General features: G+C 42.2%; 57 protein-coding genes and 1 riboswitch (2 of these 58 running past the window's edge). Of the genes, 22 read left to right on the plus strand and 35 right to left on the minus strand.

All coding sequences use genetic code 11. The annotated features are described in order from the left end of the window. Both J7E32_RS03280 and J7E32_RS03285 read right to left on the minus strand, forming a co-directional pair. Positions 1-450, minus strand: the 5' portion of a protein-coding gene (locus J7E32_RS03280) for an MBL fold metallo-hydrolase (protein WP_214903504.1). The gene continues 423 nt to the left of window position 1, outside the view; the window shows 450 of its 873 coding nt (coding positions 1-450); it begins with the start codon at positions 448-450; its stop codon lies beyond the left edge, outside the window. A gap of 9 nt (positions 451-459) precedes the next feature. After that, complete coding sequence (locus J7E32_RS03285; RefSeq protein ID WP_214903507.1) at positions 460-1,425, minus strand: alpha/beta hydrolase; 966 nt, start codon at positions 1,423-1,425, stop codon at positions 460-462. 155 nt (positions 1,426-1,580) lie between these two features. On the opposite strand from J7E32_RS03285, the gene J7E32_RS03290 reads away from it, so the two are divergent. Both J7E32_RS03290 and J7E32_RS03295 read left to right on the plus strand, forming a co-directional pair. Continuing rightward, on the plus strand, positions 1,581-1,889 hold the full coding sequence (locus tag J7E32_RS03290; protein WP_214903510.1) for a hypothetical protein: 309 nt from the start codon (positions 1,581-1,583) through the stop codon (positions 1,887-1,889). Positions 1,890-2,290: 401 nt separating this feature from the next. Next, positions 2,291-2,881, plus strand: coding sequence for a biotin transporter BioY (locus tag J7E32_RS03295; protein ID WP_214903512.1), 591 nt, complete (start codon positions 2,291-2,293; stop codon positions 2,879-2,881). Positions 2,882-3,043: 162 nt separating this feature from the next. Here J7E32_RS03295 and J7E32_RS03300 read toward each other — a convergent pair whose 3' ends face one another. Continuing rightward, positions 3,044-7,318 (minus strand): S8 family peptidase, encoded by a 4,275-nt coding sequence (locus J7E32_RS03300; RefSeq protein ID WP_214903514.1) that lies wholly within the window; start codon positions 7,316-7,318, stop codon positions 3,044-3,046. Between the two features lie 571 nt (positions 7,319-7,889). On the opposite strand from J7E32_RS03300, the gene J7E32_RS03305 reads away from it, so the two are divergent. From J7E32_RS03305 to J7E32_RS03315, 3 genes are all read left to right on the plus strand, one after another. Next, a complete protein-coding gene (locus J7E32_RS03305; protein WP_023614374.1) occupies positions 7,890-8,090 on the plus strand; it encodes a cold-shock protein in 201 nt (66 codons plus the stop codon). Positions 8,091-8,264: 174 nt separating this feature from the next. After that, positions 8,265-8,450 (plus strand): hypothetical protein, encoded by a 186-nt coding sequence (locus J7E32_RS03310; RefSeq protein WP_214903516.1) that lies wholly within the window; start codon positions 8,265-8,267, stop codon positions 8,448-8,450. 58 nt (positions 8,451-8,508) lie between these two features. Continuing rightward, the gene (locus J7E32_RS03315; RefSeq protein WP_214903518.1) at positions 8,509-9,207 is read left to right on the plus strand and encodes a DUF421 domain-containing protein; all 699 of its coding nucleotides are present in this window, start codon (positions 8,509-8,511) and stop codon (positions 9,205-9,207) included. 128 nt (positions 9,208-9,335) lie between these two features. Here J7E32_RS03315 and adhE read toward each other — a convergent pair whose 3' ends face one another. The 4 genes from adhE to J7E32_RS03335 form a co-directional block, all read right to left on the minus strand. Continuing rightward, positions 9,336-11,939, minus strand: coding sequence for a bifunctional acetaldehyde-CoA/alcohol dehydrogenase (gene adhE / locus J7E32_RS03320; RefSeq protein WP_214903788.1), 2,604 nt, complete (start codon positions 11,937-11,939; stop codon positions 9,336-9,338). A 107-nt stretch (positions 11,940-12,046) separates the two neighbouring features. Further along, a complete protein-coding gene (locus J7E32_RS03325; protein WP_214903520.1) occupies positions 12,047-12,274 on the minus strand; it encodes a hypothetical protein in 228 nt (75 codons plus the stop codon). Between the two features lie 196 nt (positions 12,275-12,470). Then, positions 12,471-13,364 carry an oxidoreductase gene (locus J7E32_RS03330; RefSeq protein WP_214903523.1) on the minus strand — a complete coding sequence of 298 codons (894 nt, stop codon included), beginning with the start codon at positions 13,362-13,364 and terminating at the stop codon, positions 12,471-12,473. A 21-nt stretch (positions 13,365-13,385) separates the two neighbouring features. Further along, the gene (locus J7E32_RS03335) at positions 13,386-14,141 is read right to left on the minus strand and encodes an alpha/beta hydrolase family protein (protein WP_214903524.1); all 756 of its coding nucleotides are present in this window, start codon (positions 14,139-14,141) and stop codon (positions 13,386-13,388) included. Positions 14,142-14,262: 121 nt separating this feature from the next. On the opposite strand from J7E32_RS03335, the gene J7E32_RS03340 reads away from it, so the two are divergent. The 5 genes from J7E32_RS03340 to qoxD all read left to right on the plus strand — a co-directional run bounded on the left by J7E32_RS03340 (position 14,263) and on the right by qoxD (position 18,607). Beyond that, complete coding sequence (locus J7E32_RS03340; RefSeq protein ID WP_214903527.1) at positions 14,263-14,430, plus strand: hypothetical protein; 168 nt, start codon at positions 14,263-14,265, stop codon at positions 14,428-14,430. Positions 14,431-14,716: 286 nt separating this feature from the next. After that, positions 14,717-15,742 (plus strand): cytochrome aa3 quinol oxidase subunit II, encoded by a 1,026-nt coding sequence (gene qoxA, locus J7E32_RS03345; RefSeq protein ID WP_214903530.1) that lies wholly within the window; start codon positions 14,717-14,719, stop codon positions 15,740-15,742. After that, complete coding sequence (gene qoxB / locus J7E32_RS03350; RefSeq protein ID WP_214903533.1) at positions 15,732-17,711, plus strand: cytochrome aa3 quinol oxidase subunit I; 1,980 nt, start codon at positions 15,732-15,734, stop codon at positions 17,709-17,711. Before qoxA ends, qoxB begins: the two co-directional genes overlap by 11 nt. Next, on the plus strand, positions 17,701-18,306 hold the full coding sequence (qoxC, locus tag J7E32_RS03355; protein WP_214903536.1) for a cytochrome aa3 quinol oxidase subunit III: 606 nt from the start codon (positions 17,701-17,703) through the stop codon (positions 18,304-18,306). The genes qoxB and qoxC overlap by 11 nt, the downstream gene beginning before the upstream one ends. 1 nt (position 18,307) lies before the next feature. After that, positions 18,308-18,607 carry a cytochrome aa3 quinol oxidase subunit IV gene (qoxD, locus tag J7E32_RS03360; RefSeq protein WP_214903539.1) on the plus strand — a complete coding sequence of 100 codons (300 nt, stop codon included), beginning with the start codon at positions 18,308-18,310 and terminating at the stop codon, positions 18,605-18,607. A gap of 896 nt (positions 18,608-19,503) precedes the next feature. Here the strand turns inward: qoxD and J7E32_RS03365 are convergent. Together J7E32_RS03365 and J7E32_RS03370 are read right to left on the minus strand one after the other, a co-directional pair. Then, a complete protein-coding gene (locus J7E32_RS03365; RefSeq protein ID WP_214903542.1) occupies positions 19,504-19,737 on the minus strand; it encodes a hypothetical protein in 234 nt (77 codons plus the stop codon). A gap of 11 nt (positions 19,738-19,748) precedes the next feature. Further along, entirely contained in the window at positions 19,749-19,964 is a 216-nt protein-coding gene (locus J7E32_RS03370) for a hypothetical protein (protein WP_102262756.1), read from the minus strand. Positions 19,965-20,136: 172 nt separating this feature from the next. Next, positions 20,137-20,247, plus strand: a riboswitch (TPP riboswitch). Between the two features lie 78 nt (positions 20,248-20,325). Between J7E32_RS03370 and tenA the strand changes: the two genes are divergently transcribed. Further along, a complete protein-coding gene (gene tenA, locus J7E32_RS03375) occupies positions 20,326-21,003 on the plus strand; it encodes a thiaminase II (protein WP_214903545.1) in 678 nt (225 codons plus the stop codon). A gap of 41 nt (positions 21,004-21,044) precedes the next feature. Here the strand turns inward: tenA and J7E32_RS03380 are convergent, their stop codons facing one another. Next, entirely contained in the window at positions 21,045-21,857 is an 813-nt protein-coding gene (locus J7E32_RS03380; RefSeq protein ID WP_214903548.1) for a DUF2935 domain-containing protein, read from the minus strand. 140 nt (positions 21,858-21,997) lie between these two features. On the opposite strand from J7E32_RS03380, the gene J7E32_RS03385 reads away from it, so the two are divergent. Then, positions 21,998-22,477 carry a hypothetical protein gene (locus J7E32_RS03385; protein ID WP_214903551.1) on the plus strand — a complete coding sequence of 160 codons (480 nt, stop codon included), beginning with the start codon at positions 21,998-22,000 and terminating at the stop codon, positions 22,475-22,477. Between the two features lie 61 nt (positions 22,478-22,538). Then, positions 22,539-22,700 carry a hypothetical protein gene (locus J7E32_RS03390; protein ID WP_214903827.1) on the plus strand — a complete coding sequence of 54 codons (162 nt, stop codon included), beginning with the start codon at positions 22,539-22,541 and terminating at the stop codon, positions 22,698-22,700. A gap of 372 nt (positions 22,701-23,072) precedes the next feature. Here the strand turns inward: J7E32_RS03390 and J7E32_RS03395 are convergent, their stop codons facing one another. The 3 genes from J7E32_RS03395 to J7E32_RS03405 all read right to left on the minus strand — a co-directional run bounded on the left by J7E32_RS03395 (position 23,073) and on the right by J7E32_RS03405 (position 25,510). Then, on the minus strand, positions 23,073-23,279 hold the full coding sequence (locus tag J7E32_RS03395; RefSeq protein ID WP_214903554.1) for a hypothetical protein: 207 nt from the start codon (positions 23,277-23,279) through the stop codon (positions 23,073-23,075). 118 nt (positions 23,280-23,397) lie between these two features. Further along, positions 23,398-24,564 carry a TraB/GumN family protein gene (locus J7E32_RS03400; protein WP_214903557.1) on the minus strand — a complete coding sequence of 389 codons (1,167 nt, stop codon included), beginning with the start codon at positions 24,562-24,564 and terminating at the stop codon, positions 23,398-23,400. A 388-nt stretch (positions 24,565-24,952) separates the two neighbouring features. Then, positions 24,953-25,510 (minus strand): YdhK family protein, encoded by a 558-nt coding sequence (locus tag J7E32_RS03405; RefSeq protein ID WP_214903560.1) that lies wholly within the window; start codon positions 25,508-25,510, stop codon positions 24,953-24,955. A gap of 170 nt (positions 25,511-25,680) precedes the next feature. Between J7E32_RS03405 and J7E32_RS03410 the strand changes: the two genes are divergently transcribed. Both J7E32_RS03410 and J7E32_RS03415 read left to right on the plus strand, forming a co-directional pair. Then, positions 25,681-27,645: an alkaline phosphatase family protein gene (locus J7E32_RS03410; protein WP_214903575.1), complete on the plus strand. Its 1,965-nt coding sequence runs from the start codon at positions 25,681-25,683 to the stop codon at positions 27,643-27,645. Between the two features lie 52 nt (positions 27,646-27,697). Beyond that, on the plus strand, positions 27,698-27,850 hold the full coding sequence (locus J7E32_RS03415; RefSeq protein ID WP_214903578.1) for a small, acid-soluble spore protein, H family: 153 nt from the start codon (positions 27,698-27,700) through the stop codon (positions 27,848-27,850). A 456-nt stretch (positions 27,851-28,306) separates the two neighbouring features. On the opposite strand, the gene J7E32_RS03420 is transcribed toward J7E32_RS03415, so the two are convergent. Then, positions 28,307-29,014 (minus strand): DUF4230 domain-containing protein, encoded by a 708-nt coding sequence (locus J7E32_RS03420; protein WP_214903581.1) that lies wholly within the window; start codon positions 29,012-29,014, stop codon positions 28,307-28,309. A gap of 218 nt (positions 29,015-29,232) precedes the next feature. Here J7E32_RS03420 and J7E32_RS03425 point away from each other — a divergent pair, with 218 nt between their 5' ends. Continuing rightward, positions 29,233-30,018, plus strand: a complete 786-nt coding sequence (locus J7E32_RS03425; RefSeq protein WP_214903791.1) for an SDR family oxidoreductase — start codon at positions 29,233-29,235, stop codon at positions 30,016-30,018. 68 nt (positions 30,019-30,086) lie between these two features. Here the strand turns inward: J7E32_RS03425 and J7E32_RS03430 are convergent, their stop codons facing one another. The 8 genes from J7E32_RS03430 to J7E32_RS03465 all read right to left on the minus strand — a co-directional run bounded on the left by J7E32_RS03430 (position 30,087) and on the right by J7E32_RS03465 (position 37,974). Then, on the minus strand, positions 30,087-31,025 hold the full coding sequence (locus J7E32_RS03430) for a GNAT family N-acetyltransferase (RefSeq protein WP_214903584.1): 939 nt from the start codon (positions 31,023-31,025) through the stop codon (positions 30,087-30,089). 18 nt (positions 31,026-31,043) lie between these two features. Beyond that, positions 31,044-31,550 carry a GNAT family N-acetyltransferase gene (locus J7E32_RS03435; RefSeq protein WP_214903587.1) on the minus strand — a complete coding sequence of 169 codons (507 nt, stop codon included), beginning with the start codon at positions 31,548-31,550 and terminating at the stop codon, positions 31,044-31,046. A gap of 32 nt (positions 31,551-31,582) precedes the next feature. Then, on the minus strand, positions 31,583-32,143 hold the full coding sequence (locus J7E32_RS03440; RefSeq protein WP_214903590.1) for a GNAT family N-acetyltransferase: 561 nt from the start codon (positions 32,141-32,143) through the stop codon (positions 31,583-31,585). A gap of 205 nt (positions 32,144-32,348) precedes the next feature. Continuing rightward, a complete protein-coding gene (fdhD, locus tag J7E32_RS03445) occupies positions 32,349-33,146 on the minus strand; it encodes a formate dehydrogenase accessory sulfurtransferase FdhD (protein WP_214903794.1) in 798 nt (265 codons plus the stop codon). 288 nt (positions 33,147-33,434) lie between these two features. Then, complete coding sequence (locus J7E32_RS03450) at positions 33,435-33,647, minus strand: heavy-metal-associated domain-containing protein (protein WP_214903593.1); 213 nt, start codon at positions 33,645-33,647, stop codon at positions 33,435-33,437. A gap of 11 nt (positions 33,648-33,658) precedes the next feature. Further along, on the minus strand, positions 33,659-34,156 hold the full coding sequence (locus tag J7E32_RS03455; RefSeq protein WP_214903597.1) for a helical membrane plugin domain-containing protein: 498 nt from the start codon (positions 34,154-34,156) through the stop codon (positions 33,659-33,661). After that, complete coding sequence (gene fdhF, locus J7E32_RS03460) at positions 34,131-37,112, minus strand: formate dehydrogenase subunit alpha (RefSeq protein WP_214903598.1); 2,982 nt, start codon at positions 37,110-37,112, stop codon at positions 34,131-34,133. Before fdhF ends, J7E32_RS03455 begins: the two co-directional genes overlap by 26 nt. Continuing rightward, positions 37,105-37,974, minus strand: a complete 870-nt coding sequence (locus J7E32_RS03465) for a formate/nitrite transporter family protein (protein WP_214903600.1) — start codon at positions 37,972-37,974, stop codon at positions 37,105-37,107. The genes fdhF and J7E32_RS03465 overlap by 8 nt, the downstream gene beginning before the upstream one ends. Positions 37,975-38,071: 97 nt before the next feature. Between J7E32_RS03465 and J7E32_RS03470 the strand changes: the two genes are divergently transcribed. Both J7E32_RS03470 and J7E32_RS03475 read left to right on the plus strand, forming a co-directional pair. Continuing rightward, complete coding sequence (locus J7E32_RS03470; protein WP_214903603.1) at positions 38,072-38,290, plus strand: helix-turn-helix domain-containing protein; 219 nt, start codon at positions 38,072-38,074, stop codon at positions 38,288-38,290. Positions 38,291-38,549: 259 nt separating this feature from the next. Beyond that, the gene (locus tag J7E32_RS03475; protein ID WP_214903605.1) at positions 38,550-38,768 is read left to right on the plus strand and encodes a hypothetical protein; all 219 of its coding nucleotides are present in this window, start codon (positions 38,550-38,552) and stop codon (positions 38,766-38,768) included. 38 nt (positions 38,769-38,806) lie between these two features. Here J7E32_RS03475 and J7E32_RS03480 read toward each other — a convergent pair whose 3' ends face one another. The 6 genes from J7E32_RS03480 to J7E32_RS03505 all read right to left on the minus strand — a co-directional run bounded on the left by J7E32_RS03480 (position 38,807) and on the right by J7E32_RS03505 (position 44,377). Next, the gene (locus J7E32_RS03480) at positions 38,807-39,982 is read right to left on the minus strand and encodes a M20 family metallopeptidase (protein WP_214903797.1); all 1,176 of its coding nucleotides are present in this window, start codon (positions 39,980-39,982) and stop codon (positions 38,807-38,809) included. Further along, the gene (locus tag J7E32_RS03485; protein ID WP_214903608.1) at positions 39,982-41,217 is read right to left on the minus strand and encodes a Zn-dependent hydrolase; all 1,236 of its coding nucleotides are present in this window, start codon (positions 41,215-41,217) and stop codon (positions 39,982-39,984) included. The genes J7E32_RS03480 and J7E32_RS03485 overlap by 1 nt, the downstream gene beginning before the upstream one ends. Positions 41,218-41,229: 12 nt before the next feature. After that, positions 41,230-42,420, minus strand: coding sequence for a hypothetical protein (locus J7E32_RS03490; RefSeq protein WP_214903800.1), 1,191 nt, complete (start codon positions 42,418-42,420; stop codon positions 41,230-41,232). A gap of 214 nt (positions 42,421-42,634) precedes the next feature. Continuing rightward, on the minus strand, positions 42,635-42,853 hold the full coding sequence (locus tag J7E32_RS03495; protein ID WP_214903611.1) for a hypothetical protein: 219 nt from the start codon (positions 42,851-42,853) through the stop codon (positions 42,635-42,637). Between the two features lie 467 nt (positions 42,854-43,320). After that, the gene (locus J7E32_RS03500) at positions 43,321-43,770 is read right to left on the minus strand and encodes a VOC family protein (RefSeq protein ID WP_286182641.1); all 450 of its coding nucleotides are present in this window, start codon (positions 43,768-43,770) and stop codon (positions 43,321-43,323) included. A 4-nt stretch (positions 43,771-43,774) separates the two neighbouring features. Next, on the minus strand, positions 43,775-44,377 hold the full coding sequence (locus J7E32_RS03505) for an HD domain-containing protein (RefSeq protein WP_214903614.1): 603 nt from the start codon (positions 44,375-44,377) through the stop codon (positions 43,775-43,777). Between the two features lie 139 nt (positions 44,378-44,516). On the opposite strand from J7E32_RS03505, the gene J7E32_RS03510 reads away from it, so the two are divergent. The 4 genes from J7E32_RS03510 to J7E32_RS03525 all read left to right on the plus strand — a co-directional run bounded on the left by J7E32_RS03510 (position 44,517) and on the right by J7E32_RS03525 (position 50,973). Beyond that, the gene (locus J7E32_RS03510) at positions 44,517-45,824 is read left to right on the plus strand and encodes an alkaline phosphatase family protein (protein ID WP_214903617.1); all 1,308 of its coding nucleotides are present in this window, start codon (positions 44,517-44,519) and stop codon (positions 45,822-45,824) included. A 164-nt stretch (positions 45,825-45,988) separates the two neighbouring features. After that, the gene (locus J7E32_RS03515) at positions 45,989-47,260 is read left to right on the plus strand and encodes an MFS transporter (protein ID WP_214903620.1); all 1,272 of its coding nucleotides are present in this window, start codon (positions 45,989-45,991) and stop codon (positions 47,258-47,260) included. A 66-nt stretch (positions 47,261-47,326) separates the two neighbouring features. Then, positions 47,327-48,799, plus strand: coding sequence for a M20 family peptidase (locus tag J7E32_RS03520; RefSeq protein ID WP_214903623.1), 1,473 nt, complete (start codon positions 47,327-47,329; stop codon positions 48,797-48,799). Positions 48,800-49,353: 554 nt separating this feature from the next. Further along, on the plus strand, positions 49,354-50,973 hold the full coding sequence (locus J7E32_RS03525; RefSeq protein ID WP_286182643.1) for a sensor domain-containing diguanylate cyclase: 1,620 nt from the start codon (positions 49,354-49,356) through the stop codon (positions 50,971-50,973). A gap of 116 nt (positions 50,974-51,089) precedes the next feature. Here the strand turns inward: J7E32_RS03525 and J7E32_RS03530 are convergent, their stop codons facing one another. The 7 genes from J7E32_RS03530 to J7E32_RS03560 form a co-directional block, all read right to left on the minus strand. Then, complete coding sequence (locus J7E32_RS03530; RefSeq protein WP_214903639.1) at positions 51,090-51,539, minus strand: hypothetical protein; 450 nt, start codon at positions 51,537-51,539, stop codon at positions 51,090-51,092. Continuing rightward, a complete protein-coding gene (locus J7E32_RS03535; RefSeq protein ID WP_286182645.1) occupies positions 51,536-51,916 on the minus strand; it encodes a hypothetical protein in 381 nt (126 codons plus the stop codon). The genes J7E32_RS03530 and J7E32_RS03535 overlap by 4 nt, the downstream gene beginning before the upstream one ends. 184 nt (positions 51,917-52,100) lie before the next feature. Then, positions 52,101-52,838 carry an SDR family oxidoreductase gene (locus J7E32_RS03540; RefSeq protein ID WP_214903642.1) on the minus strand — a complete coding sequence of 246 codons (738 nt, stop codon included), beginning with the start codon at positions 52,836-52,838 and terminating at the stop codon, positions 52,101-52,103. Further along, positions 52,825-54,588: a M28 family peptidase gene (locus J7E32_RS03545; protein WP_286182647.1), complete on the minus strand. Its 1,764-nt coding sequence runs from the start codon at positions 54,586-54,588 to the stop codon at positions 52,825-52,827. The genes J7E32_RS03540 and J7E32_RS03545 overlap by 14 nt, the downstream gene beginning before the upstream one ends. Further along, positions 54,566-55,138: a GNAT family N-acetyltransferase gene (locus J7E32_RS03550; protein ID WP_214903645.1), complete on the minus strand. Its 573-nt coding sequence runs from the start codon at positions 55,136-55,138 to the stop codon at positions 54,566-54,568. The genes J7E32_RS03545 and J7E32_RS03550 overlap by 23 nt, the downstream gene beginning before the upstream one ends. A 254-nt stretch (positions 55,139-55,392) precedes the next feature. Continuing rightward, positions 55,393-57,003: an ABC transporter substrate-binding protein gene (locus J7E32_RS03555; RefSeq protein ID WP_214903647.1), complete on the minus strand. Its 1,611-nt coding sequence runs from the start codon at positions 57,001-57,003 to the stop codon at positions 55,393-55,395. Positions 57,004-57,019: 16 nt separating this feature from the next. Continuing rightward, positions 57,020-57,671, minus strand: the 3' portion of a protein-coding gene (locus tag J7E32_RS03560; protein ID WP_214903650.1) for a ketopantoate reductase family protein. Its footprint extends 392 nt past the window's final position; only the last 652 of its 1,044 coding nucleotides appear in the window; its start codon lies beyond the right edge, outside the window — the gene reads right to left on this strand; it ends in the stop codon at positions 57,020-57,022.

Below are 57,671 nucleotides of genomic sequence, written 5' to 3' on the forward strand. Positions count from 1 at the left end.
TATTTCGATTTCATCTTCAAAAGTCATCTCAGGCAAAGTGATTCTAATGTCCAGTTGATCCGGAAACTCTCGTTTTATCGCGTTCGCGCAAAATTCAATTTCCGTTCCCTCTGCTACCCTTTGATCGAGTGCTTCATTTGACCAGGATAACGGGAGCAGCTTTTCAATATCATTCCTCGTTTTCTTTGAAGAAATTGAAACTGTATTTCCAAGCGCATGAAGGCCGAATATATGGTCCCAATGCCAGTGTGTCAAAATTACATAAGAGGGTTCCGATACACCCTTTTCTTTTAACATATCTATGAAAAGATTGGCGTGTGCTTCAGAGTTCCCAGTGTCAATCATCAGCGTTCTTTCATTGCCTGTGACCATCCCGAGGATAGGCCTGTCTGTTTCAGAAACAGGCGTCATATACCAGAATCGCTTTCCTATTTTTTCGATTGATTGCATTTAATTCACCTATTTTCCAGTGGCTTTTGTCCAGAATTCCATTAGTTTTTCTTGATACTCTTGTTCAGCGATCGTGTATGCCTCCGTGTGCCCGGCGCCAGGAACAATCCATAGCTCTTTATCACTTTTCGCTATTTCGAATATGCGTTTTCCCATTTCAGTCGGTACTAATGCATCCTTGTCACCGTGAATGATGAGTAATGGGAGTCTATTTTTCTCAACACTGTCTAATGCCGAAGCTTCAGCGAATGTGTAGCCTGCCCTGATATTCGTGATCACAGAGGTAACCTGCATGACCGGGAATGCTGGTAGATTATACAGGTATTTCAATTGATGGCTCAGTTCCTCTAGAACCGTCGTATACCCACTGTCAGCAATAATTCCCTTGACCTGTTCAGGAAGTTTTTCTCCGCTTGCCATCAGTACAGTTGCTGCACCCATGGAAAAGCCATGCAGGAAAATATCTTCAGCCCCAGCTTCTTTAGCTAAAAACTTTGACCATAGTACATAATCCTTGCGATCATGCCAGCCATAACCTATATAATCACCTTCACTCAAGCCATGGCCTCTCGCATCAGGCTTTAAAATATCAAACCCTTGATCATAGTAAAACTTCGTGATTCCTGGCATTTGCTCACTATTCCCTTTATATCCATGAGCTAAAATCACAGCTTTTCCAGAAGAATTAGCATTTTTTAAGAAACGTGCCTTCAGCTTTAGGCCGTCCTCCGATTTTATTTCAACGATTTCAAAGTTTTGCTTTTCTGTCCAGGCTGTAATCTCCTCCAGCTTCTTCTGCTCCTCTTCTTCACTTAGCAGTTTGGCCACTGTGACACTTTCCCCGCCGCCATGAAGATCAACAGATTCTTGACTCCGATTTATGGCAACATTATAAAAGTAATTACCAGCAGCAATCAAACCGATGATAATCGCGAGAACCGTACCGCTCGCTATCAATATTATCTTTTTCTTCACACCCAGATTCCCCTTTTCCCCCTAGTTTCTCTATCTTTTTAAAAATAGTTTACCAGATGGGGCGAAAAAAAAGACCAATTTGCATGATTTTGTAAAAGTTAGATTTGCCCGATTCATGGGTATATATAAGTAAAACCGATAGGAGGCTGATTGAAATGGGAATTGAGAAAAAACATATCCTTAAATCATATAAAAACGAAAAAGAAGCTATCGATTCAATTGAAAAGATAAAGGATGAAAAAGATAATCCTGTCAACAGTTCCATTTCAGGCTATAATGTCGAAAAGAAATCGACCAAAGAATATCCTACCAACGCCTTCAGCCCAGGCGAGCTAGATATGGGAGAACCTGCATTTAAAGATTACGAGGATGACCCTTCAGAAAACCCCGGGGTAGAAGCCAATAAAAACAAGGATATCGACAGGCCGTTGCCTGAACGAGCAATGAATAATCGTATAAGATAAGACCAGGTGCACGGATTTTCCGTGCACCTTTACTTTAGGCTTCGATCTATACAGGATAATGTTTTGCCTATGGTGCCCTGGATCACATATGTATCAGGTGCATAGTCATATGGAGTCTCACCCTTGTTGATGATAGTCACAGGAATTCCGTCATTTTTATATTGAGGAATTGCTGAAAATGGTGAACTTTCAAGCTCGAACCAACACAAGCAAACAGTTCGCGTCAGGAATAAATCCTGGAAACTGTTCAAACCCTTCACCAGTGAACCATTCCCTAATGAATTGCAGCTCCTTAGTTAAGTTAAAACATGTATGTTAACCAAACTATTTTTATGTTGACATATAATATTCAAAAAGTTTAATCTATTATTGCACATAAAATACATAAAGGGGATTTAGGAATGAAATTTAGAACTCTTGATTTAACACTGGCAGCGATGTTTGTTGCCCTGATGGCTTTTGGCTCGAACATCACATCTATCGTACCTTTCATGGTTGTTGGAGGCGTGCCGATCACATTGCAAACCTTCTTTGCCATTCTTGCTGGAGCCGTTTTAGGCAGCCGGTTAGGCGCTATTTCAATGGTCGTTTACGCATTAGTAGGACTAGTAGGTGTCCCGGTTTTCGCTCAATTTGGCGCAGGTTTTGGAACATTGATCAGCCCGACTTTCGGATTTATTCTTTCATTTATTTTTACTGCTTACGCTGTTGGTAAAATCGTTGAGAAGAAACGTAGTGTTGCGACATTCATCGTTGCTTCACTAATCGGACTGTCCATTAATTATATCATCGGAACAAACTGGATGTATTTTGCCTATAAATTCTGGGCAGCAGCTCCAAAAGGCTTTACGTATGAGATGGCATGGCTTTGGATGGTCGTTCCGCTGCCAAAAGATATCATCCTTGCCGTTTTTGCGGGACTGATGGCAGCAAGACTTGAAAGATCTGTGCTTTCGAGACCAAGCTTCAGCCATTTACGCAAAACAGCTTAATTAAATAAGCTGTTGTTTTAAAAAGCTGCACAAAGAAGGACAGCAATTACAGCTGTCCTTCTTTGTGCCCGGCGGCTTTCCCATAAAGTGGTTTCATGAACATTCAGCTTAAATGAAAATGGAGCCCTTCACCATCGGCGGAGGGCTCCACTTTGAATTTTACTACTTCATCCCTTTTTTCTTTACGTTAATGAATAACTTGCCATCAGCGGTCTTTCTTGTTTCATTGCCGTAGGAATCAACTGCTTTAACTTCAATAACTGCTCCTTCTGCTACGATATCTTTCGTAGCTGTGTAATATCCCACATAATAACCTGGAGACACCTCACGCATAGGCAGTTCAGTCGCATTGGTAGTTTGCGCGGTGTTTGTTAAAGGCATGTGAAGGACGAATGTCGCATCCAGTTCCTCTTCACTCGTGAACTCGATTTTTACACTTTCACCTTTCTTGAGTGTAACATCCACTGCCGGCTGCAATTCTGAGATGACAGGTGCTGTGAATTTCACATCGACATTCACAATTTCTTCTGAAATGTTGCCCGCTTTATCATTGGCAACGACCTTGATTTCATTAACACCCTCATCCAGCATGACTCTTGCTGAATACTTTCCGTCCTCTACCTTGGCTGCAGTTCCATTGACTGTTACTGCATCAAGATGATCATCAGCGATCGTTCCCGTTACTGTAACCGTTTCTTTATTAATCTTGCTGCTGTCTGCCGGTGAAGTAATTGTCAACTCTGGTGCATGTGGATCATAAGTGACTTTAACTTCTTCAGATGGGTCTGTAACACCTTGCTCTGTCGAAGCTTTAGCTGTTAGAGTATTTTCGCCTTCCTGAAGTTCAACCTCAACCTCGTAGGAACGATCATCATTTGCCGCTACCGTAGCAACCTCTTCTCCATCATTGTAAATATGGACAGTCGTCGTAGGGGCTGCTTCACCTTTTACCGTAACAGTTCCTTCATTTGTGTAAGAACCATCAACTGGAGATGAAATCGTTGGAGCGGTCACTTCATAATCTACGACTGCGCGGATCATATAGTTTCCTTCATCCTCAGGTGAAGGTGACCAGCCGCCGCCGACCAGCTGCCAGCTCCTTAATGCATTTTCACCGTCTTCATCAGTTGCAAGACCCGGCGAAGCTGTATTGATGCCTGCCTGAATATAAACGAGATAGAAATCGCCTTCTACCACGATTCCATGGCTGCTCAAATCAACATGTGTCCACTCGCCATTCCTTAATGCCGTTGCATCGATCGGACCTGCGAGTTTCTTTCCAGGTGCTCCATCAGTACCAGTAGCGTCATAAACTTCCACTTTGAAGTCTGTACCGCCTGGAACTGGCCACTCTGTATCCCAAAAACGGAACAAGCCGCCAGTTACCAATGCTTTGTCATTGCCCTTAGCCAATGACATCTTTACTGCCCAGCCATTGCCTGCATCATAGAAGGCTCTAGCATTTTCAGCAGTGCCATCATCGTAGCCAATTTCACCTGGATAACCGATGAATGGTTTAATTTCGAAATCCTGCTCGATGTCCCCTTCAATATTAATTGAAGCTTCTTGACTGTAGTAATGAGGCGCGATTACTTTTAAAGTGTACTCGCCTTCATATGCTGTCAGTGAGTATTGACCATTTTCATCAGTTGAAACTGGGGCGACGTTCGCATCTTCTAGCAAGTAAACAGTTGCCCCCGCAACAGGCTCACCTGTTGCTTTATTTGTAATGGCTCCAGTTACGGTACCCTTTGGCAATTCCTCAAGGTTAAAGTTAGCGATCGCCTCTCCATCCTGTTCAATGTCTACCGTTTGGGTTTGTGGACGGAAACCATAAGCCTCTGCGATAACTGTAAAAGTACCTGCAGCATGAGTTAATTCATAACTTCCGTTTGCAGGGTTTGTTTTTACAGAACGTCCTGATTCCACCACTGAGACTTGTGCCTGCATAGGCAAGGCCATAAGTGAAGATGTGTTTTCAGCCTTCTTAGCCTTAGGGAGTGCGATGGTGATCTTATTCGCATCCACTGGCTCTTTCAAGCTTGCTTTTGAATCATCTTTTTCAACACCAAGTTTGGCAGTTGCCGGTTCAGGGAGAGGAGTATCCGCCAAGCGGACGTCATCCAGGTACCAGCCATCCCTGACTACGCTGCCATCGGTTGTTACATTGAAGGCAATATAGATTCTTTGGCCGGCATATTCACTCAAATCTACTTCCCCATCGATCCAGCCATTGGACAGATTGTTAACCCGCAGTTTTTGCACCCAATTCACTGCATCTGTCGATACAAATACATGGCCGTAATCATAGTTTCTTTCAAGGTTATACCACTGCTTGAACTGAAGGTAGCTGTTGCCCTCCGGCAAATCGATTGGCGGCATTTGCAGGGACATGTTCGCACGGTTCTGGTACGTGCCTGAAAGTGTCGTTCCATAAAGTTTTTCACCTGAGAAAGCTGATCCAGGACCTGATGTCGGAGTTCCCCATTCCCAGCTGTTGGCATCTCCATAAGTGGTCCAGCCTGCAGTATCATTTTCAAAATCTTGTTCATATCCAACCGTGATACCCGGCAATACAGTAACACTATGCTCGCTTACTGATTCGTTGCCGCCGAAGTCCACTGCTTTCCATTTGTAGTTGAACGAGCTGCCTGCGATGGCTTCTCCCGGCACGTCTGCACGATATGTTCCATTTTTGTAGTCCCCGCTTGTGCGAACTGCGGCAACAGATGACCATGTTCCATCCTCTAATTGATATTCAAGTTCTACATTTGTTACACTGATGTTGTCGACAGCTGAAGCCTCTAAAGTCAGCGGCATTCCTGCGAAAACCGTGGCAGGTTGGGAATGCTCCAAGACCGGTGCTTCACTGTCGTCTCCATCTTTTGTTACCTGGCCTTTCAATTCCCCTAGGCCCGATACAACAGATGACACAGCATCGAATACATTCAATAATCCAGCTCCATAGCCGTTATTTGGAGATTCTGGGTATGCATTGTCGGTTAGTGGCAGTGCGGTAGTCATCAGGATTTCTTCCAATTCATCAACGCTCAGACTTGAATTTGCCTGCAGCAGTAATGCTACAGCCGCTGATACATGCGGCCCTGCCATCGAAGTGCCGTTCCATCCACCTTCATATCCGCCTCCTGGTACAGATGATCGAATATTGACTCCCGGTGCCGAAAGCTCAGGCTTGATTTCTCCATAAGGAGATGGTCCAAGCAATGAAAAGCTCCCCAGGTTATTGTTGATATCAGTCGCTCCTGTAGCCACTGATTCAGGATAGTTAGCAGGGTTAGCTACTGAACCCGGTCCGCCAGGGTTACTGAACGTAGTATTTCCCGCTGAAAATTCCGGGAAGATCTCTGCCGCTCTCCACGCCTGGACCATCGGGCGATACCATTCATCCATCCCTGGTCCCCCGCCCCATGAATTGTTGACAACATCAGGTGCTAAATCCGGGTTTCCGTTCGGCGCTATAATCCACTCGCCTGCTTCTAGGAGGTCAACATCAGTGCCTCCAGCAGCTGTAAATGCCTTAACAGCAATCCATTTTGCTCCCGGTGCAACTCCGATTGCATTCGAACCATCTGCCTCTGCGCCGACCATCGTTCCGGTTACATGAGTCCCGTGACCATGATCATCATAGGGTGCAGACTGACCTGCTACTGCATCAAACCAGTGATCTGCATGAGACGATTCACCAGTTGCTGAATCATAACCTCGGTATTGATCACGTAAAGCCGGGTGGTTCCACTGTACACCTGTGTCAATGGAGGCAACTGTGATGCCGCTGCCGTCAATCCCCATGTCCCATACAGCTGGTGCTCCGACCCGGTCAATATTCCATTCGATCGAGTTGGTTTTAGCTGCAGGGTCCTGTACCGCAACAGCCGACTTTTCCGGAACAAATAGCTGCCTTGTTTCATTAGGAAGGATTTTATCAACTTCCTGGAAGCCCGCTACTTTTTCCATTACCTCTTTAGTGGCGGTAACGGCAATACCATTAACCACATAATAAGAGTGAACATCTTTAGCGATTCCTTTTTTCTCTTCCTCCCTTAAGTATTCCAGGACATCAAATTGAGTCTGCTGTGCTTTTGCCTTCAACTCGGAAACGATCGTGGAGCGTTTCATTGATTTAGCTTTGGCAGCCGTCGCCTTTTTTAAGCTGGCTTTTTTGTCAGCCTCCTTGGCAACAGCATTCGTGTCTACCTGTTCCCTCATTTTAATAAGGAAGGTGACCTTTTCCTGCTCACCGAATTGATCATATAACTTCTTATTTACCTTTTGCTCTGAAGTCTGGATCGCATCTTTTGCAGAAACACTTACTCCTTTGTTTGCCGCTGCAGTATTCATCTGGGGCTGTAAAAGCATTGGCAATACTAGTGCGGTCGTGAGAAGAACGGATAATAATCTTTTTTTCTTTCGTTTCATCCACTTACCTCCTAAGTATTTTTTTGAAATAGCTATCCTCCTCCCGTCGCATTTTCTATGTAAAAATAGGTGCTAATTTAAAAATAGACCTCTAAGGCTTGTTTTTGTGTCGAAAAATAGGATTTAAATCTGAATATTCAGTAAATGATTAATAAGTAGTTGTTGGGAAAATAGGTAAATAAATCCAAAGGAGTGTGTCTTCCAGGAATGAACAGGATATGCGCACACTAAATGCCCAATTTACTAGTAAAAATACAAATGTCATTCGGCTGCGAAAGAAAAAAAGGGTAAATACTCCTGCTTTTATAAAGCTGTACACCGCTTTTCGTTACTAGAATCCTACTCTCAATCTCTTTCTTAGTAAACGGGGTTTTTCTCTAATAGTTATACTGGGGCTTATGGAGGATTATAAATGGAAAAATAGATTTAAGTTGATTTTTCTTCCACATCCTGTTATTCTTAAGAAGAATTATTTTTGTTCGGTGTAAAGGATAGAAATTATTTCGTCTTAATGATCACTTTGGGCAAGGATAGTAACATAATGTGCTAACGCACTGGGAGGTAACAAGAAATGGAACAAGGTACAGTAAAATGGTTTAACGCAGAAAAAGGTTTTGGATTCATCGAGCGCGAAGGTGGAGACGACGTATTCGTACACTTCTCTGCTATCCAATCTGAAGGTTTCAAATCATTAGACGAAGGTCAAAAAGTATCTTTCGACGTTGAGCAAGGCGCTCGCGGACCACAAGCTGCTAACGTATCAAAACTATAATATTAGTTTTGTTTAAAGAAGAAGGTTCCTTTGGGACCTTCTTTTTATATTGCTCCTTAACCTCTTCCCTCCACCTTTCTGCTTTTCAGGAAAATCTCCCCTATCTAAAAAACTTCATCAGATCAAGGTGTATTCACATATCCCAACCCTGACCGAATAAATGGCTTTGCAAATATGAATGTTAATAACATCAACAGCTCTTCTGGAGTATTTTTCGGGACGAATATGAGTCTTAATTTTCTTTCGACGACAAAGTCAAACAATGGGTTTACTATAACAGATGATGAAAATGAGCTGGTTCGTAACTTGAGCTTTGTGAAGGATGAAAATGAACTGGAAGTCATTAAGTCTGTCGCTTAGAATATTATCCCGCCTACACGCAAATAATTAACATGATTAAGGTTAAGGCGGGGTAATAATGAATCAGTTAGAATTAGTACTTAGAATCGCAATTGGATTTATCGTGTTATTTTCAATGGCAAGGTGGTCCGGCAGAAAAGAAATCAGTCAAATGACTTTCTTTAACCTTGTATCTGCTATTGCGTTTGGTTCAATAGCAGCAGCACTTGTTGTCAATCCAAGTGTAAGTATTTTAAACGGGATAATCGCTTTAATAGGCTGGGCGGCTTTTACGGTGCTGACAGACCAAATACACCTGAAGTCCAAGAAGGCGAGAAAAATGCTGATGGGTGACCCGGTTATCGTGATTAAAAAAGGAAAAATCATGGAAGATGCTCTAAGGCAGACACGGCTTGACACAGACTCACTACAAGCCATGCTCAGGGAAAAGAGCATTTTTTCTATGAGCGATGTTGATTATGCAATTTTTGAAACAGATGGGAAGCTTTCAATCATGAAAAAAGAAAACAAACAAACGGTTACGAAAAGCGATTTGAATATCGCTATGTCACAAGGAAATTTCGTTCCGCTTTCTACTGAGTTGGTAGCTGACGGGAAAGTGAATCTTAAAAACCTAAACAAAATGAATAAGGATCAAACTTGGCTTAACGACCAACTGCAACAGGCTGGAGTTCAATCAGTGGATGATGTTTTTTTCGCAGAAGTTCAGACTGATGGAAAACTATATATTGATAAAAGAGATGACGTTTTGCACTAAAAAGAGGCCCCGCTTTCATAGCGTTAGGCCTCTTCATCCTAGAACATTCCAAATAGCAATAAAGTTTGAGAAAAGAGCTTTACAAATCTATGAAGAGATGGAATCTAAGGATTCCATCTCTTTATCTATTAAACTCCCTTATATGCCAATCGATAGATTTCCGCCAGTTCTGAAACTAGTGGAAGCTTAGGGTTGGCTGTTGTGCACTGGTCTTCGAATGCCCGGTCGGCAAGCTGGTCGACCTTAGCTTCGAAGTCGGCTTTCTCAACACCGTTCGCTTCAATGCTCATTGGAATATCCATTTCCTTCGCCAATTTGATGATCGCCTGGACCAGGCTTTCAACACCCTCTTCGGTTGTACGGCACGGCAGTCCGAGTATGCGTGCGATTTCTGCATAGCGCTGGTCGGCAACGAAACTTTCATACTTAGGGAATGCTGTGAATTTCTTAGGTTTTGTTGCGTTGTAACGTATGACATGCGGCATCAGGATGGTATTCGAGCGGCCGTGGGCGATATGGAATTCCGCACCAAGCTTATGCGCAAGACTATGGTTGATTCCAAGGAAAGCATTGGCAAACGCCATACCTGCAATCGTCGACGCATTATGCACCTTCTCGCGGGCCACCTCATCCTGGCCATTTCGATACGCTCTTGGCAGATATTCAAACACGAGCTGGATCGCTTTAATGGCAAGACCATCTGTATAGTCATTGGCCATACAGCTGACATACGCTTCAATCGCATGCGTCAGTACGTCCATTCCAGTATCAGCAGTAATATGTTTTGGCACAGTCATGACAAACTGCGGATCAACAATTGCCACATCCGGAGTCAACTCATAGTCTGCGAGCGGATATTTGATGTTCGCTTTTTTATCGGTAATGACTGAGAAAGATGTCACTTCTGAACCTGTACCTGATGTTGTCGGAATCGCTACAAATTGGGCTTTGCGGCCTAGCTGCGGATATTTGACAATCCGCTTGCGAATATCAAGGAACTTCTGCTTCAAGCCATGGAAGTCTGCATCCGGATATTCATAGAACAGCCACATGCCTTTTGCTGCGTCCATTGCCGAGCCGCCGCCGAGGGCAATAATGACATCCGGCTGGAAGTTCGCCATCATTTCTGCACCTTTCATTACGGTCTCGATCGATGGATCCGGCTCTACGTCAGAGAAAATTTCACAGTGAACGTAGTCTGGACGTTTTCTTAAATGATAAAGAACTTTGTCAACATATCCTAGCTTCACCATTCCAGGGTCAGTGACGATGAAAGCCTTTGAGATTTTCGGCATTTTCGCAAGATACTGTGTTGAATTTTTTTCAAAGTAAATTTTGGATGGTACCTTAAACCACTGCATATTCACATTCCTTCTCGCGACTTTTTTAACATTGATCAAATTGATCGCACCTACGTTGGTAGACACGGAGTTCCCGCCGTAAGTTCCGCAGCCAAGTGTCAGAGATGGCAGGTAGGCATTATAGATGTCTCCAATTGCTCCCTGGGAAGACGGTGCATTTACGATGACACGTCCTGCCTTCATTCTTAAGCCGTATGCTTTAATCACTTCATCATTTGTTGAATGGATGACAGCAGAGTGGCCAAGCCCTCCGAATTCAAGCATCTCTTCTGCGCGCTTAAATCCTTCCTCTGATCCATTCACTTTATAGCAAGCTAATACTGGGCTAAGCTTTTCACGGGAAAGCGGATATTGAGCACCCACGCCTTTCAGCTCAGCAACAAGGATTTTCGTCTCCTCAGGTACTGACACACCAGCCATTTCAGCAATTTTATGAGCTGGCATCCCCACTATATCAGCATTAACAGCGCATGATTGTTCATTGATGACAAGCTTCTCGACTTTCGTTCTTTCATCCTCGTTTAAAAAGTAGCAGCTATTCGCGATCATTTCTGTTTTTACATCATGGTAAATTTCTTTATCAATGATGACCGCCTGTTCAGAAGCGCAGATCATTCCGTTATCGAATGTTTTTGATAAAATCAGGTCATTGACAGACCGTTTTACATTTGCAGTTCGTTCAATATAGCAAGGTACATTTCCAGGACCAACACCCAGTGCCGGCTTTCCTGAACTGTAGGCAGATTTCACCATACCAGCACCGCCAGTAGCCAAAATCATCGAAATTTTCGAATGGTTCATTAAAGCTTGTGTCGCTTCAAGAGATGGTTTTTCAATCCACTGGATACAGTCTTTTGGCGCTCCTGCTTTAACTGCTGCGTCGCGGAGAATTCTCGCCGCCTCACTGCTGCATTTTTGTGCAGATGGATGGAAAGCGAATATGATAGGGTTCCTTGTTTTAATCGAGATCAACGCTTTGAACATGGTGGTCGAGGTTGGATTCGTCACCGGTGTTACGCCGGCGATCACGCCAACTGGCTCAGCTATCGTAATCATGCCTTCGTGCTCGTTTTCGTCGATGATCCCAGCTGTTTTATCATATTTGATATTGTGGTACACATACTCAGTGGCAAACATGTTTTTGATGATCTTATCTTCATAAACACCGCGTTTTGTTTCTTCAACTGCCATTTTCGCAAGTGGCATATGCTGATCAAGTCCTGCCAGCGCCATTTCCTTGACGATTTTATTTACTGCTTCTTGATCCAGCTCACGCATTTGTGATAAAGCTTTTACCCCTTTATCCAATAGACTGTCAACCATTTTCGTAACAGAGGATTGTTCCTTTAACACTTTTTCAACTGTCCCCATCATCAGGACCTCCTAATTGTTTTAAGATAATTTGCTGTATTTATGTAGTTCATATGTTGTTAGTGTTAGTTTGTGAATGTTTTCACATGTTTTCTCAAAAAAATAATTTACTCGCAAACTGGATTTCTAGGTATTTTTTCAAAGCTGATGTCTGTTACAAACTTCGTACTTCTTTTCACTATGACCACGAAGTTTACTGTCCAGATGTATGCTGGTATTTCTTTATCATCTTTATACATCATCGCCTCAAATTCATCACCAATGATTTCCTCCAGCATTTCCTGGGTGTATGTTTCAGTATCGGTTGAGAAGGGTTTAAATTCGCAATACATCATTTTGATCACTCCTTTTCCTTTTCTAATTAAAGTTTATCACATAAACAGAATAATAGTTTGTGAAATATTGAACAATATATGAACTGTTGTTTATCAACTTTTAAAAGAGTGATGATAGATGAATTGTAATCGCTTACAATCAAATTGTTATTTTAATATATTAAAATAGAGAGAAAGAGACTCTAGGAACGAGTCTCTAAAAATCAAAGTATACTCCCGTTAATTCCTCTGAAACGGTCCATAGTCTCGTCATGGTTTCTTCATTAAAAACTCCTGGTGCAGGAATCTCAATCGCAGGATATCCTTTTCTGTTCCCCCTCCCGTCCGGACCAATGTATTCACCCCCGGCCAAGCTGTCGTCCGCTGCGGCGTAGATGGTTGGAAGAGCGCCCATTTCGGCGGGCTGGGAAAAAAATTTCATCAAGCCTTTCATATATTTTGGAGTTTCACCTTTCCCAAAGTTGAATAAATTCGTATTGGAAATTCCAGGGTGACAGGCAACGCTGATTGTTTCGATTCCATGCTGTTTAAAACGATTGTCAAGTTCCCTGGCAAATAACAGGTTTGCAAGCTTGCTCTGCCCGTAAAACTTCATTGCTTTGTATCCTTTTGAGCCGTCCAGATTATCAAAATCAATCGAAGCTCCCCGATGAGCGATACTGCTCAAAGTGACAACCCTGGAACCTGCTGTTTTTTTCAAAATTGGCAGCAAGAGGCCTGTCAACGCAAAGTGGCCGAGGTGATTGCTTCCGAATTGAAGCTCAAATCCATCCTTCGTCTTCCCATATGGAGGGATCATGACTCCAGCGTTATTGATCAGTATATCCAGCGAGCTGTATTTTTCCATAAAGGCTGAAGTGAAATTACGGACACTTGCGAGGTCTGCTAAATCCAGCTTCATCATTTCGACGGATGCTTCTCGGTTTCCTTCAACAATAGAGTCAACAGCGACCTTGCCCTTTTCTTCATTTCTCACAGCGAGTATGACATGTGCACCTTTTCCTGAAAGTGTCTTTGCTGCCTCATAGCCGATTCCGCTATTGGCTCCAGTGATAATAACTGTCTTACCTGATAAGTTCTCAATTAACATGTTGACGCACCTCGGTATCTTCTATTTTACAAAGTTACATATGTTCTCAATGACTTCTTTTTCCCAATGATACGAGTTAAAGGTATGATCTGCTCCGGTCACAATGTGGAGTCTCGCCTGCTCCTGGTAGCATTTGTCCTGATATTTCCTGGAATCCTCAATCGAAACAGCTTGATCATTTGACCCATGGATTAGCAAAACATCACGTTTGAATTTTTTCGCCTTTTCCCACACATCAATGGTATTTAACTCTTCTATAAACTCTTTTCCTATTAAATCCCCGCCAATGTCGAAGGCGCCTTCTTCCTTTATGTATGTAGAATTTTTCACTATATCCTTCGCTTCCTCTGCCATGCTGCCAGCTGGAGCTAGTAAAATAAGTTTCTCGATTTTTTCCGGATGTTCTCCAGCAAGGAGACTGGCAACAAATCCTCCCATACTAAAACCGAGAACAATCACCTTTTCTTTATCTATACTGGGATGTGAACGAACATACTCAAGAATTGTTTCTGCCTCTGCTAATTCATTCAAAACAGTCATATCTTCAAAATTACCATCACTTTCACCGCTTCCTAGAAAATCGAAACGGAAACTAGCAATTCCAAGAGCTTCGAGGGCTCTTGAAATTTTTAAAAAGAAACGATGCGGCTCTAGTTTGCTGCCGGTAAAGCCATGCAGAAGAATAACAGCAGGAGCCACCTTCTGGTCTTCCAATGGGATATGTGCCATCCCTCTCATTACCTGGTTATTATGTAAAAGTGAAACTGCTTCCTGCATATGGACAACTCCTTTTGAACTCTTCAATATCTTCAATGGTACCACAATTGGTCTTATTAACCATTGAAATTATCCTTAATTTAATTCATACTAAACTCATAGGAATTATAGGAGGGATTTTATGATGAATCTTTTTGTTGAAAAATGCCCACGTTGTAAAACGGCACTGGAAGTAAAAGATAATCCTTCATACAAGGCGATCGTTATTAAGGCCTGTCCGGCTGGCCACTATGAAAAAGAATTTCATCCAGCATTGGAAACATATATAGATAAAAATAAAGTATCTTAATCTTACGAAGCAGGGCCTCAATATGATGGCCCTGCTTTTTCGTCAATGGATTTATTTTTAATTCACTAAGATGACAATTTTTGTTTTCATAATTTGTTCACATTTGTCTTAAAAACCGTCACAATTTCCATGTTAGAATGATTACAAATAAAGCGGTGTGATATTTATCACACTTTTTCCCACAACTTACCGTTCATTTTTGGTTTACTTTCGACAACTTTGTGAACAAATGAACATAAGTTTGTGATAAAATGAACAAGGTTGATATTTGAAAGGAGCTGCAGTGATGAAGAAATCAAAACTATTTTTGGTCTCCCTCACCTCGATCATGGCTATGCTGTTGCTTAGCGGCTGTGAAAACAATATGGTGGTATTCAATCCAGAGGGACCAATTGCAAGGCAAATTCTTGAGTTAATCAACTTTTCGATTGCTCTGATGTTACTTGTTACAGTGGTTGTGTTCGGGCTATTCGGATTCATCGTCTGGAAGTACCGTGAACGTAAAGATAATTTGAATTACGAACCACCTGAAGAACACGGCAGCACTGTGCTGGAAATAATCTGGACAGTGATTCCGATTTTGATCATCGTTGCTTTGACGATCCCTACTGTTAAAACAATATACGCTATAGATGAAATCCCGAAAGGCTATGAAGACAAAGAGCCTTTGGTAATTAACGTAACTTCTGCCGACTGGAAATGGATTTTCAGCTATCCGGAACAAGGAATCGAAACCGTCAACTATGTGAATATTCCTGAAGACCGTCCGATTGACTTCAAACTGACCTCAGCAGGCACGATGCAAAGCTTCTGGATCCCTGCTTTGGCCGGCCAAAAGTACACGATGGCGAAAGCTGAAACGCAGCTATATCTGGTTGCAGACAATCCTGGATCCTATGTCGGAAAGAATACGAACTTCAATGGCCAAGGTTATGCGGGCATGGAGTTTGAAGTGCTTTCTCAGACACAAAAGGATTTTGATCAATGGATCAAAGATGTAAAAGAAACAGCGCCAAAAATGACACTTGAAGAGTATGAGAAAATGCTTGAGCCTTCCCATCTTGGACGCAAGACCTTCTCTAATACGCACCTTGAGTGGGTTGATCACTCTGATCCGCATTCAAAGAACTACACTAATCCAGAAATGTACGATAGAGGACATGGCTGGCCAGGAAAGATCTTTGAGGACAAGGACAATTACAAAAATAAAGATGGTAACAATGAACATTCTAATCATGAAAACAATGAAGATATGAATCATAAAGAATCTGAAACTGAAGATTCACACGGGGGTGACCACAATGGGCATTAAGTGGGATGAATTTTTTGTAACTGGTGATCCGTTAATTTTCGCATCACAAATCGGGATTGCCCTGACATTAGTTGGTGCATTAGCCGGTATCACTTATTTTAAAAAATGGAATTACCTTTGGTCTGAGTGGTTTACAACTGTTGACCACAAGAAAATCGGGATTATGTATATCCTGCTTGGCGTCGTCATGTTTCTTCGCGGCGGTATTGATGGCTTGATGATGAAAGGCCAGACAGCCGTGCCGGAAAATGACTTCCTGAATGCACAGCACTATAACGAAGTATTCACTACACACGGTGTCATCATGATTCTATTTGTTGCGATGCCGCTTTTGATCGGTCTTATGAACTTTGTGATTCCGCTGCAGATTGGTGCCCGTGACGTTGCTTTTCCTCAGCTGAATGCACTTAGCTTCTGGTTGACTGTGAGCGGCGCAGCGCTGTTCAATATTTCGTTTATCATTGGTGGTTCACCAGACGCAGGTTGGACTTCCTACTTCCCTCTTGCCGGAAAAGAATTCAGTCCGGGAATCGGGAATAACTTTTACGCAGTGGCCCTGCAGATTGCCGGTGCAGGTACTTTGATGACGGGTATTAACTTCGTTGTCACAGTGTTAAAAATGAGAACTAAAGGCATGACTTTGATGAAGATGCCGATGTTCACCTGGACATCCTTCATTACATCGATCATCATCGTTGCCAGCTTCCCTATTTTTACAGTGGCGCTTGCATTGATGACATTCGACCGCACGTTCGGTACACACTTCTTTACGATCTCGGGCGGCGGGATGGATATGCTCTGGGCGAACCTGTTCTGGTTATGGGGACACCCTGAAGTTTATATCGTCGTTCTGCCAGCATTCGGTATGCTGTCAGATATTATCTCGACTTTTGCCCGTAAAACTTTGTATGGCTATAAGTCAATGGTCATCTCGATTGTGATGATTTCGGTTTTAAGTATGCTCGTTTGGGTTCACCACTTTTTCACAATGGGCAACAGCGCAGGCGTGAACTCCTTCTTCTCAATTACGACGATGGCCATTGCCATTCCGACCGGGGTTAAAGTTTTCAACTGGCTGTTCACGATGCGAAAAGGACGGATCAAGTTTACAACGGCAATGCTCTGGGCACTGGCGTTCGTCCCTAACTTTGTGATCGGCGGTGTTACTGGGGTCATGCTGGCGATGGCTGCCGCTGACTATCAATATCACAACACATTATTCCTGGTGGCACACTTCCACTATGTATTGATTCCGGGCGTTGTGTTCCCGATCTTTGCCGGTCTTTACTTCTGGTGGCCAAAAATGTTCGGCTATATGCTTAATGAGAAAATCGGTAAATGGCACTTTTGGCTGTTCGTTGTTGGGTTCAACGTAACGTTCATGCCAATGTTCTTCCTTGGACTTGACGGTGCGGTCCGCCGCGCGTACACTTACTCAGCTGAAACCGGGTTTGGTCCATTGATGATGATTTCTGCTGTTGGTTCAGTGATTCTTGCGGCAGGCTTCGCGGCTCTTGTTTACAATATCTATTGGAGCGCACGTCACGCTGACCGCAATATCGGCAATGACCCATGGGATGCAAGAACGCTTGAGTGGGCTACCGCAACACCAGTCCAGCATTATAACTTTGCTTCCCTCCCTGAGGTAACAAAGCTTGATGCATTCTGGCACATGAAAAAGAACAATGAACTTCAGCCACTTGCTGAGGATGAGATTGAAGAAGTTCACTTGCCAAGTAACACATGGATTCCGATCTATATGGGTGTTGTTTTCGGAATTTCCGGATTCCTGCTTGTGTTCGAATGGACGATTGCAGCCGGAGTTGCCGCTCTAGGTATTCTTGCTGGCCTTGCCTTCCGTTCATTTGATTACGATGAAGGCTTCCATGTCCACAAGGATGAAATTTACGAAACAGAAAGCAAATGGAGAAAAGGCGCGAACAAAGGAGTGAAGAACCATGTCAGCTAAAATCAATGCAGCTTTGCCGCTTGAATACCAGACAGAACAAAACAGGATGAATATCCTTGGCTTCTGGGTCTTCCTCGGAGCTGAAATCGTGCTCTTCGCTACCCTTTTCGGAGTGTATGGAGTGCTCGGTGAGCGTTATGCAGGCGGGCCGACGCAGAAGGATATCTTCATAGTAAAAGATGTTATGATTCAGACTTTCCTGCTGCTGACAAGCAGTTTCACCATGGGAATCTCGATTTATGAAATGCGCCGCAGCAATATTAAGGGCATGCTGATGTGGCTCGTATTCACATTGTTGCTGGGTGGCGGCTTCCTGTTCATGGAGGTTCGCGAGTTCATCCACTACGTTCACGAAGGTGCGACCATGCAGACCAGTGCGTTCCTATCCAGTTTCTTCGTTCTTCTTGGGACACACGGATTGCACGTCACCATCGGGATTGGCTGGGCCATCCTGCTGATCATCCAGATATTGCAGCGAGGCTTGACGCCTGTTACCGCACGCAAGGCATTCATCTTCGGGCTGTACTGGCACTTCCTTGATGTCGTTTGGATTTTCATCTTCACATTCGTTTATTTACAAGGGTTGGTGATGTAATATGGATAAGCATTCAAATAGCTTCCCAATCAGCCATGTCGTCGGATTCTTCATGTCACTCGTTTTGACATTCGGCGCAGCATGGATTGCCCTTCAGAGCTCGCTTTCAATGAAGGCAGTCATGTGGATCATCGGCACACTGGCAGTAGTCCAGGCCGGAATCCAGCTGTACATGTTCATGCACATCAATGAAGGCGACGATAAAGTGACAAATAATATCAATATCATATATTCAGCTTTTATCGCAGTCGTCATAGTAGCAGGATCAATCTGGGTCATGACTTCAGGACACTCGCACTAGAATGAATGAAACCAGGCATCCTTTAGGAGGGTGACCTGGTTTTTTTGTGGGCTTTTTTTGGAAGCTACTTCGGACAGTTTGCGCTTGCGTGGCCGGGACTTTGTCCGAACCTTACCCTACTTCGGACAAATTGCGCTTGCGTGGCCGGGGTTTTGTCTGAACTTGCCCTGACTTCGGACAAATTCCGCTTGTAAGGCCGGGGTTTTGTCTGAACTTGCACCTACTTCGGACAAATTACGCTTGAATGGCCTGGGATTTGTCCCAACCTGACCCGACTTCGGACAAATTGCGGTTAAGTGGCCGGGACTTTGTCCGAACCTGCCCCGACTTCGGACAATTTCCGCTTGAGTGGCCGGGACTTTGTCCGAACCTGGCCTTACTTCAGACAATTTCCGCTTGAGTGGCCGGGATTTTGTCCGAACCTGCTCCTACTTTGGACAATTTGCGCTTGAGTGGCCGGAAAGTTGTCCGAACTTGGCCCTGCTTCGGACAGCTTTTGTTCGCCTGGCCGGAAAGCTGTCCGAACTTGGCTTTACTTCGGACAGCTTTTGCTTGAGTGGCCGAAAAGTTGTCCGAACTTGGTCTTACTTCGGACAGCTTTTGCTTGAGCAGCTGGAAAGTTGTCCGAACTTGGCCATACTTCGGACAGCTTTTGCTTGAGCAGCTGGAAAGCTGTCCGAACACGCCTTTACTTCGGACAGCTTTGGCTCGAGTGGCCGGAAAGTTGTCCGAACACCTCTTTACTTCGGACAGCTTTTGCTTGTGTGGCTGGAAAGTTGTCCGAACTTGGTCTTACTTCGGACAGCTTTTGCTTGTGTGGCCAGAAAGTTGTCCGAACACGGCTTTACTTCGGACAGCTTTTGCTTGTGTGGCTGGAAAGTTGTCCGAACTTGGTCTTACTTCGGACAGCTTTTGCTTGTGTGGCCGGAAAGCTGTACGAACTTGGTCTTACTTCGGACAGCTTTTGCTCGACCGGCCGGAAAGCTGTCCGAACTTGGCTTTACTTCGGACAGCTTTTGCTCGAACAGCCGGAATGTTGTCCGAACCTGCCCGGACTTCGGACAGAGTTCAGCTTGTATCGCCAGGGTTTTATCCGAAGGTTTCTCATTTCCGATATCCCTCGCTACCATCTACATCCGAATTAAATCTTTGCCATCTCGCTTTTCCGCCCTTTGATCAATCGTAAACGGGGCAGCTTGCCTTCTTTGCGGAACAAAGAAAACATTGCAAAATTAAATGCCGCAAGGAACAGTGAAAGTACTGCATGCTGGAATCCATGTGATAACAATGCCAGGAATCCGCTTACAAGACAATATAGACCAACAATTAAATAAAAGTACATAAGAAGTTTTCCCACTTCTCATTCCCCCACTTTTCGTTTGTATTTTTTATATTAACAGAATTTAATAAAAAATGTCACATAATGTTCACAATTAGCTCTAAGTTTTTTCACAATTATCAGATCTACTATTTGCTTGACTCTTAAATCAGCCATGCTATTATGATAAAAGATAAACAAAATATCTAAATTTTACCACTAGGGGTGCCTTTGATTTAAAGGCTGAGATTGAAGTGAGACTTTGAGACCCTTGGAACCTGATCTGGTTTAAACCAGCGTAGGAAAGTGGAGTATGGGACATTTTTTGTTGTGCCAATTCAACCACTTTCTTTGAAAGTGGTTTTTTTATTGGGCTAAAAAGGTTGAGGAGGAGCTATAAATGAACAATTTCACTGAAGAATTAAGACGCCAGGCAGAGCCAATATGGCAGGCAAATTTTGACCACCCTTTTATCAAGGGAATTGCTAATGGCAATTTAGCATTGGATTCCTTTCGCTATTATGTTTTACAGGACTCCTATTATCTTTCCCATTTTGCCAGGATACAGGCAATTGGAGCGGCAAGGGCATCTGATTTGTTCACGACTTCGAGAATGGCCGCACATTCGCTGGGGACTTATGAGGCTGAGCTTGGTCTCCACGAAAATTTCCTGAACCAATTGAGAGTTACAAAAAAAAAATTAGAAGAGTTCGCCCCATCTCCCACTGCTTATGCTTATACATCACATCTTTATCGCGTTGCTGCTTCTGGAAGCCTTGCTGAAATCATCGCAGCAATTCTGCCATGCTACTGGATTTATTATGATATTGGACAATTGCTAAAGGACTCCACTCCAAATGTCCGAATATATCAAGAATGGATTAATGCATATGGCGGTGATTGGTTCAGTGAATTGGTGATTGAGCAATTAAGCAGACTAAATGTACTTGCATTGGAAGCGACAAAATCTGAACAAGAAAAAATGAAACAGCATTTTATCATCAGCAGCCAGTATGAATTCATGTTCTGGGATATGGCCTACAATCAAGAAAAATGGCCTGTTTCATTTGAAAATTGACAATAAAAAACAACGGGTTTCTGCCCGTTGTTTTAATCATACTAAAAAGACGGCTTAGACAAAGAGCAATTGCCAACTAGAGCCTGTAACCTTGGTTCATAGTAGCTTAAATTTGCGAGGAAATAGCATGTTTCTGGAAAGTGATGCTCGAGAAAGCGAAGATTGGACTTATTCAAAAGAGTATTTCCTTTGTACTTCTCCACCATATTTTTAACGAATTGATTCATTTCAAGTGTCGTCTTCCCTACCTCATAAATGAACTCCTGCTGGCGGGCAAATCCTGGCTGTTTAACCCGCAGATAATTTTTCAAATGATGATTTTGGACAATATATAGCTGGAACCTGCGTTTGAAGTCTTGTGCTGCTGTGTTGGCTCCTACTTCAATCGGGTCAAGCAGATTTTCAAAAAGCACAGCGTGACCAAGTTGATCTTCAAGCCAGAGGTCCATGATCTCTGTAACTGACAAACGTACTGGTTCCTGGCCCTGCACCAGATACGTCAATATCCGCAAATATTCCTGGTTTTCACTCAGTGTACCGTTTAAATAGGTTGGTGAAAGGCTCAGGTTTACTTTGTTGTCTATCCGCAATGACTGGAGGGTACCTTCAAAATCATAATAGTTTTTAGCAACCTTCCACGCTTTTCTCGAAACATCAATCATTTGCCTGTCCTGGTGGCCAGCATCCCGAGGTATGGACTGCAATTTCGATAAAAGATCATCATATAACCGAATAAATTGCTGGGCGATTTTCACGTATTCAGTTTCACTCACTGACAACCCATCCCTGACAAAATAAGCGTGATCCTGCAGCATTTCAAGCCAAAATGAATGTTCATCCCAAAGAGAAATCATCTCTTTCCCCTCCTTTTCCCTACTTATACTTACTGTTCAAGAGCGAAAGAAATGATGACCTCAAGAAACTTTTAATACTTTTAGCCAGATTAGAGATACTAAAAAAAACAATCCCTATTCTCTCCTAAAAGGTGTTGCTAATGAAAAATCTAAAACTTTACATATTTTTAATGGCAATTCTGCCATGGCTCTCGCTGCCCCTTCTTGGTAAACAGACATTCAGAAAGTTTCTGCCCGGTACGATTTTCATGGGAGTATATCTAATGTTTGAAGGAAGGTTAGCTGAAAAGAGAAAATGGTGGTGGTTCCCATTTAAAATTAAACCAAACGTACTGGGAGAACTGCCTTTAATATGGGGCCCATTTTTTATAGGTTCATTCTGGATCATGAAATACACCTATAAAAAATTCAATTTGTATTTATTGGTCAATATCCTGATTGACTCGCTGTTTACTTATTTCACGCTGGACATCTTCAAGAAATTTGGCTATGTCTCATTGGTCCGCTTAACAAAATTCCAATTATCTATAATATTCTTAATCAAAACCTTTGTTTTATATGGATTTCAAGTATTTTATGACAAAGTCATTCGTGGACATTCAGATAGTACCCATCAATAATTAACTATTAAATGAACATAATAATAAGGCCATTTAGGTAAACCTAAAGAAAGTGAGCTGAATGAAAATGGCTAGACAAGGTATGCACAACAGGGATCAAACAAGAGAACAAACTGAAAAGCATGATAAAAGAAATGATATTGAGCTTGGCGCAGAGTTCCAGGTCGGAAATTCAAAATCGCAGAGCCAGAAAAAAAGCGGTAAACAAGTGAATAAAAAGTAACAGGAAGACGCCCCATAACCGGGCGTCTTTTCTTCAGCAAATGGACTTTAACCCCTTTGGAGAATTTTATAACTTTTCAGAAGGAATATACTACCATATATCTTGTTTTCGCATTTAAGTTTTAGAGTAGTATACACCGGGAAGGAACGTAATAAGAATGATATGGGAGGTGCTGAAGGTGAGTTTGTTGTACAGCAAGGCAATGGAAGCTTTTAAAGAGGATGCAAAGCGTCAGTCTGAGTTTCAAAAGAAAACAAAAACAAAGGCGAAATAGCTATTCCGCCTTACGGTTGTACATTCATCTTCTTGTCATCCTGCCATTGAGGATGATTTTTTTTTGCGCATTTCAACATACGGACTTAAGGAATCAATCTAGCTTTTCAAATTCGTAGTCCTGTCAATTGCACAGAGGATCAAGCCGATAATCGCCGTAAAAACGAAAGTTGAAAACAGCAAAAAGATTGGGATTTCACCATTAGGAAAAGCAATGTTGTTATAGTTAGCAAAAAACAGAATTCCTAGGATGTATAGAATGTGAATTAAAATCGAAATCGACATGGCAGGCTTTATTACGTTCAAAAAAATCACTCCTGTAAAATCTCTTCCTTTTCTAATTCCATATTATGTAACAGAAATCCTCTTTTTTCGTCAATTTTTATAAAAAAAGAACGAAACCATGTAGATTTCGTTCTCGTCGTTATAAATTCTCGATAAAAACCCTGATGACATCAGCGCCGCCTATGAAGGTTCCAAGTGAACTTCCCAGGTTGGCAAGTACGACGATCAGCAAAACTCGGCTGACTTTGTTTCGCCAAAATCCTTTTAAACTAAAAACATCTTCAGCAAGTGTCTCAAAGTCCTTAACACTCGGCCTGCGTATATATGCCTGTGTCAAACCGGCAAACCAGCCTGCAGCAAGCAAAGGATTTAATGAAGTGATTGGTGCCGCTATAAATGCTGTCAAAATGGTCAGTGGATGCCCCATTGCGATAGCCGCTCCCAGGGCGGAAAGGCTTCCGTTCCATAAGATCCAGCTGACTGTTTGCGAAAAACCAGCTGATGGATTAGCCAAAAAAGTATAGACGATAATAGCCAGAATCAACACAGGTATGCTCCAGCCAATGATTTTTGGCCAATTGGATTTTGGCGGAATCGCTCTTAATTTTTTTAAATCATGATCTTTTTTGATTTCTTCTCTAATTCCCGGTACATGTGCAGCTCCCAGGACAGCGACAATTTTTTCTCCAGGTGCGTCCTTGATTTTCTGAGCTAAGTATTGGTCACGCTCGTCAATCAATGGCTTTTTCAACCGTGGGAATGTTTCAGTGAATTCATTCAGCATCGCGTTGATCGTATCCTGTTCCTTAAGCTTTTCCAGTTCTTCCTCAGAGATGCTGTCCCGGCTGAAGATACTCGTTATGATCTGGCTAAGCAGTATGGCCTTTCCTTTCAAGCCAAGATTTCCCCAAATCCTTGAAAAAGTAATCTGGATATTTCGATCTGCAAGCACAAGTTTTGCCCCGACTTCTTTCGCAGATTCAATTCCCTGGATCATTTCCTGGCCTGCTTTGATACCAAGTTCCTTCGCCATTCGATTTTGGAAAGACGAAATAGCGAGGTTCATCAATAATAAAGAAGCCCGTTTTTCTTTGATAACCTGGATGATATCCATCTCCTGCCACTTTGAACCTTCGGAAATTGTCTTGTAGCGCTGCTCGTCCAATTCGACGCAGACAGAATCAGGCCTCTCAGCTTCAATTACTTCCTTTACCTGCTCCGCACTGTGTTTGGAGACATGTGCAGTTCCAATCAATATGTATTCCTTACCATTCATTTCAATTCTCGTTATATTTTCCTCGCCCATAGATACCTTCCTTTTACTAGACCATTCAAGCCAACTTTATGTACATAGTTTATGATTCATTCTACCATTATAACATGAACAATAGTCTGAAATATAAAGATTATTACAATTCGGGCATTTGGCGTAAATAGAAAAAGACCGTACAGCAGCCACCATTTGGCTTTTGTACGGTTCTGGTTTGAGATTTATTTTGTATAGCTGGTTTTGATTGAGGATGATTTTCTGTTATTCATCATTTTTTTAACGATTGGATAAAGAACAGGTCCCCATTTAAGCGCCGTTCTGATTAATTTATTCATGTTTCTCATCCCTCCTCATGTCTTAGTACTTATATACCCAGACTATATGAGGGACAATCCTGCATGATTTTGGTAATATCTGATCGATTTTATTTAACAGGAGAAAGTTCAGCTTCTGTTACCCATTGATGGTTCGTTACTTTTTCCGAGCCATCTGTCGGCATAAAATCGACCATGTATACTGTCGTTTCTTCAGCTGAATCAATAACCGCTTTTGCTCCTTTCATTCCTTCCATATGATCGGTATTGATGGTGGCTTCATCACCTGGTTTTAACGGTTTGTCTCCGGCATCAAGCAATTCTTCATGTACGCCCCACTTATGCTGTTCCACTCGGTCTCCACCATTGGTTGGGTCATAGGATAACGAATAGACGACAGTATCATATGCTCCAACAATCTCCGCTTCTGCTCCATCCATACCTGGCATGTGATCGTCCGTGATGATCGCCTTGCTGCCAACTTTGTATGTTGGATTAGAGGCTTCCTGCAGACCTTGTGGTAATTCACCTGATCCTGAATGCTCCATATTTGCATGGCTGTTGTGATCTTCAATGCTGGATTTTTCTTCTTCACCAGAACAGGCTGTTAATAATAATACAGTGCTAATCGTTAAAAATACCAATACAAATCTACGGTTTAGTTTCATACTACATCTATCCCTCCCTATGTTATAAAAATTTTATAACATGAATATATGCAGATTTTATCGAGCATGGTTCCCGTTTTTGACTGGCGAGTAAATAGCTAATTTTCAAAAAGTTTTAAACCCCTTAAAAATAGGTAAATCCCTGTATAACATCGAAGTAGGGAGATTCTATGACAACAAGATTTTTAAAAGTAATTATTCTATTATTTATCACTTTTTCATCCATCAACGTGACTCTGGCAGACGCAGCAAGTGATCGCCAGGTAATTCTTATTTCTTTTGACGGCATGCGTAATGATTTCACCCGGAGTTATGTAAAAGACGGCAAACTGCCTAATATCAAGAATGTAATCGAAAAAGGAACTATCGCCAAATATGCCAAGACGGTAAGCCCGTCTCTTACTGCTCCATCACATGCAGCGATCGCGACCGGTGCAACTCCACTTAAAACGTCAATCGTAAGCAATGCCTGGCAGCAGAAAGGTGCAGCATTGACAAACCAGAAAAGTGCCTTTTTAAGTGAATTTGAGGTTGACCCGCTCTGGGTCGCAGCCAGGAAGCAAGGAAAAACCACTGCAACGGTTGCTTTTGCCGGGGCGAATCCCTCCACTGGCAAGCAGGCGGACTATACGATTTACTATGGAGATACTCTGACCCCCAGTAATCAGGAACAGCTCAAATTTACAGAAGCATCAGGCTGGACCAACACTCCGACAAGCTTTAGTCCATTGATGGAAACCTCCTTCAAGATTAAGGTAGAGGACAGTAAAAACAAAGAAATCCATGTGCTTGCGTACGATTCTAGCAACGATGAGACAAAGAATTACGACAAATTTATCGTCTCTGGCAATAAAAAGATTGATAAAAAAGGAGTTAGTCCAAAAGATTGGGGATCAGTCACGCTTCAGGTAAAAGAAGACCAGACAGCAGGTTTCTGGTTCAAGTTTACTTCAACTGACCCAGCATTGGGTAAGGAAGCTGTAATGTACCGTTCAGCAGTGACCTCGGGTTTAATTGATGGGCCAGAAGGTTTTCCTGAACGAATTAAGGACCAATTTGGTTTTTTTCCGCCTCAGGATGATGACATCGCACTTGAAAAGGGATGGATTTCCAGGAAGGAATATGAGGAAATTTCGGAGAGGTTCGTCAATTGGGTCACAGATGTATCCCTTTTTATCAAAAATGAGTACCAGCCGGATTTGCTGATGTTTTATGCACCGCAAATTGACCATCAGGAGCATAATTACTTACTGACAGATCCTAGACAGCCGGACTATACTCCTGAAAAATCGGAAAAATACATGGAATATATACAATGGGCCTATAAAGTTGCAGACAGTGTGGTTGGCAAAACAGTAGATTCACTGGATGGGAACGACCATCTCTTCATTGTTTCCGACCATGGCATGGAACCTGCACACTCGGCACTTGAGCCCAATAAGGTACTGAAGGATAATGGACTTCTTGTCTTGGGCTCCGATGGAAAGATTGACTATAAAAAATCAAAAGCAATTGCAATTCCAAGCGGTTCGGCAGCACATGTATACATCAACCTGAAATCGAGAGAAAAGCATGGAATCGTTCCAGAGGAAGATTATGAACAAATCCGCAATGAAATCATACAGGCATTTAAAGGAATAAAGGTGAACAGGAATGAAAACGGCCCTGTCATCAGGCACCAGCTGAAAGAAATATGGAACAGCACCGTGGACTTCTCATTTACCGGTGTAAAAGAGAATACAAAAGATTTATTTGGTTATCTTGTTAACGCCGATGTCCACCCCTACCAGGATATTAAAAAGATATCCCAAAAGAAAAAATCGAAGGAGCGCAATGCAGGGGATCTTTTATTGATGGCTGCCCCAGGATATATAATGGGACAGGGTGAATCAAAAATTGTAAAACCAACACCCGAATTAGGTACACATGGCGGGAATCCGAATCGCGAGAAACTGAGAGCCGTGTTTATGGCAATGGGACCTGACATCCCCCGTGGAAAGCAGATTGAACCAACTTCCAATCTCGATGTAGCACCAACCATTTATGAATTACTAGGGCTGCAAACACCCGATTATGTGGAGGGTAAAAGAATTAAAAACCTAACTGAATCATCAAAAAATGCGAATCAAGAATAACTTGGTTCGCATTTTTGACTTACCCACAACAACCTACATACATACCTGAACTGTGCATTACCACGGAGTCACCATCTGGATTGAAAGCATTGATTCTACTTCTAGCATGGCGGTCATTTCACCAAGAGGAACACATGAAGAAAGGCAGCTGGTCTATATTGACGGCTTGGATGAAAACAAGGCTCTCGTTTTTGAGAGCCTTTAAGTCTTTTCTTGAACAAAATCGCAAGCGCGTCGTTCAACCCCGAAGCTGGAGCTGGATTTATAAAAAAAATCCAGGCCAGTGCCTGGATTCATCTAGAAAGCCCAATCGCCAAGAGGTGTCATCTTACGGTTCTGCTTACAGCTCTCGCATACATGAAGCCTAACGGGTTGAAAAAGCTTTTCTTCCTTGTTCTCTGAAACATCCTTCCGTCCACAAACTTCGCAAATTCTCATCCATTTCACCTCATTTTAATCTATTGTCAAATGGCTAAGTTCGGTAGCGACTTGCTAACCTGTCCAACACTTGGGTTTATTTATAATATTTGCAAGTTGAGTGAAAATATTTAAGGAAAACAATATATTTTTAAAAAGGATAATCTCCTAACCCATCGAAAATAATGTTTTTTAGGAAATTATCATTTTTAGAATTACATTTTTATTAGTTTACATAATATTATTATCTACTTATAATGGCTTTATATCCCAGATGCCCGAAAAATTCCTTCAACACTGTTTCGGCATTTTTATCTGCTTTTTGTAAAATACCTGCTTCTATCGCTTCCTGCTTAATTTGTTCCTGGGCTATAGCAGCCAAATCAAATCCTTGATCCCACTGTACTTTTCCACGGAAAAGGCCTTCATCGGAAAATGTCCTCACCTCGTCCATCTTAACTGACGGCTCTTGAATGAAATGTGCCTGAGGCAGTAGAATCTCTATTACTTTTTTCTCCTCATCCACCTTCATGTCCTTTTGATGAATTGCTTCCAAATCAACACCCGCAATCACAGTTGCTGGTACAACCAATAGCAATTCACGCTTTGTGCCCGGTATATTAAGGTTTATTTTCTCCCCGAATAACTCATTATCTTCTTGCTCAAGGATGACCTTCACATGTGCCTCTGCCGTGGCCAACGTGGCCAATCCGTGTACTTGTTCAATGAAAACAGTTGACTCAGCCTTGCCTGTGCTCCCTGTTACATACCAGAAACCAGCACCTATGCCTGAAGCTATAAAAAGTGTAATGATTAGAATCCTGCTAATTGTACTAAGCTTTGATGACCTCGCTGAATGAGCAGCCAGGGAAGCCGAGCTTTCATCGCTCCCTGCCCTTAATTCAGTCAATAGCTCATCAAGCTTAGAAATGACTTTTTCCTGCTTGTCCATTTAATTAACCTCCTATAAACACAAAAAATTACAAATTACCCTTTTAATCGACAAATCTTAATGATGAAAAATCCTCCGATAGTAAGGAGGCTTCTTTTTTAATACGAATGTGTATGGAAAAAGTTTCATAGAATGACAGTTTGCTAGTTTCCACAGTTTTATTTTTCAAAAAATAGGGCATAGTTAAAAATATTCGGATTACCAAGAAGGAGGCAGCTATTTTGAATCAATTAGATGGAAAAGTAGCGTTTATAACAGGTGCCAGCTCCGGAATCGGAAGAGCCGCAGCTATAAAACTGTCCCAGGAGGGTGCAAAGGTTGCCTTAATCGATGTGAAAGAAGAAAACGCCAGGGATGTCGAGGAGTCAATTGTGGAGTCTGGAGGAAGCGCGCTGATTGTCGAATGTGATATTGCAAACCCAGATGAAATGGAACGAAGCTATCAAAAAGTTGTGGATGCCTGGGAAAAAGTCGATATCGTATTTGCCAACGCTGGCATCAATGGTGTAATTGCCCCAATTGAAGATCTAACTCCTGAGGACTGGGACGAAACCATCAACACGAACCTCAAAGGAACCTTCCTTACCGTAAAATATGCAATCCCGCATATGAAAAAACATGGGGGCAGCATTATCATCACTAGCTCTATTAACGGAAACAGGATTTATAAGAATTTCGGGATGTCTGCATACAGCACTTCCAAAATCGGTCAAACCGGTTTCGGAAAAATGGCAGCGCTCGAACTTGCACAATATAAAATAAGGGTCAATATCATCTGTCCGGGTGCTATTGAAACCAACATAGGAAAAAACACATTCCCGCAAGAGGATGACCTGGAAAAAATCAAAATCCCAGTTGAATATCCAGAAGGCAATCAACCACTCGAAGAACGCGCCGGAAAGCCAGAACAAGTAGCAGACCTCGTGTTCTTTCTCGCTTCCAATCTGTCATCGCATATCACCGGCACAGAAGTCTATATAGATGGAGCGGAATCGCTGTTATAATGGAAAAAGCTCAGGAATGCCTGAGCTTTTTTATGTATTAATAATTCCATAGTGCACTACTTTTATGATTAATCTCCAATTCGCTTTGTTAAGCCGTAAATTCCAGGCTTTTCTTCATAACCTAACTTTCTATTAACATAAAGCATTGGGACATTTTTGGAATTGTTGTGGGTTCGAATATATTTCACATTATTTTGCAAGGCATAATCGATGGCTTTTATTTTTACCGCCTGGGCTAGCCCTTTTTCACGGTATAGCTGATCTACTCCAGTCATCGAATTATAGTAGACATCCTCAGTTTCCTTTACAATCATAGACATAGCAATCCATTGATCACCATCAACCGCTAAAATAAAGCCCTTCTTATCATAATCTTTCAACAAGGCTATCATTCTATCATTATCTGGACGAGGCTTTCCTTTCATACCTGGAACATCCGTAACAAGCTCCCACCAGAAATCCCAAAACCGATTTTGAGTCTCTTTATCCTTTGGGTAATCATCTAAAGTTGTAAAATGAATACCGAATGATTCTAGTTCTTTAAAAATAGAACTATATTGTTCCTTGTTAAACAGAGAAATATCTAGCTGAGATTCGAATACATGACTGGTGATGTCAAACCCTTTCTTTTTAGCCCAATTCAGGTCTTTCTCCTTTGTATCCTGGATTTGAGTTTGGAGAACTTTGGACTTGTTCTGATGGGCAATACCCTCGATTTCAGTAAATATCCAGCCCCCGATCCCCTGATTGCGCCATTCAGAATCCACCTTGATAAAAACCTCAGCGTATTCCGGCTCTAATATCGGATCCCATGGTCCAGTAACATACATACCGTACCCAATAAATCTGCCATCCGGAGTAATCACTCCCAAAATATTTAAAATCGTTTCGCTAGCAGCCTTTTTTTCAAGCGTTTTAATGGTGTTTAGGTTAGGTAACTCTGAACTAGTTTCATGCACAATTTCTGAAAAGTTTTCGGAGGTTAATGGGATGATACTTAGGTCCATTCAACTAACACCTCCTTTTTAATTCCTACACTCCATCAACCAGCAATCACGGAGTTCTCCTTCGTGCAGTTCGTGTTTAGGCAGGAGTTTAACTTTTTTGAAGCCGCACTTTTCATAGCATTTTATTGCTCGTTCATTCCGTACTTGCGGATCCATTACCACTTTGTCTGCTTTCATAACATCGAAAAGAAACTCTGTCATCGATGAAACAAGCAAAGTTCCAATGCCTCTATTCCAATAGTCGACTTCACCGATAAACTGATCAGTTCCGAAAATTCTCTCGCTCTCAAATCCATACGCTTTTTTAGTGCTCTCATCCAATTGATAATATTGAATATAGCCAATTGAGTTACCTTCATATTCAATCATGCATTTAACTTCATCGTCATCTGGAGAGTAAAAAACTCTCTCAACTTTTTCTACATCAAAGGAATGATCCCTGCCTTCATAGTATTCAAGAACCTCCGGAGTAGAAAGCCATTTCGCTAATAAGTGTTTATCTTTTTCATCTAATCTACGAACCATTAAACTGCCATTCTGGAATAACACATTTATCCCTACTTTTGTAAATTCTTATTTCTATCCCATTCTTCAGCTAAAATGCCATAAACAACATGATCCACATAGTGATCGTATAACCATTCGGCTTGCCTGATCCTGCCTTCATTTATAAAGCCTAATCTTTCAGGAATCCCTCTGCTCTTCTTATTTTCCTCTGCAGCTCTGATTTCAACTTTGTTCAATTTCAAATGGTTAAATGCGTAATCAGTCAATGCCTTAGCAACTTTGGTCATGATTCCTTTTCCCTGGTATTCATGCCCGAGCCAATAACCGATATAAGCGGTTTTGTTAGACCAGTTAATACTGTTGAAGCCCGCTGTTCCGACTATTTCTCCTTCATATAAAATAACCGTCGTCATGCTTTTATGTTCAGCGTAACCTTTCATTGTGCCTTTAAGGAACTCTCTAGTATCTTCAACATCCGTTGTAAAATCCAGCCATGGCAGCCACTTTTTTAAATATTCCCGTGCATTTTCAGTCAGTTCAAATAGGCGATCCGCATCAGACACCTCTGTCAGTTTTAATGATAATTTCTCATCAATTATATATAGAAACATAAATTCCCCTCCTGTATGTACAGTGTATAACGAGATATTATTCGACAAAAGATACGTTTTTCCTTTTGTTGCTTAGGACTTTCTTCTATAAAAAAAGGGCTGCCAACCTAGCTGGCAGTCCTTTAAAAGTTTTTTATAACTTTTCACCGTTGGATTCAATCACATCTTAATACCAGAGGAATGACTTTTCTCAATAAAGTGGGCCTCATCCGTCGAGGAGGACTCTTTCCTGGCCGGTGTATACATTAAGTGATCCCTCGCGTATAAATCCGATGGTTGTAATTCCTAAATCCTCGGCAAGCTTTAAGGCAAGTTCCGTTGGCGCAGACTTCGATAAGACAATTTCGCATCCAATCTTCGATGCCTTCAGTAAAATCTCTGCAGATATTCTGCCACTGAAAGCAAGAATCTTGTCCTCAAGCGGAATGCTATTTTTCAAACAGTAACCATAAATTTTATCAAGAGCATTATGCCTGCCAATATCCATTCTGGAAATCACCACTTTACCTGCCTGGCAAAGAGCAGCGTTATGAACCCCTCCTGTGTTTTGAAACACTGTCGACGATTCCTGCATCTCCTTCATGAGTGAAAAACAGTCCTGGGAAGAAACTTTCACTCGAACCTGGTCCATTTTTTTTGCTGTCAGGGCATCATTTATAAAGACAAATCCTTGCCTACCTGCTCCACAACATGATGTAATGTATCTTTTTCCCTGGAAATTCAAGTAATAAGGGTTTACCTTCTTAGTTTTTACATGCGCTGTGCCCGATTTTTCTTCTATCCAGATTTCATCTAATTCTTCATATTTGCGGATGACCCCTTCTGATGCCAAAAAACCTATGACAAGATCCTCGATAAAATCAGGAGAGCAAACAAGAGTGGCAAACTCTGTTCCGTTGATTTTTAATGTAACAGGATGCTCTGTCACGACACTGTCTTCAACTCTTTCAGCAAGCCCATTTCCGTACCGGATAATTTCCCGTTTCACTTCAATTGGTTCCAGCGTCAGGCCACCTCTTTTCAATTACAAATTGTTGCATTTGCTTGTTCATTAAGCCTTCAAATTCAACATAACACTCAATCGCGCAGAATACTTTTTGATGAGAAAACACCGGAATTTTTATTTCTCAGCGTGCCCAGTCTGAAGGAGTAGATGCCTTACGATCGTCAAGGCAACTTTCGCACACATGAAGTGGTACAGCTTGAAATACTTCTTCTTGGTTTTCTTCTATACCCTCTTTTCTCCCGCACACCTCACATATTCTCAAACAAATCACCTCTTATAAAATGATTATTCACTAGCCAGATTAAAACCCGCTTCACGAACTGCCTGCGCAAAGTCCTCTTCGGATGCCATTCTTTCATCGAACAAGATGGATACAGTTTTGTGCTGTGCCTTTACTTCAGCCTGGGAAATTCCCCAAACCTCAAGCATAGTCTGGGTGAGCTTCTCAGCATCTTCATTTGTATTTAAATTGCCGATCTTGAAAGTCTTTTCCTGCATAATACTCCTCCTTACTCACGCTTTTCCCTGCTCCTTAGGAAGGCTTCTCCCATCCCTTCCATGAAATCAACCATCGTTGTCATCGCCGCCCGTATTTCGGGACTGCGAAGCCTGATCCTCATTTTCCAGATGCTTTGTTTCTTGCCCTTTTCACCAGTTTCTGACATGCGCTTTAAACCAAGGGTGACACCCTGTAATAGAGTATCAAGCTGGGAAGGCTGCAAACCGCCAAGGAACTTGAATAAGCCGAAACCACTTTTGATTATATTGTGGACGGCAGGCTGGTTGACCTGCTGCATAGCAATGACACCAACCTCGTTGCGCTGCTGTAATAAAGCGTCAGCTGTCTCGAATACTTTTAACTCGTGAAGTTCTTTTGCAAGGTTGATCATCGATAAAACGGCCTCTTTATTATCAGTAAGTGCCTGCAGGATTTCATCAACAGCCTGTGCCTGTTCTTCTGTTTTGTTTGGAAGCTCCCTGCTAATTTGCCTGATCGCTTTCGCCATAATACCCCTCCTTCACATCATCCATTTCGGAAATTGGTATATAATCTGAACGCTGCCATTTTTCCTCAACCTTCACGCTGATTTGCGGGATCCTGTTTCCGTAGCGGTGGTTATGTTTAGGAAGCGGCGACTCTCCTGATGCTTTTAGAACTTCCAGCTTGACTCCCATCTCTTTATAAGCCGGAGTATGGGTAATGATGTCATGATAGCTGCTTGTCAGCCTGTTGACAGCTTCATGATCCTCAGCGCTATGCATCGGCAAATATAATTCATGGCCCTTTACCCTGTCGGTGACGATTACTCGGACCTCGACATGGCCATATGGTGAAGTAAGTCCAACCAGCGTTCCATCCTCTAGCTTGCGTTCGGCAGCAAGCTCTGGTGAGATTTCCAGCCATACTTCAGGAACCTTATGGACAAGCCCTTCTGTTTTATGTGTCATATTGCCTTCATGAAAATGCTCCAGTATACGCCCGTTGTTCAAATGCAAGTCAAATTCCCCGCCCGGATCAAACGGTACAGTCCATTCGACAGGTACCAGCCTTGCCTTGCCATCCGGGAAGGCAAATTTATCGATATATAGCAGCGGAGTGTCTGTTCCATCCGCTTTTACCGGCCAGACCAGGGATTCCCACTCTTCAAGCCGTTCATAGCTCACTCCTGCAAATAAATTAGCAACCTTGGCCGCTTCATCCATGATTTCAGATGGGTGCTGATAGTTCCAGTCAGCTCCAAGACGATTCGCCAGCTCCTGGAAAATCATCCAGTCAGGCTTTGAATCTCCAAGCGGCTCAAATACCTTGTAAAACCTCTGGATCCGTCTTTCTGTGTTTGTAAAAGTACCATCCTTTTCAAGGCTTGGAGCAGCGGGTAAAATAACATCCGCAAACTGGGCCGTCTTGCTGAAGAAAATATCCTGGACCACAAAGAAATCCAATTTTTCGAAGGTTGAATGGACATAGTTGGAGTTCGCATCCACGATGGCCATGTCCTCTCCGAACAAGTATAGGGCTTTCATTTTGCCTTTATTGATCGCTTCGACCATATGGTGGTTGTCATAACCGGGATTCACAGGAAGATCGACACCCCAGGCTTCCTTATACTTTGCCCGAACTGCTTCATCGTTCACCGGCTCATAACCAGGCATCCATGGCGGCAGTGTTCCAAAATCACAAGCGCCCTGGACATTGTTATGCCCGCGCAATGGGTATGCTCCAGTACCGGTCCGTCCGTAATTTCCTGTTACGAGCAACAAATTAGAAATGGCCGTACTTGTGTCGGATGCGCCCATATGCTGAGTAACGCCCATTGCCCACAACATACATACCGATTTAGATTCCTTGATCATTTCTGCAAGCCTCAACAACTGTTCCTTGTTGAGACCGGTTTTCTCAACAGCATACTCAAGTGTATATTTTTCAAGCGATGCCTTGAATTCTTCCACACCATTTACTCGGTCAGCAAGGAAACTTGCATCCTCCCAGCCCTGGTCAAAAAAGTATTTTGTAATCGCGCTCAACCAGATGATATCCGTACCGGGGTTTGGGTGCAGATGGACATCCGCTCTTTGTGCTAGTTCATTCTCCCTTAAATCCACAACAACAAGCTTCTGGCCATGGAGCTTGTGGGCACGCTTGATCCTTGTCGCCAAAACGGGATGAGATTCTGCTGGATTCGCACCAACGACAATCACAAGCTCGGATGCCATGATGTCCTCCATTGTTCCCGAATCGCCGCCAAGCCCTACTGTTCGCAATAACCCGGCAGTTGCTGGAGACTGACAATATCGTGAACAGTTGTCGACATTATTGGTTCCCATAATCGCGCGTGCGAACTTTTGGAACAGGAAGTTTTCTTCATTCGAGCATTTTGATGAAGCGATATAACCAATTGCATCCGGGCCGTGTTCTTCCTTGATTCCAGACAGCTTTTCAGCAATCAGTGACAATGCCTCGTCCCATGTCGCCTCGACAAATTCATCGCCTTTGCGAATCAATGGCTTTGTCAATCGTTCTTCACTGTTGACGAAATCCCAGCCCCATTTCCCTTTTACGCAAGTGGAAATACCATTGACTGGTGCTTCGGTTTTCGTCTGGATTTTCAGGATTTCACGGTCCTTAGTCCAAACCTCGAAGCTGCAGCCGACACCACAATACGTACATACTGTTTTGGTCCGTTTAATCCGTGCCTTCCTCATCGCCGCTTCCACTTCCGACACCGCAAAAATCTCCCGATAACCTGGTTCCACCTCTTTAGTCATATCAATCATCGGAGCAAGAATATTCGGAGCGATCCCCGTCAGAAAACCTGCATTGCCGAGCATCGATTTTTCCATCAGTGCATTACAAGGACAAACATTTACACAATGGCCACAGGAAACGCAAGACGATTGGTCAATTGGGACATCGTTGTCCCAGATAACACGCGGAACTTCCCTGCTCCAGTCAATCGTAAGCGTCTCGTTAACCTGCAAGTCTTGGCAGGCTTCAACACAGCGGCCGCAAAGGATACACTGATCAGGCTCATAGCGGTAAAAAGGGTGTGAATTATCTGGAGGATAGGGCTTGGCTTTAAAAGGATACTTCTGGTGGGCCAGCCCCATTTCTTCAACTGTATTATGTACTGTACAATTGCCGTTATTGTTATCACAAACTGTACAATATAGTTCATGATTTTTGAGGATTCTGGACATTGCCTCATACTGGGCAGCCTTTACCCCCTCGGACATCGTATCGACATTCATCCCCGGCTCGGCCTTCATCGTGCATGAGCGCGTCAATTGTCCATCCACCATCACATAACAAGTATCACATGTCTGGATGGTCCCCAAATCGGGATGGTAGCAGACGCCAGGAATGAAAACATCTTCGGCTCTTGCAACCTCTAAAATTTTCTGACCTTCCACAGCATCATATTCCTTGCCGTTTATTGTAATGGTGAATTTCGTCTCACTCATTTCCCTGCCTCCTTAATCCAACTCTCGCAAAACCATGCCGGTGGGTTCCTGCCTGGTTTTGCCTCTTATTTGGTTCCTTTCGGGATCCCGTTTCCATTGTTCCACGATAGGCAATCCAGTAAAACATCGAGACAAAGACCGTCCCTCCGATTGCATTCCCGATGAACACCGGAATGAAGTTCCCAATAAAATCAGTCCAGCTGTAGTAGCCTGAAAAAATTGCTGCAGGTATGACGAACATATTGGCAACAACGTGCTGGAAACCAATCGCAACGAACGCCATAATCGGAAACCAGATCGCAAGAATTTTGCCGCCAATATCCTCTGCGCCATATGCAAGCCATACGGCCAGACCAACAAGCCAATTGCAGCCGATCGCTGACACAAGCGATGACAAGAAATCATGCTCCAGCTTCCCTCCTGCCATCGCAACCGTCTTGTCAAGATAGGGACCAGAGGATGTCAATTCTGCTACATGGCCGAAAAAGAAAGCGACAAACAAAGCGCCGATAAAATTAAATAACGTAATCCAGAACCAATTTTTAATTAGCTTTCCAATCGAGATCTTTTTTGACAAGTATGCCATTGAAACGGCCATCATATTACCGGTTAACAGCTCTCCACCCGCAATGATGATTAAAATAAGTCCAACTGGAAAAACTGCCGCCCCAATTAATGTACTAAACGTCCCCCATTCTTCCGGAAGGCTCGCGACAACCCGGATATCGAGCAGGTAGCCAAGAGAAATGAATGCACCACCTAAAAATCCCAGGACGAGAATACTTGAAAAAGGGAGATTTGCCTTCTTTTGTCCATGTTCAACGGTCAGCTGTGCAATTTTGTAAGGTGGATGATAGGCCACGAATAGTTCAACTCCTTTAAATTCCCTAATAATATTTACAGTGCTGGGAAAATTATTTAGTATAAACGCAATAATTTTTTAAAGAGGAGTAAGATTCATGGATAAAAATGAATTGCTGCACCGGATCCAAGCGATGATCCAGTCATCTACAAAAAGGCCAAGATATATGACGATATCAACAGTAAAAGTTGCCGACATTTTCGGGGTCAAACCTGAGGAAGTCCAAAAGGGTCTTGAGGAACTAGTGGAAGAAGGGTATTTGAATAAGTCAAAATTAGACAGCCCACCATATCATGATATATTTTTAATGCCTTAATTGATGGTTTACAAAAAGCACATCCATGACAACGGATGTGCTTTTAACACTTCTTCTTAAAGTAGTGCAGCAAAGGTTTCTTTCAATTAGTATTCTGTATACATTCCTCTCATAATAAATTTATTCATAGTTTAAGGACATACCCAAATAAATACCTATTAAAAATCGCCCCTGTGAGTCGGGTTTTGTTCTAAATCTAGCAATTGCCCAATATCTTATAAAAAGGTTAACAAAATTTATAAGAAAAAGGTGATTTGCTATGTTTGTCGTCCATTTTTATGAGCAGAAAAATGAAATGCTGAATCAGTTGCTTAAGCGTGTGCCCGAGGTTGGGGAGGATCTGAGAATCAAGGGTCGTAAGGGTAAGGTTGCGAGTGTGGTGGAAGTCGATGAGAAAACGTACCATGTACAAGTTGCCCTGGAAGCGAAAGCGAAACCAGGTGTAGCTGCCGACCCGGGCAAAAAGAAGAAAAGGTAATGAAAAATGGAGAACCACTTGGGGGTTCTCCATTTCTATTATTTGTTCAAAAAAGCCCAGGCATACTGTGCATAAAGCTCTGCTCCCGTTGCCAAAGCGTCTTCATCAATATTGAATTTGCCATGGTGGTGAGCCCATTCTGTATCTTTATCAGGGTTACCACTGCCGACGAGGGCAAAGCTTCCTGGAACCTCGTCAAGATAGAAACTGAAGTCTTCCCCACCCATCGTTGGCTTTTCATGATAGATGACATCCTCACCGAATGCCTCCGATGCGACCTGCTGAACGAGCAACGCACTTTCCTCGTCATTGATGACAGCCTGTGTCCCGCGTGTATATTCCACTTTCGCCGTAGCTCCGTAAACTGCCGCTACACTTTCAGCATAATGTGTTAGCTGGGCTTCGATGTGATCACGTGTTGCCGGGTCGAAGCAGCGTACCGTTCCTTCAATCACTGCATTTTCGGCAATTACATTGAAGCGTGTGCCTACGACCATTTTACCAACTGTTAGAACTGCTCCCTGCTGAGGATCGATCGTTCTTGATACCACAGATTGGACATTAATGACAAAAGATGAAGCAACGATGGCAGCGTCGATGCAATCCTGCGGAATCGCTCCATGTCCGCCTTTCCCTTTAAAAGTTACCTTGAACAAATCCGCTGAAGCAAAAGATGGACCGGGAGTACAGCTCACCTTGTGAGTCGGCATTTGCGACCAAATGTGTATGCCAAATACGTTATCGACTCCTTCGACTGCACCCTGTTTTACCAGAGCTTTGGCTCCTTCCGCTACCTCTTCGGCTGGCTGGAACAATAAACGGACATTTCCTGGCAGATCTTCCTTGATATCGTTCAAAGCTTTCGCTGCTACCATCAGCATTGCAGTGTGGGCATCATGGCCGCATGCATGCATTTTTCCATCTTCGTTTGATGCATAAGGCAGCTCCTTGTTTAGCTCTTCGACAGAAAGTGCGTCCATATCCCCTCTCAAGGCGACAGTCTTGCCCGGCTTGCCGCCCTTGATTTCAGCAATGACTCCTGTTGGTTCCGTTCTTTTATATGAAACTCCCAATTGGTCTAGGTATTCACAAACAAAATCTGTGGTTCTATATTCTTCCCACGAAACTTCCGGCTCGCTGTGAAGTTTCCTGCGCAGCTCTGTTAATTCGTCTTTGTATTCCTTAATAGCTTGTTTTAATTTTTCGTTTATCATCATTCCGCCTCCGTTAAGCTCTTGGCTGTTTCGTAAAAAATACCTACCGCTCTAGCTATGTCTTCAGATTCAGACGATTCTTCCGGACAATGGCTAAGTCCATTTTTGCTTGGAATGAACAGCATTCCTACTTCTGTATAGTCGGATAAAACCATAGCATCGTGTCCTGCACCGCTATTGATCGAACAATGAGGAATTTCTAACGCGTCGCTTTTCTCTTTTAAAAGAGAACGAATAGCCGGATTCAGTTCTTTTGGCTGGATGTATAACAGCTGCTCTACCGCTGTTTGAATTCCATTTTTAATATAAGAATGAACTAGAGTCCTTGTTTTCTCGATGACATCTAAGACGTGTTCTTCCTTTCCAGATCGAATATCAACCGAGAAGACTACCTGATCAGGAATCACATTGGCGCCATTCGGGTAAACATTCAAGCGGCCGGTAGTGATGACCGTTCCTTCGCCCGCTTCTGCAGCAAGTTCTGGCAAACGACCGATAATATTAGCCGCAGCTACCAGTGCGTCGGCACGGCGGTCCATCGGTGTCGTTCCTGCGTGCCCTGCCTGCCCTTTCACAGTCACTTCCAGCTGAGTGAGACCAACAATTGCCTCGACAACTCCAATCGGAATCTCCTTTTCTTCTAAAATAGGACCTTGTTCAATATGTAACTCGAGGAAAGCCTTCATCGTCTTCGGATCTCTTTTTTTCGGGAGAGAGGAGTCAAGCCCGATTTCAGCCATTGCTTCAACTGTTGAAACACCGTTTTTGTCTCTAAGATTTCGAAAATCTTCCTCACCCAGCAAGCCGACCATTCCTCGGGATCCCATTAATCCTCCGCCAAACCTTGCACCTTCTTCCTCGACCAATGCAACGATTTCGAGAGGATACTTGGGCGTTAAGTTATTTTTAGCAAAGAGTGCTGCTACCTCAAGAGCGGCAACAACACCAGCTGGACCATCATAGGAGCCGCCGTGAGGGACCGAGTCAAAATGCGACCCGACCATCACGCTCGGTCCGTCCTTCAGAGTTCCTTCCAGTTTGCCAAAAATATTACCGAATCCATCTTCTCTAACCTGGAGCCCATACTCTCTCATTTTTCCTTTAATATAATTGCGAGTCTTAAGATCCTCCTGGCTGTATGTCAGCCTTGTCGTCCCTTTACCGGGAGTCGCAGTGTACTCACTGATCTGATTAATATGCTGTTCAATACGTTCCTTTAATTCTACCAATCTCATTCCCCTCTTTTCTTACAGAAATCCTACGAAGATACCAGCAAGTACGACCGATACGATCGTGACGGTCACAAAGCCGCCCACAAGCATTGGCGGAAGCATATGGCTGGTCAAGGCTTCTCTTTCTTTTTCATCCTCAGTCAAGGAGTTGATGACTTCATTGGTGATGATATAATCTGCCGGGAAGCCATAAAGTGCTGTCAATGATACAGCAAAGGCCATTTCTTTGCTCACCTTTAAAATCTTGCCGACGATAAATGAGAAGATGTACATTCCTGTGATCCCAAGGACAATCGCACCAAGCAGCGGAACAATGATTTCAAGAAGCATTCCTGGTGTAGCCTGCTTCAATCCATCGAAAATGAATAACATCAAGACGAGAATCGCGATTCCAAATCCATTTGCCTTTTGCAGGGCCTGCTTTTCCAGAAATCCTACGCTTGTTCCGATAACACCAAATAATAATGCAAGTACGAACGGGCTTACCGAAACGACAGGAGCCAAAAATGTAGAAGTTTGATATGCAAGAAAAGCGACCAAAGAAAGTCTGAAAAACTTAAAGAATTCAGTGTTATATTTTTCTGGAAGGTTTTTAAAAAGCTTTAATTCAGCAGTTGGCACAGCGGCCTCTACAGTTGCAGCTACTTCGTTTGCTGCAAGACTGCCCTCGCGATATTGCTTTAAAAGTCTCTTTCCTTCTTTTTTCAGAACGAGTGAGGTTAATGGGTAACCCGCAAAACCCTGCATGACATAAATAACAATCGCGAATACCGACAGTGTTGCAAGACCGGCTTCCTTTGCGCCCTCAGACATGATCAAGGCGGAAACGACTCCACCAACTAAAGGTGGTACGGCAACAACCATTGTCTGGAATCCAAAGATGAGAGTACCGACACTCATTAGGACAGCTACAATTCCCAAAATACCTGATAACGCAATGACGATGGTTTTCCATTGATTTTTCAATTCTTGGATCGATAGCAATGTTCCCATATTTGTTATTAACAAATACATCATCATCACAGCCACTGCCGATGGTACACCAGCAAGTGCTACGATTTCTTTCGGGAAAAACGTCCAGTACCCGATCAGGAACAAAACAGCCGAGACGAACATGGACGGAATCCATGCCTTCGTCCTGACAGCAACTAAATCACCCACTAGTAAAATGAATACAACAATAACCAAAGCTAACATCTGTGACATCATGAATCCCCCCATTTTCTTTTTTACTTAAACGCTTCGCTTTGCGAAAGAAAAAAGTATTAGGTACGATAATAATATAGATATAATATTCAGTCAATTATAAATTTTAGAATTTTTAAAAGAAAACGGTTTCTTTTAACTTTCGGTGCTTATGACCTAGAAATTAAAAAAGGCGAGCCGCTAATATAGCGGCTCGCCAGATAAATTTATACTTTTAGTCAGGATTTTTTGTTTTCAGGGAAACAGCCAGTGGCTTTTTATCCAAACAGTATTCCATGAGGACAATTTTTCCTTCAAGTTCAAGGTGCTTAGCCAGGGCGATCACTTCTTCCCCTTCTTCAGCTGAGGATACAGACGAAATTTTCAAGTTGCCATCACTATTTTGGATTTGGTTAAATAGCTCTTCTTTTGACATTTTCGCTTTCGTCTTCATCTTTATCACCCCTTCTTAGGAATTACCTTTCTTTACCCGGGGATGATAAAGGTGAATCAAGGGAATAAGAACCACTTATGGAAAAATAGCCCTTCGTCCAAGGTTAGTAGTTACTTATAATTCAAGTTTCGGCATTTTAGTGGCACTAATGGCGCTTATTGGTTACCTATAATTCAAGTTTTTGCATTTTTAGGGCACCAATAGCGCTTATTGGTTACCTATAATTCAAGTTTTAGTATTTTTAGAGCACCAATGGCGCTTATTGGTTACCTATAATTCTAGTTACGTCATTTTTAGGGCACCAATAGCACTTATTAGTTACCTAAAATTCTAGTTACGTCATTTTTAGGGCACCAATGGCGCTTATTGGTTACCTATAATTCTAGGTTTGGTTCTTTCAGGGCTCCAATATCGCCTATTGATTACCTTAAAATCCATTTCTACTGTTTTAAGGTCACCAATACTGCCTAACAGTTACAAATCATCAAGACATTCCCGTCTGGATCCTTGAAGTTAAAGTAAGCAAAATCGCCGATTCGCTCAATTTCTTTAGTTATTATAATTCCATTCGATTTTACAAAATCATAGGCTTCATCAACATCATCTACCAGGAAATTAAACAAAACATGGTCGGAAGGCTTCAAATTAAAGCCTGGGTCAAAGGTGTGATCGTCCAGGGTTAATCCTGTTTCAGATGTAACCGGGATATTATGGACTGGTGATTCTACCTTTTCGGCATCAAATCGTACTCCCAGCAGGTTATAGTACCATTCAGCAGATTTTTTCAAATTGCTCACGTGGATAAAAACATTGTTTACTTTATTGTATAGTGGTGATTTCACATTTTCTCCTCCTAAAATGATTGTTCTCATAGCTTTCTTGTTGTCCTGTTTCTGATCAGGATGTTTCCTGTCCATGTTGTCATCCTTTTTCTGACCGAGAATTTCTTATTACCAAAAATTCATTTTCGTAGTAACTGAATTTATCTCTTTTAAACAAACGCTCTATTTCCATTTCGAGCTCCTCTAGTAACGGGAACGTTGACGAATGCCCTATGCTTTTCAACAATTTTCTGTAATACCAATCCTGTTTGTCTCTTCCGCGTTTGAACCTGCTCCAAACTTCTTCGCCACATTGTTCGACGTCCTTGCGGATGGACCTGACATTATGCAATTTGTCTGCACAAGCTACCACGCGGATTTCTTCTGATGCAGTTTTCAGAAACTCGATTGTGTGTTCCTTTCTCTCTTCCCAGGAAAGAGACTTGTCTGGCTCTGAGCAGCCTCCGACGATCATTGCAATTTCTTTTCCAAACTCCCGCTCGATATCTTCCAGTGTTAAGTCGGTATCTTCAACCGTATCGTGCAAAATTCCGGCTGCAATCATTTCTTCGCGGTATCCCGCTTTTTGTAAAATCATCCCTACTGCCACGGGGTGGGCAATATACGGGATTTTTGTATTTTTGCGATATTGTCCTTCATGTGCCATTGAAGCAATCTGCAATGCTTTCTCAATTATATCCATTCAATTCTCCTCCAGTTTTTCAGATACTTACTTACTTCTTTAATGGATCAGTAAATCCTTCCTTACGAAAACGGCAAACCTGATTATTTTTCCCAAAATATTCTGCTATATTTAGTATATAAACATTTGGGAGGCTGACATGGAAAAACTGACTGACCACTTAATCGTCATTTCCTTTGACTGTCTTTCTGAGCATGATGTCCCATTGCTCAGGGAGCTGCCAAATTTTAAGGCTTTTATACAAAATAGTTCTTTCTGTACACAGGTGGAAACCATCTATCCTTCTGTTACATACCCTTGCCATGCGACGATCGTGACCGGCAATTTCCCTAATCGGCACGGCATTGTCAACAATACATTTATCCAGCCTGGCAAAATTTCACCAGACTGGTACTGGCACCGTCGCCATGTTAAAGGGACAACCCTCTACGATGAGGCTAAAAAGGCGGGCATGAAAACTGCCGCTTTATTATGGCCAGTCACGGCAAGAGCCAATATTGACTACAACATGCCTGAAATTTTTGCGAACAGGCCGTGGCATCACCAGATTCCTGTTTCTCTATCCAATGGGAGTCCTCGTTACCAACTTGAAATGAACTCGAAATTCGGGCATATCAGAAACGGATTGAATCAGCCTGAGCTTGATGACTTCGTTTTGGAAGCAACAGTGGAAACCATCAAAACAAGAAAGCCTGAACTGATGTTGATTCATCTTGTCGATCTCGACTCCCAGCGCCATATTCACGGTTTTTCATCAGAAGAAGCACTGGGTGCGCTTCACCGCCATGATGAGAGACTTGGGAGAATCATGAATGCCCTCAAAGAGACCGGTATAGCTGAGAATTCAACCGTGGTCCTTCTTGGTGATCACAGTGCACTAGATGAGTCTAAAGTGGTGAAATTAAACGTATTATTTAAAGAACGCGGACTTATCCAAACCAATGCTTCAGGCAAAGTGAGCGATTGGAAAGCCTATTGCAAGAGTTGTGACGGCTCAGCCTATATCTATGTAAAAAATCAAAACGATGATGCTATGAAAAATCAAGTTGCAGATATATTAGCTGATCTTTTACAGGACAAAAGCAACGGCATTGAAGCAGCCATCACTGGTGCCGAAGCAAATGCAAAAGGAGCTGATGGAACAGCCTTCAGGATGCTGGAAGCTTCCAGAGGATATTACTTTAGCGAGTCAATAGACGGTGACTACATTGAAGAAGTAACCGAACAGGATGCCAGGGCGAAAAAGTACACGTTTGCCTGTCATGGATACTCCCCTGAAAAAGAAGGTTATCACACTGTTTTTTTCGCAGCAGGAAAAGGCATTCGCCCAGGAATCTCCATCAAGTCTATGCACCTTGTAGACGAAGGCCCGACCTTTGCTCGCCTTCTTGGCCTGGACCTCGGCGATACAGACGGCTCCATCCTCGAAGGGATTTTGGATATTTAGCACTAGGAAAGAAGGTCTTTGAGGAACTCGAAGCGAATTATATTACAAGTTGATAGAGATATTTTATCGGTTAAGCACTTTTTTACCGGTGGGCACTTTAAAAAGATTGAGAAGGTATAGTTCAACTTAATAGACAAAAATACAATCTTATTGGGGGCAAAAGGATGAAAGGTTTTACGAAGGAAGAGAGCAGCTGGATTCGTTATGACTGGGCAAGCTCGGCTTATTCGATTATCATTTCGACGGCTGTGTTCCCGCTATTTTATAAAGCTTCCGCAACTGATGCTGGTGTGAGCCTGTCCAATTCGACTGCCTATTTAGGTTATACAATTGCGATCGCTACCTTCATTCTGGCATTGATCGGCCCGATTCTCGGAACCATTGCGGACTACCAAGGCATGAAGAAACGATTCTTCACCATTTTCTTTACGTTAGGGATCACCTTTACAGCTGGGCTTGCCTTCGTGCCAAGCGGAAACTGGCTCATGCTGCTTGTCGTCTACACCCTGGCCGTGCTCGGATCGACTGGTTCAAACATTTTCTATGACGCCTTTATCGTTGATGTAACGACGGATGAACGGATGGACAGAGTCTCAGCTCGCGGATACGGAATGGGTTACATCGGAAGTACGATTCCATTCATCATCAGTATCGCAATCATAATATTGGCCCAGACAAAGGTCTTGCCAATTTCTATGACTTTGGCCAGTCAGACAGCTTTTATCATTACCGCCATCTGGTGGGGACTTTTCTCCATTCCCATGTTTAAAAATGTGCACCAAAAGCATTACATCGAGCGTGAACCGCAACTTGTGCTCCAAAGCTTTAGACGTTTAGCAAAAACCTTTAAAGAAATCCGCAAATACAGGGCATTATTTTTATTCTTATTAGCTTATTTCTTCTACATTGACGGTGTTGGAACGATCATTACGATGTCTACAGCTTACGGAACCGATTTAGGCATCAGCTCTACGAACCTATTAATCATCCTTTTCGCTACCCAGGTCGTCGCCTGGCCGTTCGCGATTTTATTCGGGAAATTATCCGAACGTTTTACCGGTAAAAAAATGCTGTATGTCGGAATTACCGTTTATATCTTTGTTTGTATCTACGCTTACTTCCTGGAAACAACGACTGACTTCTGGATCCTGGCAATGCTTGTCGCTACATCACAGGGCGGTATTCAGGCATTAAGCCGATCTTATTTTGCAAAATTGGTGCCCAAAGCGAATGCGAATGAGTTTTTCGGATTCTACAACATATTTGGGAAGTTCGCTTCAATCATGGGGCCGCTTATGGTCGGTCTTACAGCACAGCTTACTGGCAATTCGAGTATGGGAGTTTTCAGTCTCGTCATCCTTTTCGTAATCGGGATGGTCATTCTCGCGTTTGTTCCAGAACCAGAACAACAGCCTCAAGCGCCTGAAATTGTGTAATCAACTCAACTGCCTCTGGGAAACCAGAGGCTTTTTTTAAAATGAATGGAGGTTTTCTAGAAGTTTATGAAAAAACTAAAGCTTTCCTTAATGACCATTGGCAGCCTGCTCCTAGTTTTCATTATTGTCACCTTGTTCAATGCCCTCACCTTGGAATCCCGCCAGCCATCACCCAAACAATTCAATGGCACTATTAAAGAAGACCATGCGATTAAAACACTTTCACAGGCAATTCAATTTAAAACGATCTCCTACCAGGACCGCAGCAAAATGGACCTAACTGAATTAGACCGTTTCATTTCATTTTTAAAAGAGAGCTTTCCAATCGTACATGAAGAGCTTGAGCTAGAAATGGTAAATGGGCACTCACTGATATATTTATGGAAAGGAACAGACTCTACGAAGCTTCCAATTGGATTGACCAGCCATTACGATGTGGTTCCCGTCCTTGAAGGCACGGAGGAAAACTGGGAGCACGACCCTTTCAGCGGGACAGTCGCAGACGGAAAGATTTGGGGTCGCGGTACACTGGATGACAAAATCGGTGTGATTGGAATACTTGAAGCAGCAGAACACCTGCTCAAAGAAGGTTATCAGCCTGCCCGCGATATCTATCTCATGTTCGGCCATGATGAAGAAATCGGCGGTGATGAAGGAGCGGCAATGATTGTAAGCACCCTTAATGAACGAGGCATCAAGTTTGATTTCGTTTTAGATGAAGGAGGAGCCATCGTCGAGAACATGGTTCCAGGTGTCAATCAACCCGTCGGCGTTGTCGGTGTTTCTGAAAAAGGTTCTGCGACTGCAGAGCTGTCAATTGAAGGAAGCGGCGGCCATTCTTCACAGCCAAAAGACCGGACGAACATCGGCAGGATTGCCAGCGCGATCGCCAAGCTGGAAGAAACCCAGTTCCCCGCCGACTTGAAAGGAACTGGTGAGGATCTATTTGAGTTTGTCGCACCTGAAATGAGCTTTGCCATGAAATATGTCTTTGCCAATAAGTTCATTTTCGAACCGGTTATCGAAAAAATCCTCCTGCAGCAGCCGGCATCATCTGCGCTGATCAGGACAACGATAGCTCCAACAATCTTCCATGCTGGCGAACAGTATAACGCCCTTCCAGAAAAAGCATCGGCTATCATCAACCTGCGCCTCATGCCGGGTGATTCGTTGGAAGAAGTGAAGGATTATATCGAAAAAACGATTGATGACGAGGATATCAAAGTGACAATAGAGGGTTCAGAAGCCTCAGGTGTTTCCGCCGTTGACAGCTGGCATTTCAAAACAATCCAGCAAAGCGCGAAAAATGTCTATGATGAAGCAGTCATCGCACCCTATTTAATGTTCGCCGGATCCGATGCAAAGCATTATGACAGCATCGCCGAAAACACCTACAGGTTCCTGCCAGTACAGCTGACTTCTGAAGACCTGAACCGCATGCATGGTACAAATGAGCATATAAGTATTGATAACTATTTGAACGCGATCAGTTTTTATATAGAAGTTATTAGGGAAGCCGATAAGAAAACAATGGAGTAGGATTTAGAGGGGTTGGGTTGAGTGTTATTTCACTTAAATAATGCTCGCCCAATTGCTAAAGGTTATCAAACAAGCTATTTTTTATCCGAACCATGACTGAACTCTCTTTCCGGTTATTTAAAACGAGGTGAAATGGATGAAACTTTATTGGCTATCTTTTATGTTTTTACTCTTTATCTGGCTCACCCTATCCTCCATTTACTCATACCCAGTATGGTGGTCAATCTTTACGGCAAATCGTTCTACCCATACTCCTAACATTGAGCAGTTTTCTTTAATCAAAGTAACTATTGTTTTACTTATTTCAATCGGCATAATGTTTATGCTGAAAAACCGACAGTAAAAAATAAACTCTACCGTGGACTAGCAAGTGAAAATCATCACGTTATACTTGCCTTTTCTGGATGCTCCCCACTCCCCTTTCATACTTACCATTTAAATTTTTCATCTCTTGTCTAAAGAAATAGCGAAATTTGTCGATATGACAAAGTAGAGATTTTTTTAGTTTTGCGGCGAAAGGAATATTTTAAATGAAAATCAACCTTCGAGCTTATATGGCTCTATTTTTTGGCGTTATTATCATTGCGCTAACGATGCTGTTGAGTATAACGATCAGCAAGCATTCAAGTGAAACGATCAAAAGAGAGATTGGTAACAGCCTTTCTTCTACTGCGTATCATATGGCAGATAAACTAGATTCATTTATGTGGTCACGAATCGGGGAAGTAGAAGTCCTAAGCCAAATAGAGGATATTAAATCCCATGAGGATCTGCAGTCGGCTCAGGTATTGCTGGACCAGTTAAAGTCCAGTATTCCCGTATTTTCCTGGATAGGTCTGACAGATTCATCCGGGACTGTGGTCGCAGCTTCAGACAAAATTCTGGTAGGTTCTGATATTTCACAGCGCCCTGTTTATCAGGAAGGAAAAAAAGGTACTTTCATTGGCGATGTCCATAACGCGGTTCTGCTTGCAAACCTTCTTCCGAATCCAACAGGAGAGCCGATGCAATTTGTCGATATCAGCAAAGCGTTAACAGATGAAAATGGCAATTTCACTGGTGTTCTGGCTGCGCATCTCAGCTGGGAATGGTCGCAGCAGGTACAGGACGAAATTGTGGAACCTTTAAAAGATGAATTGAGTGGTGCGGAAGTTTTTGTCGTGAGTGGTTTGGACAGTACGGTCCTCCTTGGACCAGGTGGTATGACTGGGAATGTGCTAGATGTTGATAGTGTACACAAGGCCAGTAAGGGTGCGAATAGCTGGCTCGTGGAAGAGTGGCCGGACGGAAAAAATTATTTGACTGGATTTGCAGTCGGTGACGGCAATCAAAATTATTCTGGCCTGGGATGGACGGTCATTGTCCGAATCCCTGAAGAGAACGCTTTTGCCCCAGTCGAAGAATTAAAATCTTTTATAATCAAACTTGGCACAATAACAGCTGTTGTCTTTGCTATTATTGGCTGGTTTCTTGCCGGTTTCGTAACCACTCCTTTACAAAAGATATCCAGAGCTGCTCATAGTTTAAGAATCGGCAAAGAAAGCACGATTCCTTTAATAAAAGGAATCAAAGATCTAGAACTCCTTTCCAGTTCTTTAAGGGACTTAGTTGATACATTGGTACGTACTGAATCCAATTTGGACGAAATGGAAAACCTGGCCCATCATGATCTCCTGACCGGTCTTGGAAACCGTGTCGCCCTTGATCAATATTTAAAACATGCCAAAACTTCAGGGAATTCATTGTCCTTTTTATATTTGGATTTGGATGGATTTAAAATAATCAACGATACGTATGGGCATCAAACTGGAGACCTGCTGCTAAAAGAAGTGGCTAGCAGGCTGAAAGAAAATACACGAAAAGAAGATCCTATCTTCCGGCTAGGCGGTGACGAATTCCTTGTGGTCGTGAGTAGTCCGCCTGAATCAAAGAAACACGTACTTACCACAATAGCAAACAAGCTAATTACGAACATAAACAACCCTTTTGAAATAGCTGGATCAAAGCTTCATGTCGGATGCAGTGTTGGTGGTGCAGTATGGCCCGATGATGATATCGACCCTTTTACCGTCATTAGTTATGCTGATGAGGCACTCTATGCTTCAAAACGAGCCGGTAAAAATAAATTCACCTTCCATACGAATAAGCAACAAAAACAAATGCCAGGAGCGTAATCTCCCGGCATTTTGTTTGCTTATGGCATTTTTATCTCTCTTTACCTAAACTAAAAGGGCACTTTTACCAATTAAGCATATAATAAATTTCAATTCGATACCGTAATTATTCAGTACTACACTTCTTCTCCCTTTCTCTCTAGAAATTCCTCCAGCCATTCATAATCCACCGGGCCATTGGTAATTTCAAATTGGTACATATCGAATAACAAAACTTCTCTTTCGATTAAAGAGGGCATCGTGACTCTGTTGTCTTCATATTCCATTTGAAATTGGAATTGTTCCTCTGGATATTCAGTAACAAAATCCCGGTCTCCGATTTTTTTTACTTTATATTGACTTAGAAAACTAATCAGCTCCTGAATTGATTGATCATCCGTTAATTGCCGATTGTATGCTGCTTTTTCATCCTTAATGGGAAGCTGATTATAATATATTTTTTCAATTTTACTTGCATCTAGTAAATCCGCTAGATTCTTTTCACGATAATCGACCCATCTGGTAACACCAAATATAAGTAAAAGTAAAATAACGATACTTAATATATAGAAGTTTTTCTTGTTCAAACCCTCTTTCCTTCCTTATAAGATAAAACTCTCCCTAAAATGAAGCCATAAATCCAGTGACCCGCCATCCAAAATAAAAAAGCATATGCACTTGAGATCGGCGGTGTTCGTTCTGAGAGAAGCGTTGTTGGGTAAAGCAGCAAACCAACTATTAAGCTCACGCTAATGACAAAGCGAGTGATAGCTTCTTTATGGAAGTTCTTTCTGATCATGTAAAAGTCCAAAACGAAAGCAAGCCCTATTGAGATCACCATATGCAGACCAAACTCAACAACTTCAGATAATTTTAAATCCTTAAGAATCGGTATGTAATCAACATTCAGTAATAAGGTATACACTTTAAGATTTGTTAAAGATTGGACGAGTTTTAAAAACAAACCAAGGACTACCCCTGATATCAGCCCGCCGACGAATGGTTTTATTTTTGTATTGATAGGACTTCATCCTCCTTTAACTTAACATGAAATCTAATGGTAGATCATTCGTTACCTATTCGGGATAAATATAGGATATCCCTTTATGAAAATAGAAAAAGCAGATCTAAAAGACCTGCTTCCTTCATTAACCCTGGTTCGTTGGCCTAATGATGATTTCATTCACAGCAACTGAGGCAGGCTGTGAAAGAGCATAATGAACTGCGTTGGCAATATCTTCACTCCGTATAGAAGGAAGATCCGGGTTCTCAAAAATAGGCTTTACTTCTGGGTCAACAATTAAATCTGCTAGCTCAGTATCAACAACTCCAGGTGAGATTGTAGTGGTCCTGATATTCGATTTGGTCAACTCTTTATTAAGTCCCTCCATAATCACCCTGGCAGCAAACTTTGTTGCACAATAAACAGTTCCTGATGGGAAGATTCCATGTCCTGCAACGGAAGCTGTCGTGATGATGTGACCACTGTTTTTTTCAAGCATATGAGGAAGTACAGCACTTACACCATGTAAAACTCCTTTAATGTTGACATCAATCATTTGATCCCATTCTTCCACTCTATTATTTTTCATATAGGAAAGCGGCATGATTCCAGCATTATTAAAAAGCACATCAATTTGGCCGAAATGATCCAGTGTGAAACCAGCCAATTTTTTAACCTCATCCAATGAAGTGACATCCGTTACTTTATAAACAGCAGTTCCGCCAAGTGATTGTATTTCCTCTGAAAGCTCCTGCAATCGTTCTTCTCTCCTTGCGGCAAGAACAATTTTCGCACCTTCACTTGCTAATTTAACGGCAGTAGCACGACCGATCCCACTGCTAGCCCCTGTGATAATTACGACTTTATTTTTAATTGCCGACATAATTGCCACTCCTTTTTTTATTAAAAGTTAATAAATTATGAGCCTCTTTAAGTGCATTTTTCAATAAATAATTTACTTTATTAACCTGTCTGTTTATAGAGGTGTTCAACAAATAATACTCATGTGTCCCCTTCTCCAAGGAAGCCATTCTATTAATTGAAGAGAGCGAGGGAACTGGCAATAAACCAACAGCCGGATCATGTTCGAAAAGGTCATTACTTACATAATTAAGAGGAACAATACTACGTGAAATTGCCATGATTCTCTTATTGATTTCCTTCTGATCTTCAACCAACGGGCCAGAAGTTGGTAAAGTAGATTGCACCTTCATGATTACTTCTTCAAGTTCATTTAAACGTTCCAAGGTTAAGTCCAGATTCACTTTATCTCCTGCTGTTTCTTGATATTTTTTTATTGTAACTTTGATTTCTTGAACCGCAGCCAATTGGTTGATCGGCACAATTGGATCGGTTAAAACTTTATAGATTGAGAGAGCATAGATTTCACAATCGCGCTTTAAATTGGCCGGATCGATTTTATCAATTGTGTCTTCAACGGTATGCCACCACCAACCGAATCCTCCTGCCTCCTTACCCGCAAAAACTTGAAACACTTTCTGGGACATCGGATCATTAGATAATCGTTGTTCTGACATTCCCATATACAGGGAAGGAACTCCCGCTCCCCAAAAAGATTGGTCAGCGTACTTTCCATATCTGCTTCCTATATAATCTTGACCAGCTAATTCCTTCACATAGAGAGACGCAATATCTTTAGTTTCACTCATGCAGTTACTCTCGCTCAGGATAGTAGCTCCTTTGCCTCCGACAGAATCAACATAGAAATGCATGACGCAATTCTCGTGGATTTCTTCCCATTGCAGATCACAGTAGGCTTGTGAACCAGCGTATCTGCCATGAGAATGTCCTGACCAAAAAGCAAAACGAATCGATCGTTTCATTTGCTCTTTATATTTTGAAAGCACTCTTGCTACCTCTAGCATCGTCGCATTTGCAGATCCGTTATCCATGGCTCCGTAATGCCACGAATCGATATGGCCGCTGAATAAGACAAAATGCTCTGGTTCTTCTTCCCCTTTAATGTCGGCGATTAACGTTGGGATTTGCGTCCATTTTGTTTCAACCTCGGTATGTAATGCTACCTGGCCCCTGCCTTCAGCAATCGACTTTTTTAGGATTTCACCAGAGTCATCATTTACTGAAACGACAGGAATCTTCGGCATTTGTGAGATATTTTCGGCAGTGGGACTTCCCCAAACAGTTGAAACAATCATTTCATGCGTATAAGGTCCATTTATAAAGATGACGGCAAGGGTTCCAGCACCACAAAGCTTTCCTATAACTTCTGGACTTGCAATTCCTTCTACTACACAAATCTTCCCTTTGCAGAGAGAAAGCTTTTCATCTGAATAATCCCCAATATAAACGGAGTCACTACTTATCCCGCTCTCCTTTGTGGACGGTGCCATTGAGTGAGTAATACAAGGCACATCGATATCCCCAATCTTTAAACTAGCTTTACGAGGAAGTGAAATGTACGCTTCGTGAAAAGAAAGTTCAGTCTCTAGCCCAAAGCTTTCCAAAGTCTGTTGGGCAAACTTGAACGCACGAAGCTCTTCTTCAGATCCTGACAGCCTTACCTCTTTTGCAATTTCCCTGTTATAATTCATTAGTTGATTTGCATCTATGTGGGAAATTATTTCTCTTTCAATCACCGTCAAATTTTCCAAGGTTATCCCTCCCATTTCCTGTTAATACTGAACTCCATTCTCGATCCAAAATACTCATCTCGTAATAACTCCAATAATCGTTCCCAATTCTTGATGCTTCTCTAATCAATCCCTCTGTTCGAAAACCGATTTTCTGATAGAGTTTAAGAGCTGGGGAATTGAAATCATATACAGCAAGGCTCACCTTATGAAGCCCGAATTTTAGAAATGCAATGTTTAACAGCTTATTGACCATGTAAGGAGCTAAGCCCTTGCCTTTCATCTCCTTATCCCCAATTAGGACTCGACACATTCTCGCATTTCTATTATGAAGATTGATTGAACCTAGCGAAATGTGCCCGATTACCTTCGATGATTCAACGTGAACAACCTTAAAAGCCTGAATCTCTGAACCTTCTTTATTTGCTTCACCCAAATATTTAATGAGCTGTTGGTGAGTCAGCGGATAGGTAAATCCTGTCCCGCTCCATTGCAGTAAAAATTCAGGACTATCAATCCAAGTTATAAGTTGTGGGATGTCTTCTTCTGTGAAATATTTTAATTCGATCATGTTGATGAGCCTCTTTCACTTTAATATGATTCTCAAACAGTCTTCCTATTGACTACAAAAAAGGATTAAATGACCTATGCTTCTTCATAAATTTAAGATTATTAGGAGAAAAGAGCTTGCACACTTAATACCGAACTACAAAATAACAATTTTCACGTTATAATCGGCTTTAGGATTTTAACAACAATCTTTACGAAAACAGCCATATGAATGAAAGGAGCAGGTTTAACCTTTCAAAACCTGCCCTTTCATATTTATTTGGATATTTTATGGAAAGGCACATACCATGTATTCATTGGATTCATTTCATATCCTTTTACATAATCCTTTACAGGCGCGCTTTCCATCGTTTGCGCTATGAAGGCGTAAGGAATTTCTTCTGCCATGATTTTCTGAACGTCTTCATATAATTCTTCGCGTTTTGCTTCATCAACACTAGTTCGTGCTTCTTCTAACAGTTGATCAACTTGTTTATTGTCATAGAATGCTGTGTTAAAGCCCGGCCCTTTACTTGAGGAATGCGCAAAATACCATAAGTTATAATCAGGGTCTGCAAAGTCTGGTGTCCACGCGCCTAACGAAATATTATGGTTTCCTGAAGTTATTAAATCTAGATAAGTAGGCCACGCGTATTCTTTTATAGTTACTTTTGCACCAATCTTTGCCAAATCTGATTGGATAGTCACGGCCATGTTTTTATAAACCTCGTCATTTTCTGAAATTGAAATTTCAAATTCAAGCCTATCTTTATAACCAGCCTCTTCGATAAATTGTTTTGCTTTTTCTAAATCATAAAGATATAGAGGAGTATCCTTAGCAAAACCGAACATACCCTTAGGAACTGCAGAGTTAACCCTAAATGCATTCCCAAGATAGATATTTTCTATTATCGCTTCATAGTTAACAGCATGGACAAACGCCTTTCTAATAAGAGGATTATCAAATGGAGCTTTCGACATGTTCATGTCTCCAAATACTAGTTTGTAGCTTGGAGAAGAATGAACTTTGATCCCATTTTTGCCGTCCATTTCTTCCAGAGTCGATGGAGATATAGTGGTAGTGTCCAGCATATCCACTTCACCTTTTTCCAGCATGATCCTTGCTGTCGATGCTTCTGGAATAACCAGTATATTGACTTTCTTCAAAGTTGGTTTTTCTCCCCAATAGTCTTCTTTTGCAGTTAAGACAAGTTTCTGCCCTCGTTCCCAGCTTTCAAGTTTATAGGGTCCAGATCCCATTTCTTTATCAGCAAGGTATTCTTCACCTAGGTCTTCCCCCTCATGTTCAGCTAGTTTCGGATTGACTATATTCGCATAAACAGTTCCTAAAGTTTTAAGAAATGGAGCATATGGATGTTTGAGATTGATAGTGATCGTATGATCATCGACAATTTCGAAACTATCTTCATCAATCACTTTTTTAAACTGTCCCGCTGCTGATTTACCTACTTTTAATGCTCTTAAGTATGAATATTTAACCGCTTCTGCAGTAACGGTACTACCATCATGAAACTTTGCGTCCTTTCTTAAATGGAAAGTATAACTCAGTCCATTATTTGCAATGTCCCATTTTTCCGCCAACATTGGAGTAATTTCTGTGGTGGTACCATCATAATTAACAAGTCGATCATAGAGCATATAAGTTATTCTAAAAGATGTATTTGCTCCAGTTCCGTGAGGATCTAAGTGAGGTATATCCTGATTCGTTGCAAAATTGAAGACTTCACTGGCAGTGTCAGCTGGTGACTTGTCTTTTTGATCATTCGATTTTGTTGTTGCCTCTTCATTGTATTTATTACACCCAGCTATTAATAAGACTGAACAAAGCAGCAATATAAATAATACAAAAGGTTGACTATTTTTCATCCCCAAACCCCTCTCTTCATTTGCTTAGTACATCATCCTCATATACCTTTTTCAAATCCATAAGATTATCCCATGACATTTGCTTGGCCCCTTTCTCTAACTCTTTTATTCTTTCAATTACAAATTTAGTTAGAGGGAAGGACAAATTATGCTGTTTGCCAATCTCTAATATTGGAACTAAATCAAAATCTACTTCTGTCTTTCGCCTCCTTATGGCAATGTCCCGCCAAATCCCGCTTTTTTGTTTTTTATTCTGTGACATCCAAAACGAAATCCGGTCAAATTCTTCATTTAGCAAGTCTGTGTTTTGATTGTCTCTCGGATAAATTAGTTCTGGCTTCCATACGTCAAAAGAAATGACATTCACACTCTTTATATGTGCTGCTTCAAGTACTTCAGCACAAAGTTCAATAAGTGCAGGCCTGAATTCTTTTCTCTCAACAACATTTGCCATTGTTTCATCCACAAGAGCGGTTGCATATAATAAGGCTGCATAGGATAACTTGCTCCATAAGTAACCCTTAATATTATTCGTTTCTTTTACTGGTCCCCAATGTTCCAATATCTTTTTTAATTCTTTCAATCTATCGGTAGATGCCCCGTTAAATTCTCCTATCGCAACAGAGGATACTCCACCATACAAAATACGTCCTGGCTCAAGATAATCT

The sequence above is a fragment of the Bacillus sp. ISL-55 genome (genome assembly GCF_018613155.1).
GTDB lineage: Bacteria > Bacillota > Bacilli > Bacillales > Cytobacillaceae > Mesobacillus.

Coding starts and splice junctions, on each gene's coding strand:
- J7E32_RS03505 (WP_214903614.1), bottom strand. CDS start 44,377: ATGGATATAATTGAGAAAGCATTGCAGATTGCTTCAATGGCACATGAA.
- qoxC (WP_214903536.1), top strand. CDS start 17,701: ATGTCAGCTAAAATCAATGCAGCTTTGCCGCTTGAATACCAGACAGAA.
- J7E32_RS03300 (WP_214903514.1), bottom strand. CDS start 7,318: ATGAAACGAAAGAAAAAAAGATTATTATCCGTTCTTCTCACGACCGCA.
- J7E32_RS03490 (WP_214903800.1), bottom strand. CDS start 42,420: ATGTCACAGATGTTAGCTTTGGTTATTGTTGTATTCATTTTACTAGTG.
- J7E32_RS03405 (WP_214903560.1), bottom strand. CDS start 25,510: ATGAAACTAAACCGTAGATTTGTATTGGTATTTTTAACGATTAGCACT.
- J7E32_RS03310 (WP_214903516.1), top strand. CDS start 8,265: ATGAATGTTAATAACATCAACAGCTCTTCTGGAGTATTTTTCGGGACG.
- J7E32_RS03335 (WP_214903524.1), bottom strand. CDS start 14,141: ATGCAGGAAGCAGTTTCACTTTTACATAATAACCAGGTAATGAGAGGG.
- tenA (WP_214903545.1), top strand. CDS start 20,326: ATGAACAATTTCACTGAAGAATTAAGACGCCAGGCAGAGCCAATATGG.
- J7E32_RS03515 (WP_214903620.1), top strand. CDS start 45,989: ATGAAAGGTTTTACGAAGGAAGAGAGCAGCTGGATTCGTTATGACTGG.
- J7E32_RS03555 (WP_214903647.1), bottom strand. CDS start 57,003: ATGAAAAATAGTCAACCTTTTGTATTATTTATATTGCTGCTTTGTTCA.
- J7E32_RS03380 (WP_214903548.1), bottom strand. CDS start 21,857: ATGATTTCTCTTTGGGATGAACATTCATTTTGGCTTGAAATGCTGCAG.
- J7E32_RS03475 (WP_214903605.1), top strand. CDS start 38,550: ATGTTTGTCGTCCATTTTTATGAGCAGAAAAATGAAATGCTGAATCAG.
- fdhF (WP_214903598.1), bottom strand. CDS start 37,112: ATGAGTGAGACGAAATTCACCATTACAATAAACGGCAAGGAATATGAT.
- J7E32_RS03455 (WP_214903597.1), bottom strand. CDS start 34,156: ATGGCGAAAGCGATCAGGCAAATTAGCAGGGAGCTTCCAAACAAAACA.
- adhE (WP_214903788.1), bottom strand. CDS start 11,939: ATGGGGACAGTTGAAAAAGTGTTAAAGGAACAATCCTCTGTTACGAAA.
- J7E32_RS03340 (WP_214903527.1), top strand. CDS start 14,263: ATGATGAATCTTTTTGTTGAAAAATGCCCACGTTGTAAAACGGCACTG.
- J7E32_RS03365 (WP_214903542.1), bottom strand. CDS start 19,737: ATGGTAGCGAGGGATATCGGAAATGAGAAACCTTCGGATAAAACCCTG.
- J7E32_RS03420 (WP_214903581.1), bottom strand. CDS start 29,014: ATGGACAAGCAGGAAAAAGTCATTTCTAAGCTTGATGAGCTATTGACT.
- J7E32_RS03410 (WP_214903575.1), top strand. CDS start 25,681: ATGACAACAAGATTTTTAAAAGTAATTATTCTATTATTTATCACTTTT.
- J7E32_RS03295 (WP_214903512.1), top strand. CDS start 2,291: ATGAAATTTAGAACTCTTGATTTAACACTGGCAGCGATGTTTGTTGCC.
- J7E32_RS03525 (WP_286182643.1), top strand. CDS start 49,354: ATGGCTCTATTTTTTGGCGTTATTATCATTGCGCTAACGATGCTGTTG.
- J7E32_RS03480 (WP_214903797.1), bottom strand. CDS start 39,982: ATGATAAACGAAAAATTAAAACAAGCTATTAAGGAATACAAAGACGAA.
- qoxA (WP_214903530.1), top strand. CDS start 14,717: ATGAAGAAATCAAAACTATTTTTGGTCTCCCTCACCTCGATCATGGCT.
- J7E32_RS03550 (WP_214903645.1), bottom strand. CDS start 55,138: ATGATCGAATTAAAATATTTCACAGAAGAAGACATCCCACAACTTATA.
- J7E32_RS03305 (WP_023614374.1), top strand. CDS start 7,890: ATGGAACAAGGTACAGTAAAATGGTTTAACGCAGAAAAAGGTTTTGGA.
- J7E32_RS03485 (WP_214903608.1), bottom strand. CDS start 41,217: ATGAGATTGGTAGAATTAAAGGAACGTATTGAACAGCATATTAATCAG.
- J7E32_RS03440 (WP_214903590.1), bottom strand. CDS start 32,143: ATGTTTCTATATATAATTGATGAGAAATTATCATTAAAACTGACAGAG.
- qoxD (WP_214903539.1), top strand. CDS start 18,308: ATGGATAAGCATTCAAATAGCTTCCCAATCAGCCATGTCGTCGGATTC.
- J7E32_RS03470 (WP_214903603.1), top strand. CDS start 38,072: ATGGATAAAAATGAATTGCTGCACCGGATCCAAGCGATGATCCAGTCA.
- J7E32_RS03540 (WP_214903642.1), bottom strand. CDS start 52,838: ATGTCGGCAATTAAAAATAAAGTCGTAATTATCACAGGGGCTAGCAGT.
- J7E32_RS03495 (WP_214903611.1), bottom strand. CDS start 42,853: ATGAAGACGAAAGCGAAAATGTCAAAAGAAGAGCTATTTAACCAAATC.
- J7E32_RS03315 (WP_214903518.1), top strand. CDS start 8,509: ATGAATCAGTTAGAATTAGTACTTAGAATCGCAATTGGATTTATCGTG.
- J7E32_RS03500 (WP_286182641.1), bottom strand. CDS start 43,770: ATGGACAGGAAACATCCTGATCAGAAACAGGACAACAAGAAAGCTATG.
- J7E32_RS03400 (WP_214903557.1), bottom strand. CDS start 24,564: ATGGGCGAGGAAAATATAACGAGAATTGAAATGAATGGTAAGGAATAC.
- J7E32_RS03330 (WP_214903523.1), bottom strand. CDS start 13,364: ATGTTAATTGAGAACTTATCAGGTAAGACAGTTATTATCACTGGAGCC.
- J7E32_RS03430 (WP_214903584.1), bottom strand. CDS start 31,025: ATGGACCTAAGTATCATCCCATTAACCTCCGAAAACTTTTCAGAAATT.
- J7E32_RS03520 (WP_214903623.1), top strand. CDS start 47,327: ATGAAAAAACTAAAGCTTTCCTTAATGACCATTGGCAGCCTGCTCCTA.
- J7E32_RS03390 (WP_214903827.1), top strand. CDS start 22,539: ATGAAAATGGCTAGACAAGGTATGCACAACAGGGATCAAACAAGAGAA.
- J7E32_RS03450 (WP_214903593.1), bottom strand. CDS start 33,647: ATGCAGGAAAAGACTTTCAAGATCGGCAATTTAAATACAAATGAAGAT.
- J7E32_RS03290 (WP_214903510.1), top strand. CDS start 1,581: ATGGGAATTGAGAAAAAACATATCCTTAAATCATATAAAAACGAAAAA.
- J7E32_RS03385 (WP_214903551.1), top strand. CDS start 21,998: ATGAAAAATCTAAAACTTTACATATTTTTAATGGCAATTCTGCCATGG.
- J7E32_RS03325 (WP_214903520.1), bottom strand. CDS start 12,274: ATGATGTATTGCGAATTTAAACCCTTCTCAACCGATACTGAAACATAC.
- qoxB (WP_214903533.1), top strand. CDS start 15,732: ATGGGCATTAAGTGGGATGAATTTTTTGTAACTGGTGATCCGTTAATT.
- J7E32_RS03510 (WP_214903617.1), top strand. CDS start 44,517: ATGGAAAAACTGACTGACCACTTAATCGTCATTTCCTTTGACTGTCTT.
- J7E32_RS03435 (WP_214903587.1), bottom strand. CDS start 31,550: ATGGTTCGTAGATTAGATGAAAAAGATAAACACTTATTAGCGAAATGG.